This window comes from Flavobacterium procerum (assembly GCF_042431625.1).
Lineage (GTDB): Bacteria > Bacteroidota > Bacteroidia > Flavobacteriales > Flavobacteriaceae > Flavobacterium > Flavobacterium procerum.
Window position 1 is genome coordinate 108,246 of sequence record NZ_JBHLYW010000009.1, and the last position, 57,671, is coordinate 165,916.

Consider the following 57,671-nt stretch of genomic DNA (forward strand, 5'->3'; position numbering starts at 1 on the left):
AGAACAGCTTTAATTTTTTTATTGTAGAAGGCTCCAGGAGCAGTATAGCTGTAAACAAATATTTGATGGACGCGTGTCTCACAGCTCAGTATAATTACAAATCAATACTTAATTATTTCGAGATAGAATACATGTAAAAAATAGGACAAAACAATCAATCCAACAATAAAAATCATTAAATTTATATTAAAAGGAATCACAGCAACAAAAAGCACATCAAACCATTAAAAATCAAATAATTAACACATTAAAAGTCTATAATTTTATTTTTTTTGCAAAATGGTGGCAGCACTAGTTTAAAAAAGCAGAAACGCAGGAAATACACGGGTTCAGGGCTTAGGTTCGAATCCTGCTCTCCATCATAAATAAATTTGTTTTTGTTTTGCGTTTATTTGCACCTCTTTATTTGCCGATGCAGAAATTAACTTTCCTTATTTCATAAGGGTTAACCAGTACCGAGGTACAAATAAGGTACAAGTTTTACAATTTAAAATCTTACAAAAACATCATTTGTTGTGTGTCCAGTAATTTGGTAAAATAGCAAGTTTTCAAGAGAACATTTAACCTTTGTAGTTGAAGCAAATATACAAAAAAACATTTTTTCTTTCTTGGATAATTCACTTGTCATGCTTTAATGTCCAAATGATCTCAACGTCAAAATTGAAATTCAAGAACCCATTAAAATTGATAATTAGTGAAGTTGAATTCGAAACTATACTAAACATTATTCCACAAGATAAAAATAGTTAGTTTGACTTTACATGTATTTTAAGAATCAATTTAAGTCTGTAAATACGCAGCTTATAAGCTTAATTTCTATACATTAATATATCGAAAATGCTATAGAAAACAGTAGTATGATATTTGTGGCACAATCGTGGCACTTACAATTTTAGGAATCTAAAAACTCAGCAAAATAAAGTACTGACCAGCTTAGGTTCGAAACTGTATTAAATTTTGATCATGGGTATTCAGTTTAAAATTGCCATTATTGTATGGCTCTTTAAAATCCATCTTTACCCTAATATAAATATCTGATTTTCTGTAAATGTTAAATGCAATAATCAACCACCAACACATCTGATACATTACCGATTCCAAAAGGTTAAGAATCTAAAATCTCTTATCACTAACTTTGAAACATTACCCATTTGCGTGACCTTTTAATTCATATTTGGAACTCTCTGGAGGTCGGATACATTTCCTCTATCCCTACTCTAAAAACTATCGCTAAATTTAGATTTAACAAATTCGATTACTTCTTGTTTTGAATTATATATTATAAATTCTATCTTATCGTGTTCTTCAGAGATTTTACTAATGAATTCCTTTGCTTGCTGAAAATTTTTAAATATTGAATAAACATCTTGGATTTCCATATTATTTTGATAAATATTAAATTTTGCATCTAAAACAATTCCAGTCTCGCAATTTGCCATTAGAACAGCAACTTCATCTTCTTTTAAAATTGGGTATACCATAATTTTAGTTTTGTAAATTTACTTGTTTTACATTCGCACCTGTAACAGTACCCGTTACTAAAGTTTCAGATTCACTTACAATTGTTCCAGGAGACTGTTTTAAGTTAACAGTTTTTAAATTCGGACTTTGAACTAATTGACTATTTGGGATTTCCGCTGTTAAAACAACCCCTTCTCCACTTGTTCTTAAAGCAAAATTTTCGGCAACAGCAGGATTACTTGTCCATGATGTATAGTTGCTTTCTGTAGTTACCGTATTGTGCTCTAATGGTGTTGCGTTCCCTCCTCTAGGCTTTGCCATACCATTTGTAGCGCTCTCAAAAGCAGGACTTGTAATATTTACTCCTCTGTATAAGGTTGTTGTTTCAGTACTAGCTGCTTCTGCAGTTGCGACACCACCACTTTTAGCAACCTTATGAGTCACTGCTACCGCAGCAATATTAGCAACAACCGCACCTACAGCTTCAGCATCACCTGCCGCAGCTTTTTTTACTGTTTCAACTACAGCTTTAGCACCACTAGTTTGATAAAGTTGCTTCACATACTCTTTACCTGCCGCCTTTATCCCCCCTTTTTGATATGCTTTATAAGTCTGTTTAGCTGAATTCAATCCATTACTAATATTTGTATATGCTCCAGTAAGAAGTCCAGTTACCATACTTCCCGCAGCTTTTACAAAACCTTGTGCAAACATAGTACCCCAGCCAGGAGTTATTGGAAACATTCCATCAGGGTCAATAAAGTACACCGTATTATCCATTGCATAGTTATACGGTGACCATCTTCTTGAAACTTCTGCCAATGGGTCAATATTCATCCATCTCCCAAGAGCAGGGTCATAATTACGTGCACCATAGTCGTACATGTTAAGCCCAAGCTCGTCCTGAAGCTCCTTGCCATTGTACTTATACTTATAAGGATTTGCAAATATTTTTACAGGTTTTTACCTATTAAATACAGAATGTTTAAGAACATAATTTGAAGGATAAACTTACTGTTTTATTGCTCAAATCCAAAAGTAAATCTTCAAAACAGCTGTAAAAATCACTAAACTTTCACTGAAGCAGATTGTAGGTCTGTTGAGTCTTTTTAAATGAGTTCTGAGTGTCAAGTTTTTTCTTTCAATATGATTTGTACCAAAGCGCTTTATAGAATGCATTTCCTCACTAATCAGATATCTGTAGTTTTTTAATCTGTCGGTAAATATCTTTTTAGCTTCAGATAGTTTTAAAGTATCAAGAACTCGGCTTGAGTTTTGTTAGTGCGTTTGCCAACATTAAAACTTACAACAGTTTTGGAATTCTTTTCCAAGGCATAAACCAGCCAGATATAATTTTTCTTGTGTCTGATATAAGTGCACAGCTCATCACCTTCATAAGTTTTGCCTTTGCTGATAATTGGCTTGGAAATATTTCGGGCGATAAAGACGATTCTTTTTAATAATGTTGTCGTTGATATTTTCAATATTCTTGCCGTACTTCTTACTCCCAAACCTTCTTTAGTTAATTGAATAATATTTTGGTTTATATCTCCTTTATAAGCCAGATATAAGTAATTTTCAACTCTAGTTTTCCCGCATGCTCTGCAAATATATCTTTGACTGCCAGACTTTGTCTTTCCATACTTTATCATCTTTCGAATATCACCAACACATCTGTAACATCTAGTCTGGTTTGACTCCATTTTTTTCGATTTAAGGCATTATAAAATAAAAAAACAGCCTAAAGGCTGTCTTAATTTTTATGCGATATTAATATAAATATCTGATTTTCTGTAAATGTTAAATGCAATAATCAACCACCAACACATCTGATATATTACCAAAGTCATTCATTTTATTTTTGATTCAATTTTAATCATCTTTATTTTTTGTACTGGTGAGCTCCAATTACACACAACGTTTTGCGGGCAGAAGCAGTTGCTGATAAAAGCGAACTGCGTTCTTTCAGTAAGATAAGATATTTTTCGTGAAGAAAAAGTTCCAGTTGATTTCAATGTTCAGCAATTGCTTTTGCTCGCGGTTGTGCGCTGTGCCTTACATTTAATTTTGCTATTGAAAAAGTGATAATAATATTGGCTAGTCCTCTGTTTGGATTTTATAGAATGATTTGTTTTCATTTATTCCAATTAATGAACTATCTTTTATTTTAACTTGCAGAAATAAAGATTCACCATTCTCAAAACTTAGTTCTAATTCTCCGTTCCCATTGACATGCCAATTTCCGTCTCCATAGTATTTTTCGTCAGTCCTTCCTTGAATTCTAAATTGGTGATATTCCAAAAAGTCAATAATTAAATTTGTATTTGACGCTTTAAAAGTCCCAACAATAATCTTCGAAAACTTTTCTTCGGCTTTTTGCAATTGGAAATACCGCATAGTAAAATATGCACTGAACAAAATAAACAGCCCAATTATAATTTTAAGTATCTTTTTTCTCATGATAAATGTTGAAGTCTCTGGGTGTTCTCGGGCATTGCACACAACTCGAATATATGTCTAACGATGTCCGACTTATCTAACCTAAATTAGTTCGCTATGTCTGACAATTGTCAGTATTATTTATTTTCAAAAATAGGATTTTTATTTCATAAGTCTTCAAATGGATTTTTTATTTATTGAATACTTTTCGTACTGACATGAGTGTGAATTTTGGTGGACTTGTTCTTTGATGAATCGAGAACGCGACTCTAACCAATAAGTTATATTAAACTCAAAATAGTAAAATTAGACATCATTTAAAATCTTCAAATCCTCAATTAAAAGGTTCGAATTCTGTACCGTCAAGGTCACATTCAAAAACAAAAGTCTATCAATTAATAAATTTGTAGATTTTTCAATTTCTAGTGACCTTGGAGGGGTTCGAACCTCAGTAATGTAATAATATTTGTTTTTTTGCTAATATAAAAAGTTTATTATATCCTTACCTCCCGTGACCCGTGACATCAAGGTATTTAAAAAAATAATAGTCATTTAAAAAATCTAAAATTTCACAACTAAGCCAACGGGTTTTTATCTTTTAAAACAGTCTTTACAAATTCCGTTGTATAACCGTCTTTGAATATCAAATTATTTCCAAATGTCGATATTTCTATATTTTCAAACATTTTTATCTTGTTAAATTAAAATCTTCTTATAAACATCATCAATCATTTCTTTACATCGAAGTAAAAAAAGGCTGTCTAAAATAACTGACACCCCTGTAGTCATGCTTTTTCATATTCGGAATCTTCGCCAATATATATTAAAAATCTATTCTGGTTTAAACTCATTTTTTTCGATTTAAGACAATTTAAAATAAATCATTGATAATCTATGAACCTTTGACGTAGTAAAATAACTACCAAAACATCTGATACGTTACCCAATATAAGATTGTTTAAGACAACATTAAACAAAAAAGATGAGCATTACTGCTCATCTTAAGTCATCTCCTATATATTCTTCATTTCAACAAGTTTAACTATAAGTTCTCTCATCATCAACTTTGAAACACTTCCAAACTTGAACATTACAATAAGATTTTTTATGATTTTAATTAATAATTTTTAGATTTCAAGACGTATTCTTAACTTAGTTAGAGTTTCATCAATACCACCATAATTGCTAAATGCTAAGTTCTGACCAAAATGTTCAGTTTGGTCAATAATCTTTCTTTCTTTTGTAGCCAATTTTGTTCTTAAGAGCCCCCAGTAAATTTCACCAGAAGCGATAATATTCATTCTTTCTATAAAAATATAATCTAAATTCTTATTCTCTAAAAAATCATCAAATTCTTTTAAGAATTTGTGCATAAATATCATATTCAGCTTAGTAACCCGTCTGATAAAAAAACATTTCCATACCATATCAAAAAAAGAAGAATACGGTTTACTCTCAAAGATTAAGAGTTCTAACTGCAGAATCGCATATTTATAATATTCTCTCTTATCTTCAAAATACGCAAAAAAATCTTCCTTAGTCGAATATCTTGCAATGGAAAGATTCATTTGCCGAAACAAGATAGCAATTAACTTGAATAAAGGCGAATTTATTTTTAACATTGAATTATTATATGTTAATGATTAGTATGAAAATTAATGTAATACTTTGGTCTAAACTCCGGTGTTATTTGTAAATTGTTTGTACCTGTTATAATTCTAAAATGGTACGAGGAAGATGGGCTGGGATTTTGAACCAATATACTCTTAGGAACGGTCAATTCAACAAAAGCTCCTGTTGCTTTTGCTCCAAATCCTTTCTGGTATCCATTAAAATTGCTTGTGTTCTCGAAATCAACACCAAATTCATCAAACCATGAATCTCTGGAATGTTTCATTTCATTTGTAGCTTTAATTGCTTTTAAAGCTTCAAGATTCGTATGATGTTTCAATTTAACAGATTCAGAATTAACGGGCTTTATATCTTTTCCTGTAAACGGATTTGTACCATTTTTATATGAGCGTGCAACCGAGCTACTGGCACCACTTATTCCGCCAGTAATAATTCCCATTGTAAATCCCTGGCCAGCTGCCTCAAATGCATCCATCAAATCTGCCCCATTAACCAATGCCATACCGAAATTCATAACTACTCCCGTGGCACCGCCGCTTAATGAGCCAATTATTGTTCCCTGCAAAAGCGGACTAGTTATCTGAATTCCATTTATCAGAACTCCATCTATTGCCCCGCTTGCCCATCTTCCTAATTGCCCTCCTACTAAACCCGAGACAGCACCTGAGATAACCCCTTTAAACGGGTCACTTCCCGTTATAAACGCATTCGTTCCTCCAACGATAGCTCCACCTGCCGCCCATCCTGCCGGCCCATATAGAGACAGGACCCCCGCAGCGGCACCTGAAGCAAATACAGCAACGCCTTGGCCGAAGCTATGTATGTTTCCTTGAGATAAATTTACTCCTAAATTTACAAATCCTCCAATCACGCCGGCAATAAGATCATCATAACCAAGCCATTCGCCGTTGTAATCTGTATATTTCAGTGGATTATTCCAACAATAAGAATATCTATTATAGCTCTGTGTATTTAAAGGGTCTTGTACGAAATTATCAGGCTGTAAAAAACGATGTAACTTTGGATCATACAACCTTCCATTCATATGAATGATACCCACACTCTGCAGATGTTCATGCCCTGTATAACCGCGGTCCAAGACCGTCAACCCGTTTAAAACGTTGCCGGCAGCATCCTGAACTTTTACGATATTTCCCCAGGCATCAAAAAGCCTTCTTTCCACTATGTCACCTTCCTGATTACTAATTGCCGTTATTGTGCCTTGATAATCCCTATGTAAATATAAATAGTTTTGAGTTACTCCGTCGCTTTTTAACACAACCGGAGCCGAGTAGCCGTCTCCCCCAATATAGGTCACAAATTCAACCTGGCCTGTAACAATATTATGTTTGATTTCCATACTGCCGCCAGCCGAGTAATGCTTACGGAAAGGCCTCAAAAGCTTGTCATTATCCAAACTTCCATAAAACATGGAACTTCTGCTGTTGCCATCGTTATAAGTAAAGCTGATTTTATCAGCACCTGTCTCTTCAATCTGAACTGGACTTTTAAATGTATTATACGTAACATTTAAAGCTCTTGTTGAAGTCGCTGCATCACTTGCCTTTCTTATCTGGATATCGTCGAACCATGCATTTCCGTATCCGTTATTATATAATCTAATATTAAGTTTCTTGATATATGCGGGTACTAAGAAGGTCCCCTCAAGCTTAACCCATTGATTATTAATTGCGGTAGCACGAGCATCTATATGTGTAAAATATTCTGCTTCACCCTCTTTTTTCATGAAAAGAAATAAAGCAGCACTAGGGCCTTCCAAATAGACCCATCCAGAAAATGTATATTCTGTATCCGTAGCATTATTTATCGTAATCCACTTATCTGAATGCACATATTGCTCTGTAGTCGTGGTATTGGTAAGTTTTAAAGATGTTTTACCACTGTGGGCTCTCGTTGTATCATATGTATAAAATGAAGCATTTGGGTGGGCATGCGGACCCCAGCCGCTCTGGTCTTCCATGCTGTCATTAAAAATGCCTTCACGATTCCCATAATATCCCGCTGCTTCTGGGGTAGGCGTAATAGTTTTATTCTGATAGGTTTTTGTGCCGTCATACTCATATGTCCCCACACCGTTCTGCGTAATACGGCCTCTATCATCATACGATTGCGTTTCTTGGATTCCCAGTCCATTGGTGTATTCCGTCAAACGGTCCAGTTCGTCGTAATTAAAAGTTTCTGTTCTGCCAAACAGGCTATTGGTTCGACTTTTTAAGTTTCCTGTCTGGGAGTCGAATACAGAATTTAGAGTTAAAATATTTAGAGCAGGATTAGACGCCTTATCACACTGGTAATAAGAAAAATAACCAGAACTATCATATCCATTTGTAAAACTAAAAGAGCCTTTTATGCCTTTTGTGATTTGCCCTTTTGCATTTACTGCATCAATCTGCCAGAGAATGTTGTTTGACTCATCCAAAATCTGCCAATGAGCCCCATTAACATAGGTATTTCTCACTTCTGTTGAATTACTGATTCCATTAATCTCTGCTTTTGATATCTCAGTATCAATTCTTCCAAAAGCATCATATGTGAACTCTTTAGTGAATGTAGCAAAAGGAGTTGTCTCACTTGTTTTAATCATTCTTTTAAAGTCATCATATTTAAAAACATTTGTAACAACCTCTCCATTGTTAAAATCTTCAAACGTACTGCTGTTTAGCAGCTTTGATGTTGAGTCATAGATATAAGTAGTCTTAGAATTAGTATTCACACCTGTAATCGTTTTTTCTTTTACTTTTCCGAAATCGTTCAAATTATAAGTTGTAATACCATTAGGAGTCGTCTCCTTGACAAGCTCTCCCAAATCATTATATTCATAATAATAATTTCCTGCTGAAGAATCGTTTAAAGAGATTTTCCTTCCCCATCCGTCCTGCGCAATTGTGGTTATTACTCCACCGTAATCTGACTGTTTCAAATTTCCATTTGCATAGTATGCATAATTTATACTACCTCCTGGACTATCTGTCAAAGAAATTACTCTACCAACAGCATCTTTTACAATAACTTTAGTCTTCGAATTTTCACTTATTGTTGTGGATAGGCCTGAATATGATATTGTAGTGGTCTTTCCTGTAAAAGAGCTACTTTTAATCAACCTTCCATAATCATCAAATTTTGACTCATTAAATTGTGTCGGACTGGAGCCTAAGTAAGGCTCACTTGTTTTATAATTTCTATTATAAATGTCATAAAGATAATCAACCGCTGAAAAACTGCCAGATACATCTTTTATCCTCACCTTGGCTTTACGTCCCAAATCATCATAGGTTTCTTCAAGAACACTATTATCATCACCCTCTACAGTAACGATGCTCTTCGCTCCATTTCTTTCATATGTATAGTTTTTTTTCTTGCCTAAATAATTTGTTTCGCTTGTTTTCCTAAACCAACTGTCATATTCATAAAGTCTTTCTAAACCACTGTAATCTATCTCTGAAACGAGCATTCCTGAACTAGTATTATAGTCATACGTAACAAACTGTCCCTCAATATCGGTACTTTTAACTAAAAATCTTCCTGAAGAATCATATTCGTAACTTGTCACTCTTGGCGCCAGATTGTTCGCAGTGATTGTCTTCTTTGTTACATTACCGAAACTATCAAATGAATTATTATCTTCAATTATTTCGCTTGTTGAATCCCCTTTTTTACGCACTCGTTTCAGCTGACCATAAGTATCATTGGTATATTCATAAAACTCTTCAGAAGTCATTGAACTGTCCTGTATTGCAATAGTCGCCGATCTAGAAGAAACAACTCCGTTGTAGTAGGGAGACGAATTAGCTGTTTTGTACGCAATAGTCTTGCTAGTCGTTTGAATATTGACACTGCCTTCCTGTAGTTTATTCTCGATCTCTATTGGATTATTATAATCATCAAATGTCCTAATCGTAATGCTTTTCGTATCATTTAAGCCGTCAAACTCGCTTGAAGACAGATTTTTTAGTTTGAATACTTTATTGCTTTGCAATGCATCTGCTAACGAGTTGTATGCAAAAGTCGACCGAGATATAAAAGATGCAGGTGTCGATATAGTAGGAGAATTATAATCAAGTAATGAAAAGTTTTCAATATTGGCACCTCGCAATGCAATGCTGTTTTTAGAAATATTGGATATCAATGGCGTATTGTCATTATGCCAATTGGTCCTCATCGTAGATCTGAAGCCCAAAAAACCAATGCCATCCGAATTTACAACGGCTCCGGAATAATTAAACATCTGCCTTTTATACTCATTGGCGCTCTGCTGCTCGATTTTAGTCACTATTTTCAGATTAGGGGCCGCAATTATGTCAATATTCGGGAAAGTCTCGGTAAATATTGTGGGAGCGTAAAACGGCTCGTAGGGATCTTGCTTCAAAGGACTGTATGTGATGGTTTCCTTTACGCCATTACCTAGTGTAATCGTCTTTAGCAGTCCCTGTTTGCTAAAATCATCTTGCGAATCAAAAGTGTATAGCTGATTATTGCTTATCAAGCCTATGGACAAATATTGGTTATTTGTTTTCGGAGAGAGAAAAATTGGAATAGGGTAACTTCTGACAGCGCTTGTAGGCGCCGTTTGATATGTAGGCACAGCTGAAGCTGTAAATGAAGAGTTTATATTCTTGAATACATTAATTATGGCTGTACCCGCACTCTGGGATTTTGCGTAAACAGACCTGAATTGGACTATATCAGTCTTGCCGTCAGCATTAATGTCAAGAGGAATAAGCGCTCCGTTGTATATTCCCTGGCCGTCTTCGCTGTTGCCGATATTGGGAAAAGAATAAGTCTGTACGATTTTTTCAAATCCGTTTCCTTTTGACAGGTATTTCACATAATCATAAGCTAGATTGCCTACACCCTTGCTTATGATGAAATCCATCTTTCCATCACCATTGTAATCTCCAGGCAATATAGACTGGGCAACCTTTATGTCTATATCAGCATATTGCCATAGAAGCTCCAGCTGATTATTGTTGTTTAAACTGTAAACCCAAACCTTTCCATTTTTAAAATGAAGCAGGTCCGTCTTTCCATCGCCATTGACATCAAAGGTCTCAATCCTGCTGTCATTAAATATATAATAGTCCAAAAGCGTTCCTGCAAAATTCACAAAATTCGTTGGCTTCCTGCGGTCTAAATCTACAAAATAAACCCCTCCAGGGCTATTATATCCCCAAATATATGTATTTAGCCCAGTATAGGGGTCTATTTCGCAATATGCCTCTTCTATTTCCTTATCGATGGCGATTACATCTGTAAGTCCATCACCATTAAAATCTCCGTTAAAAAAGTCTTTCCGTTGCCCCATTGGATATGCATACTCGCAGATCTGGATATCTCTATTAGGGAAAACTGCCTTTTTTGTATGCTCTACGCCTAAACCCAGCCCGGAATTATAATACGTTTTGAAATTTACCGAACTAAAATCTGCCGTATCCATTTGCGCAACAGTAATCCCCTGACTGTTAAACATCTTATTGTCGCTGGTCAAGAATGTGATTGGAAAAATCGCTTCAAATGCTCCCGAAGCAATTTTCGATGGAGTTATCGAAGAACTGCTGCCTATATTTTTAAAAAACCAAAACTCTTTTTTAGCGTTAGCTCCCGTAGTCGGGTATACCACAAAATCCATTTTGGCATCGCCGTCAAAATCACCTGAAACAACAGCCGAATTGTTTGTATTAACATCTCCTAAGGATATATTTGAAGTCACTGAATTGGGAGCAATGGTTTGGGAATTAGTATCATATTGAAACGTTGTAGGATTATAGCTTTTTAAGTTATCCCCGCTTTTTTCGGTTATTCCGTATAACTGCTCGTATCCAGAAGTTGTGATGTTGTAGTTTAAGAAATAATTCCTAAAACCTATTCCGTTACCAATAACATTAATGCTTGCTATTTTTTTTGTTTTGATAAAATTCTGGCCTCCGAAATAGCTCTGTTCATTCCTGGCTCGAGATTCATAATTAAATCTGATTTCGTTTATTGGCGTTGCGGCCCCTAAACTGCCATATCTGATAGAGGAAACATCCAGAATATTGTTGGAAGCCGAATAGCTGTAGCTGATTCTCGCTCCTTGTGCATTTTCCCAGTAGGAAATGGCATAAGTCATTAGGGATCTAGAATCTAAAGAACTGCCGTAATAAGCTTTTGAGCCGTCCGGGTATTCGACTACAAAATAGGAGGGTCCATAATTAACTCCGTTAGGATGTACACCATATGATGTGATTTTTGTATTTGAAAAGTTTTCTGTTTCATAAATAGTTCCATTTGCACCGTAGATTCCAACGGTACCGCTTTTGACAATCAAACGCTGTCCATCAAGTGCAAATCTGTCATAACTGTCAAAATCTACAGGGTCTATAATTCCGTCATGAAATTTTGTTGATGGTATTCTGCTGATTGCCGAAACCCCTGAAATATTCCATCCATATCCAGCATTTCCATTTCCGCTCTGGCTGTTGTACGTCAAGCTAATCTGCGGGACAACACTGTTTATACCTGGCGGCACAGATATCGGTATGCTGTAGTTTGCGCCTCCAGATAAAGAAACGGATAATTCTCCAACAGTGACACCGACTTCGGTCTGTCCGTAAATTGTCAGATTGGAGAATATCAAGAAGATAAATAAGTAAATCTGTCTCATAAGAACTTATTGTTTAATAATTTTTATGGATTTTTGGTCTTTGTTTGTATAGTAAAGCACAACTAAATAAACTCCAACGGGATATTTTTCGAATGAAATATTTTGGGAGGTAACGTTTTCCGTGTTTGAAATTTTATCGATTGTCTGTCCCGTTATTCCGTAAACGACTATTGATGAAACGGCAACATTATCATTCACTTCCCATTTAATATAAAGTTGTTCCTTTACTGGATTAGGATAGTAAGAAATCACATCCCCTGAGTAGAACTTTTCCATATCATTCTCATCCAGATTTTCAATTTCCTTTGCAGGCTTAGAAGGTTTGGAGTTGCATCCATTTAGGCATAGAACTCTGCTAATCTGGTTTCCCGCGTTATCATATCCGAAATTTAGTTTTTGCTGTGCATTCATAAATATGCAGTGCACAAAAGCGATTATGAGAATTATTTTTTTCATTTTTCGATCAAAATTTTATGCCTCAAATGAACAAAATGTTTTATCCAATTCATTACGGGATTCCTCATTTTATGTATTTTTTCATGTTAATTTTTCTTACTTTTTAGTAAACTCGTTTATAATGATAGATAACTTACATTTGAAAAAATATTAACTTGTTAATGAACATGATTACCGCATTGGCGAAATAAGAACCTAAGTTGTTCAATAAGACTTAAAAAACAAATAATGATTGTAATTTTGTTGTTTGAGATTGGATTGTAGGCGCCAATAAAATTCTAGCTTTCTCATTTTAAGAGACGGAATAAATCATAGTGCTGGCATGAACATAATGAGATTAAGAAAGATAAATTTCAATATGCTATTTGTAATGAATAGCAAAAAAATTATAGATGATGTAAAACGTTGTTATGCAAAACTTGAAACTAATTGCATTTGCGAACATTGCCAACAAGCGAATTAGGACTTAATTATAAAAATGCATATTCATAATCTAAAAACATGGCAATGCTGGCTTAAAAGTATATATCAAAATTATGTGGAAAGAATACGAGACTAAACTATTTGATTTTTTAAAACAAAACTATCCAGAATGTGAAATTGAGTTTAATGATTCAATTTTTGGAGTGTATAGTAGAACAGAAAGACAAATTGACTTCGCAATTAGAGGAAACTTGGCTGGCAAAAGAATTTTAGGAATAGTGGATTGTAAATATTATAACAAAAAAATTAATATCAAAACTGTCGAAAGCTTTATTGGAATGATGCAGGATGTAAATGCTAATTTTGGTCTTATGATAACAAATCATGGATATTCCAAAGCAGCCAAAAACAGAGTGAAATATTCAAACTTAAAACTTGATGTTTTAAAATTCAATGACTTAAAAGAGATTGCTGTTACAGTTGATTATTTTTTTAATCAAAACATTAAGGGCTTAGAGCTTTCAAAATCAGAATTTTTCAGAAGAAATGAGCAAAATACAGGATATTTTGACAAGGAAAAATCTAGCTATATAAAACGTATAATCTGCTACAAAGAAGAATATGCAAATAACGAATATTATGCTTTCAAAAAACTTCTTGAAAATTCAGTGAGAGCTTTACGCGATTTTGAGAGACTTGATCGAATATCGCTTTTTATCCCTTCATATAAAAATGATGAATCAACAAATTACATTAATAAAAAAATTCTGTATTCCTGTCAAATAAAAAGATACGAAATTGAGAAATTTCTAAATATAGATATTGGCTCGCTAAGAGATGAAATTATTGACTGGAGAAAAGACTTTTTAGGAAAAATTACAAAAGAGGATGTTCAAAGTTTTGCAGAAACATTTGTAAAAGAAAAAGAATATAACAACTACGAAAGCATTGCCTGTAACTAAACAAAATCAAAAAGATTTGGTGATTAAAATTAATTCTAGTGTAAAATTTCTACTCGAGCCAATGTCTACTGGAAATTATTCATATTGCTTTGCAACTATATCTATTTTCATTTATCAGACTTAGGCAAAATGAGGCACAATCACCCTTAATAGAAATACGCGTAAAGTTATATAATAGATACTCCACTCAAAACAACACCTCCATAAGCTTGATTAATAGCAACAACACAGATTAAGATGGCTTGTTTTACTTCGAATGACAGAGTTCTTTAACATTAACCCACCTAATTAAGACCTCTAAACCACTTATTTTCAAGTTACTATTTTAATTATTAAAAACTTTTATGTATAAACAATGAGGACATGTAAACCAACATGATTTAAAGAAATCGCTCAAAAATTCATCTTCTTTAAATCAGCTGTAAAATGGTTCGAAAATTGTCCCGTTAGGCTACTAAAAAAATGCAAAGCCTGAGAAATATATGTTTCTCAGGCTTTTTGTAGGTTCGACAAATACATCCCTATTTTGTATTGAAATATCAAAGCCTGTAAATCCTACGAAAATTGGTTAGAGTCCTGTTAAGTCAAACTGAATATTGAAGTTATTATTAGCATACGTTTAAACTGGAGTTGCCTTCAATTTTGCCACAAAACGTTAAGGCGGCTTTTAAAGATATTTGACCATTCTAAGTTTTGTGGCAGAATCGTGGCACATTGATATTTGAAAAATTAAAAATCAACTAAAATCAAATGCTGCTAAGTTTAGGTTCGAAACTTTTAGAGCAGGTATTAATGGTAACGGAAAACACTTATCCTAAATTCTGCATTTAATCTTAAATATCATCCTCTAAAATCAATTATATCAAAAAGATTAATGACAATCCATATTCATGATTTAATCAAAAACTTTATATATTGATAAATTAAACATCTTTTAAAAAACAGTATTAGGTTTATGCATAAAAAACACGTACAAACACTTAGTTCAAATACATATATTATCATTAATTTCACTTTACAGAGATGCTTTAACCGCCTAATTTAAAATAAAGTAAGCCACACACACTAACATTCATTAATATGCTGAAAAACTATTTTTTAATTACATTTTTTTCTATCATGTCCTTTCAAGTTCAAGCTCAAAAGATATCGCTTAAAAAGATAATGAAATCGGGTGAAAAGGTGGCTAGAAATGTCGGTCGAACCGTTGAAAAAGGCGTACGAGATTTGAACAAAACCACTGGCATTGCAATACATGATCTCGCAAAAACGACAGGAAAAGCCGCTGAAGACACCAGAAAGACAATTGAAAAAGGTCTTGCTGACGCGTCAAGAGAATCAGGGCGAGCAGGAAAAAACATTGTTGCCGAAACGGGAAGAGTTGGCAATAATACAGTTGACATCTTTAAAGCTCTTGAAAAATTTACTGAAAAAAATATTGACGGGACTTTGGATCTTGCCAAATCAACGGAACAGCGAATCAGAGAAGGAAAACTGCTCGACGCAGTATTTCATGTTGCATTAGATCCGCTTACAACACAGGAAGAAGCAGCATTTTTAGCAACCCAGCAAAGTGGATACCTCAATACAGCTGGTGCGGTAGCCGCGGGTGTTTATGGAGGTCCAGGAGGTTCTGCTGCCTACGCTGCATGGCAGACATACAGAATTTCTGGCGGTAATGCAGAACTGGCTCTAAGGGCAGGCATCATAAGTGGACTTTCAAGCGCAGCCTTAAAAGGGATAGGAGAAATAGATGCAAGCCAAACAATAGAGATGATTGAAAAATCTGCACTTGCAGGTGCAGTTGGCGGGCTTGCAATTGCAGCAAGCGGCGGCGATGAACAGGATATAAAAAATGGCTTTATTCTTGGTGGAGGAATGGTTCTTATTCAAGACATTTATAAAAATTACACAAAGCATCCTTTGGATCCATCTCCAGCGACAGGTGAACCTTATTGCACTTCTCCATTTGACAAAGAGAGTTGCGCAATTCTCAAAAGTGCCAATCGAGTAGAGAACGGCAAAAAAGTTTTTGATACGTCAAAACTTAATAGAAACGCAAGTCATGTTGGAACAGGCGCCAATCCAGATGCACCTCTTAAATTTGGTGAAAAGATTCCTTGGAGCTCAGACCAATCTCCACTAATGCGAAGTGCCGCTAAAGTACCAGGCATGAACGCGATGGGACTTTTTCACGACAAACTCGTAGTTAGCTGGGCAATTAGTGAAAATATAGGCAACCAGCTTACTATATATCCTGCAATGCTTTTCACATATATGGGAACGGATGGAGGGCTAACTGCAAAAATTGCCGAAGTAAATGCAGAAAACAGTCAATCCTATACTCAAAGCAGAAACTCCGAGAAACTAGATGCGAAAACAGCAGATGAACAGCCAGTAACAAATACCTTAACAATCACAGACAACCAAGGTAGGAATTATACAATTATGAACAATACTGTCTATAACAGCTGGGGACAAAAAATCGAAACTCAAAATCTGCCAAATGAAGTATTAGTTAAGATTACCCAGGCGCAACCCAGCAAACCTCCAGTAAGTGTAATGTATGATTTTTCCAATCCTGGACCAAAATTGGCTCAAATCCCAGCTGATATTCCATGCGGGTTTAACGGCAGAACAGATGCTTATGTAGCATTGCCGTCGTTGGAATTTGGCAAAAAATATCTAAATAATAAGGATTGGGAGGACTATGGCATGAAAAAAATGCTTACCTCAAAACATAGAAGTGCTCCTATCGGATCTATTATATATGCCAGAAATATTGAGAACGGCGCACTAGTAAGAACTTATGTAATAGGCAAGCTTTCTCAGCTGGAAATCGACTCAGGGGCGACAATTGTGCTGTCAGATCCTGCGCGACAGCAACTAGGAATTAACGGCGATACTTTCTGGGTAGAAACGGATTACGAAGATATTGGCGTAGAAACGTTGACTTTTAAACAGGGAGAACGAAGAAAAATTGCATTTGATAATTTAAGGAACGGAAAGTGGACTCTTAGAATATTTGATGATTTTAAAACTTTATACACCTTAAAGGATTACCAAAATACTTTGGAGATCAATCTTCCAATAGGCCAATACGGATTTGATTTAGTAGATGAATCGCCTTTACAAACTTACAGAGAATACAGTGGAATATTAGTAGTAATGCCATGAAACAACGGCTCGAAATTAGGATAAAATCACATTCTTTTGCAGTAGTCAGGCAGTATTTATTTGCAGCATTCGATAGCTTAGCATTAGTAGCTCCAAAAAATAATTTGAGTCCTATAGGACAGATGTTAATATCTTAGCAAAAAACCATTTATAAAAAAATCTTTAAAAATATCGCATTTTGCATCGTGCGACATCAAGCATTTTATTATTTAGGCATAGAAAAGCCTTCCGCATCTAAAAACAACAAATAATGCAGTTGCCTCCTTTTTTGCCACAAAAAGCTAAGGCGAATTCAAGGAAAAAAATGTTGCAATTCTATACGTTTGACTTTTGTGGCAGAATCGTGGCACATAGTGTTTGAAGTTGCCTTCAATTTTGCCACAAAAATTTAAGGCTGTTTTTAAGATATTTCACCATTCTAAGTTTTGTAGCAAAATTGTGGCATATTGCATTTTTGAAAAACAGAAATCCCGGAAAACAAAGCTACAAAAAGCTTAGGTTCGAAACTTATACAAAAAATGAATTGTTTGTCAGCGACATATTAGGATTAATGCAAATGAAAAAAATGTAAATTCATAAATTCAAGATAAAAACTTTTATTAAATCTAAAATTAAGTAGAAAATTCTTTTTCAAAAAAATTTCAGACACCTATCAGCAACATCCTTTCTTAAATTTTTGTCTTCCTTGTTCATAAAACATAACTTAATCGCTATCTTTCTATTATCTTCCATTCCAGTGCTTATTTCTGTTTCTAATCAGATTAAGTCTATAAAGTTTTTTAGACTTAGTTTCAATTACCCGAAAATTAAAACTCTATTTAACTTATGAAGGCAAAGTACCAAAAATTTGACCGCGTCTTTAAAGAGGACGCAATTAGGCTAAGCTATGAAAAAAATAGTATTAAAAAATCAGCAGAATATCTTCGCATACATCCAAGCCTGATCTGCCGATGGAGAAAGGAATATCAAAAATTCGGAGAAGGAAGCTTTCCTGGATCGGGATGCGACAGAATTCATCCAGACAACAAAAGAATATTCGATCTCTATAAAAAATCAAAGGAATCAGAACTCAGATATGAAATCTTAAAAAATGCAGCTGTTCATCTCCATCAGGGAAATCTGCCAATTTACCAATTTATAAAAGCGAACGAACACAGATATTCTATATTGAAAATGTGTGAAATTTTAGAGGTCGGCCACGGAAGATATAATAGATGGAAAACAACCGGCCTCTCAAAAAAAAAAGCAGTACATAACTTTACTGAAAAAAGATATCGCCATCATATTTTTACGTTTCAAGAAACATTACGGACGAAATAAAATTACTGATGAGCTGCATAAGCTTGGATATAAAATATGCCCGAAGCAGGTCGCTTTTTATATGAGACAGATGGGGTTAAGAAGAATTGCCAAAAGAAAATTCAAGATAACGACCAATTCGATTCACAACAACAACATTGCCGCCAATGTCTTAAACCGGAAGTTTCAGGTAAATGCTCCTTCTGAAGTTTGGGTTTCCGACATTACTTATATCCAGACCAGCAGAGGTTTTCTATATCTGACTATAATTATGGATCTGTATGACAGGAAGATTGTCGGCTGGAGTCTGAGCTGCAGGCTCTTCACCCGGACAACAACACTGCCCGCATTGGAGATGGCCGTCGTCAACCGCAAGATTTCAAAGGGCATTCTGTTTCACTCTGACAGAGGTGTCCAATATGCCAGCAGAGCTTTCATCACTAAGCTCGATTCTTATCAATTCGCAAGAAGCATGAGCCGCAAAGGGACCAGCATTGACAATGCAGTTGCCGAAAGTTTCTTCAATACATTAAAAAGAGAATTAATACACAGGAAACGCAAACTCATAAGGCAGGAGCTTATGAAACTAGAAATAGCTGAATTCATTGAAAATTGGTACAATAAAAAAAGAATCCATTCCGCATTAGACTATAAAACGATAGAACAGTTTAATGCAGGCCACGGCTTATAAAAACTTTAAGATATCACTGAACTATTGAATCATCTATGGAATATAAACAAGGATAACAGTTAAATGCGGGCAATGAAGAAATACAGGAAAAAATATGACTATGCATTTAAAGAGAGGGCCGTTCTTCTGAGCTATGAAAGAAGCAGCACCAGTCTGGCCAGATTAGAAAAAGAACTTGGCCTGTACACAGCGGCCTTAAGCTCGTGGCGCAGAGAATATGAAAAATTCAACAGCAGGGATGGCAAAGCAAATGATTATTTAAAGGTAAATCTTGAAAGACAAAGAATTCTGGAGCTGGAAAAAAAAACTAAAAAGTCAGAATTAAAATTTGAAATCTTAAAAAATGCAAGCAGATATCTGAATGAGAAGAGAGAGCTGCTTTTTCAATTTATGGCCGCCAATGAAAAAAAGTACCCTATCAGACTAATGTGCGAGGTGCTTGGCCAGAACAGAACCACCTATCGCCTATGGAAAAAACCAATAAATACAGAAAAAAAAGAAAGAAAAAATGCAATAAAGAAAGAGATAAAGCGTATTTTTTTTGAATTTAGGCAGCGGTACGGGTGTCAGCGCATTGCCATAGTGCTGCAAAATGCAGGCTATCAAATATCTTACAGCACCGTATACGAATACATGAAGGAACTGGGGCTGGCAAGTCCCATAAAAAAGAATTAACGAGAGCTGGAGTAGATACCCTTTCTGCGTCCAAAAACCTAGGCCCTTAAAATTCGGATAAATTAAAGCCTAAGTAAACGAATAACATGTGTCGCTGCTAATTCACTGTATTCCTATCAGCTACACAAATGAATATTTAATATATACAGAATTTGATGCACAATTGTTTGATTAAGATTTTGGAGCTGGGCTCCAAAAGTGCCACAGAAAGCCAAGGCGAATTTAAAAGCAGTTTGCATTTCAAATTTTGTGGCAATCCTGGTGTCTAAGTCTTAACAGTACGTTTTGCCTCCCTATCTTTTCAAGTTCATTGCAAAGAAATCTTAAACCGAAAAAACCTTTAAGCGGGGTCGATGCTCAAAGGCTTTCAATTTATAACATTAGGATCTTGTCCATCAGGAAAATCTATTGCTGAGTTTCGTTATCAGGATATACTATAATGGTAAATAAACAAAATAATTATAAAAGTAATTTTTATAATTATATGTTCTAGATAAGTCATCACATTAAATATGCCTCCATAATTTACGTTGAATTCTGTGGCCGGGATTGATGCCTGTTCTGCCAGAAAAGCCTAAGGCCGCTGCTTCAAAAAAATTAATGCTATTGACTGATTGTAGAGTTCTCGCAGCCAATCAGTTGTACTAAATGTCCTGGTTTACTTCAATTCCCTTACTACACAAATCAGAACACTAAATGAATCTGGAGCTAATCAATTAGCCGAACCTGGAGAAAAATCTAAGCCTTGATTTTGGATTCGACGAAACTTTTGTTCAGCCAGAAACTCTGCCAAGAAATACGGATTCTTTTTTGGGTGAGATTGTAGTATGGCAAATCTATATCGCTCGAATCATTGGCATGGGGACGTATATGTATGATCGTTGTATTGCTGGATTTCAAAAGGTTGTTTTCCTGCATCTGTTTCGTGCCGCGTCTGATCGTTTGTAGTTTCACCCCTTTTTTTACGATTTCCTGGGCTTCTCTCCATTCCTTCCTAATTGTTGACATTTCAGCATCCGAGGCTTTCCAGTACACCGTTTTCCCTACAATCCATGTCTTCCAGTCCTTGTATCTCTTTTTTGTTTTTCCGTCTTTGACATATGCCTCTTTCTCTTTGATGATAGGTATGAAAATGAAGCCGCTTGATATGATGCTTCTGAAAGCCGATTCTCCGCATTCTTCATTTTCTTCGATATCCCATTTCTCCTCAATCAAGTCTACAAGGCTGAATCTAGGGAAGGACATGGCCTCCCATGGCCTGTTGTTGGCGTCTACGGGTACTGTCTTCATGACAATGCCGTTTTCCTCTAATTCCAGTATCTTCTCATTGTCGGCAATCTTCAATACCCGATTGATCAGAAGGCGGAAGGATGATTTCGCATCAGGTGAAAAACTCAGATCATATTCCTTTACGATAGCTGCCAGGCTCTTGCCTTGTAGCTCATTGTTCAGCTTTTGCAGAACAAAGTCTTCCGGCTTTGCATTTTCATTCAGCCCTAGCGAAGCATATTGCTGGTTCGTCTTTTTTTCATAGAAGAACTTCATATAGCTGTTTTTCAGGCTGTAGCTTCTCTGTTTTGCATGCTTGTCTCTGCCATACGGAATTTGTCTGCCGGTTCCCGATGTGCAGGCTCCTAAGATTTTGCCGTCGCCTTCCGAGATATTGTCAGCAGTTTCAGCAATTACTTTGTCCCTTATCCGTTCCCAATCCTCTTTTACCGTTTCTTCGTCTTCATGTTCGACTTCATACAAGATAGTTCCTCTGAAAATGAATTCTTCCCAGTCACGGTATGTTTTTCCCGTCGGGTGCTCGTAAAGGAGAAAAAGTATTTTTTCCATCTTTCTTCTCAGTTCGCAGGTAGCCCATTCCTCCCTAATAATGCCATTATAGCTGAGTGATTTTATTTTTGAGCGCTCTTTGGGCTGGATCTGCTGGCCGTTCTTTCTTAGTGGCAGGGCTTTCAGCTCCACATTGATGTCTTTGATATCAGGATTCGGATTTGAATTTGGTGCGTTCCCTATAACTGCCTCCAATACCTGGCCGGCAATTCCCTTATTGGTTGCAAGATTGATTTCTGGATGGTTTTTCCTGACATACTCATGCAGATCCCCTAGTTTTGAATTTTTGAATTGCCTATAAAATTCCTGTAACCCTTCAATGTCCTCAAATTGTTCCATTTCTTTCTATTTTTTAATGAGCTGCCTATTCTTTCACTGATTTAAAGCGGTTCTGTCGTGTCTGGCATGTAAATCCGAAAGGAATCAGGACTCGGAAAATTATGTCAATTTACAAAATGATTTGAACAATTTATTTTCATTTATCTTCGTTAAAGTGAAAGGAAAAAGTTATAATCCATGTACTGTTGAGTTCTAATTCAATCAACAGTGCAAATTTAAACACCCAGCGCTGAATCGTTGCACGATCAACTTCTATTCCATGCATTGTCATTATTTCCTTAACATCTCTGTAACTCAACCTAAATCTCAATTTCAAATAAACTGGTCGAAGAATAATAGCTTTGGGATAACAACGACCCGTGGTATTCATGTAATGTATTTTGAAGCTCTAAAGATAATAGTTATAAAACAGATGCGACAGAACCTTTTAATCTAAGAGATAATTACAATTTAATCGATTCGCAAACAATATTTTCGTATTCTTACTCTTAATTCTTAAATTCTATTCCTCATTGAAGTTAGCCACGAGAAAGCACTTTTAATGTTCAGATTGTATTCACGGCTGTCTCTTAGCACAAGCAAAACCAACTTCAATCTGTCTTTTTTTTCAAGGCTGGGTAATATCTTTAGTAGTTGACTTGAACGAACTTTATCTCTCCAAATGCGATGCATGATTGCCAAAATAATTATCAAAGTTCCTATACAAGTTAAAATAGTATAGTTATTTTTGATGTCTATCAACATTTTTGAAATTATTACAGCAGCGACTGCAATTAATATAATATACATTGCCAAGAGAAGAAAATCGGATTTTTCATTTCCTAATTTTAATTTTTCAAAAACTTCTGTATCAGATTTATCGATGGCTATATTTTCTTCATCGATTTCTGTAACATTGGAACCTAAATCATGAACAACGCCATTTTCACTAAGATAGTTGCTTAATATGGTATCTATTTTCATTTAAATATGTTTTTAAATTCTTTGCCTGAAACCTGTAACCCTTCCAGATATGTTAATTTTTGCTCGTCAAGAAGTTGAAAGAAATAACGATAAAAAATACACCATGCCCCTGCATAACTTGGAATATTCAAATTACTGTGTTTAATAATTGAATTGGGTCTTGATATACCCAATGTTTCTCCTAACTCTTTGCAAGTGCAAACGTTTAAATCAACTATAAATCTGCCATCCTCAGGAAATACATTCAAGAAATCGTCAGCACAATGAAAACCATCAAACAATTCAACCCTGCCATTTGACCAATGTGCAAACAAAATCAAAACTTTCTTACCTGAAGTAAAAAAATCACTTAGATCACTATAAGAGAACTCTTCCTTAATCTGAAATCCAATACTTCTACCTGATTTAAGGAATTTCATCGGATTTATTGTATCAATTTGGTAAAGTGGCCAAACTATATGCTTTGAAAAATCAGCAATAGGATTTAGCCTTTGATTTCTTCGAATACTACTTTTGTTAAGAGGGATTGCAAATGCAACTACACAATCAACAGGCCTAATTATTGTCTCAGTTATAAACATAGAATTCAATATTATTAACTCTGTTTTCTGAACTATTTTGGGAAATATGCATCGAACTATAATTAGCGGTCAACTTGGCTTTTATAGCTCTACCAGGAAATGCTTTCTTTGCTACAAGCTTAGCCTCTTGATAAGTATCGGTAATTGATTTCTGAGATTCCGTTCCTACCAATTTTGCGAAAACGGCTCGAATTTTTTCGAGCACAGATTTATTTTTTGAGGTTACGATTGCCTCTTCATCACGATAGCCTACATTATAACTAACCTCGAATTTATAATTATCAGAATAATAAATCTTTTCAACTTCTCTTACAGTTTTTATCTCAGGTGAATTGAAAGTTAAAGGCCTTAAAAGGTCGACTTTACTTAAGACTACATTTTCAACTAGGGTAATTTTTGAAAGTTGTAGATTTGTTATAAGGGCATTTTTTTTGTCTACAGGAAATGTTTCGTCAATTAAGACGTAAGCATTCTTTTCATTATTAATTATAGATTGAAGATCACTTAAACTTTTGGTAAGAAGAGGTGCAACTGAACCATTATCTAAGCAATAATACGATAAGCCATCTTTGGTGAATTGGCGTAAATAAAAAACGTTTCGCGATGTACTTTCCATAATTTCCTGCATTATCAATTTGGAGGAAAGCAAATTAAGAAGAGCATAATCATAGATTTCGCCATGTTCACGCTTATCTACCAAAGTTTGGTCCTTAATGCCATTTGAATTTAAAAAATCGCGGCGTCTCTTCAAATAATCGTCCAATTTCAGGCTCTCATTTTCATGTATTATTTTAATTTTCAGCAATATATCCTTGTAATTATAAAGATAATCTTTATAAGATTGAGAAAACCATATATATTGTTGTTTGGGGATTTGCAAATCAGTTGGTGAATGATTTAGTCCAGTAGTTTCCTTTAAAACATTAGTACTTTTATTGTCGCTGAGCACGAAATCCTTATCAACAATCAATCTAACTTTTTCCTTAGTATTATTTTTAACCAACATATACATTATGCCTGAATCGCTATGTGAATAAGTGAAGGAAATTAGATTTTTTGATAATGCGTCATTAACGGAATATCTTTGATTTCCAATCATTATGATTTGATCGCTTCCAAGAGCAACCCTGTCATAAGAGGTTCCTTCATAAGTTGTAATAGATTTGTCAAGACAATACGTTTTCAATTGTGAAGTTCCCGTCGGACCTATTTCATATATACCAGTTGGAATACCCAGTGGCTGAACATTCTGTGAAATAAGAATTTTCGGAATAAAAACTAGAATCAAACAAAATGCCCGCAAAAGAAAAGTACTTACTTTATTCATAACGAGAAAAGTTTAAGTATTATTTAAATATATTATTCTGTTGCATTTGCTATGCAAATCCAAAAGAAATCTGCAACCCAAAAATTATGGCAGTCAATTTACAAAATGATTTATGCGATTCTTTCTCAACATACGCACAACTTCAATTCCACTCAAAATCCTTTTAACAAACTCAAAATTTTCAAACCCAAACCGTTTTGTATCCTCCATTTTTTAAAGCGATAACCCTATTCAACAATTTTGTCGAGATATTTACCCTGCCTAATCTTTATATTCTAAAACGAGTGTTTGTTGCAAACCTATATTGCGCTTGTGTTAGAGCCGCTTTTGCCTGTATTAATTACAGTTGTCTGGGAGTTATTATTTATTGCTTCAATTAGGAGGGACTGGGCACTCCTTCTTTGTAATATTTTGGTCAGAAGAAAATCAACCGTATAGCTCAACTTATCAACAACTCGATATAAGTAACACCAGATTCCTTCATCCTTTATAAAATTTTAATCCATTCGCAGCAGCTCTTATTCTGTTCTTTCTCTTTTTGATTTCCGATTTAATCAAATGTACAAATTTAAAAACCCAATGCTGAATACTCGCATAATCAACTTGTATTCCACGTATTTTCAGCATTTCCTCAAAATCCTTGTAACTCAATGTAAATCTCAATTTGAAATAAACAACCTGAAGAATAACAACTTTGCTATAACCAATGATATTTGGTATTCATTTAATATATTTAGAAGCTCTACAGATAATAGTTATCAAACAGATGCAAAAGAACCAAATAGCATATTATCCTATAGAAACTTACATAAAAATACAACAGAAAATTTAATATGTAGCACGTAAAAATACGTATTTTCAAAATGGTGAATTTATTCTTTTTTCGTAAATTGGTTTTAAAAGTTTTACCCAATATATATCTAGAAATACTTCCTGTTTTTTGGTGGAGTTGACTTTAATTTTACCACAAAAAGTTAAGGCAGTTTTTAAGATATTTGACAATTCTAAGTTTTGTGTCAGAATCATGGTGCATGGTGTTTTTGAAATCAGGAAATCCCGAAAAATAAAGTTGCAAAAAGCTTAGGATCGAAATTTATACATTACTAGGAGTAAAAAGAAAAACAACTAACTAACTAACTAACTAACTAACTAACTAACTAACTAACAAAGAAAGTAAGGAGGAAATTGTTAAAGAGCGCTTCTAAGTTTTTTGACTAACGCAGATTCTTAGTGCGGGGATCAGTTCCGGAAATTCACTTTCCAGAATTTGCAAGGTATGCATTGATAAGAGGTACAAATGGGGTACAAATAAAAAAACTGCAAAAAATATGCAGTTATTAATTTTAATATCTTTTATCTAACCTGTTATTTACTTCTTTTTGGATTTCTGCTATAGTCTTAATTCGCCCAGACTTAATCCAGTCAAGCAGTTCAGTCTTTTGGAAATAAAGACGCTTGCCCTTTTTGCTTACGGGCAGTTCATTCCTGCATACTTTAGAATATATAGTAGCAACTGAAAGCTTCAAAAGTTTTGAAGCATCCTGGATTGTAAGCAAATCATCATCAATCTCTTTTTCCGCTTGTGCACTATTTTTTAGAATCCTTTCAATATTTTCTATTCTTAAAGAAAGGGTTCCTAAAATATCAGGCAAATCTTCGAATTTATATGGCTTCATAATATCTCTAAGTTTTCTGATGCAAATAAGCTTCGCATCTTTATTAATTTTGCTTCTTTAAAGTTAGCTTTAAGCAAAGTACTTGTTTAAGCAACATTATCTAAACAACTACATTCCAAAACATTAAAAGACAATTCTTTAAAAATTGAAACCTTTTTAAAATTATCTAAAAAATGATGGTTTGGAATTTGTATCGTTGGGGTCACTACTCGGGACAAAAGAAAAATATCATCTTTTGTTCCGTTTTTTTTTGCCCGTAACCTATTATTTACCAAATAGATACAGTTGACCATTTCATTGATCCGGGCGGTGCGGATTTTCTTTTCTTCAAATGTGAAATTTTCGGGAAAAATTAAACCAATCATCTCCCTGGAATCAGCTAAAGTCCCATTTTCAAAGGTCTCGCCGAGTTTTATAAGGTTTTCCAGTCCTGAGTTCGTTAACTGCTCTATATTAGCTCTGTCATCCTCTACATTTCCAATCTCTTTTTCCAGCTTGCTTATAACAGCATTGTACTCCGCTTTCATGAGATTATAATCTTCAGGATCTATTTTCTCTGTAACCAGCAAATTTCTGGCAACTGATAATTTCTTTTCATAAACTGCAATCTGTTCAAGCGATTTCTTCTTCTCATTGGCGACCATGCCTGTATGCTCTCTGTAAGCTTCAAGCAGAACTGCCGTGTATAATTTCTTTACTTCTGCTAAAGGTTTTAATTTATTTAAATGTTCTTTAAATATTTTATTAACTACCTCTGAGTTTATTCTCCATCTGCAATCTTTATCACAGTGATAATAGTAATAATATTTACTCCTCCCTTTGCATTTGCTTCCCGTTAACTTCTGGCCGCACTTTGGGCAGAGAAAAAATCCCCGCAGGGGAAAATTCTCAATAGTCTTAATTTTAGGCCTGTATGTACGAGCTTTGCTGTCAAGAACATCCTGCACACGATAAAACAATCCCTCGCTTACAATTGCATCATGCTGTCCTGCAACCCACTTTTCCTCTTCATCCTTGTATTTGGGAACAACTATTTTTCCGCAGTAAAGCGGATTTCTTAGAATCACCCATAAATTGCTCTTAGATAAGACAAGTCCTTTATCTTTGGACATCTGGTAAATAGACTCGGTACTGAAGACATTTCTTGCAACCTGTTCGAATATCCAAATAAGTTTTGCCGCTTTCTCCGGTACAATGGCAATATATTTCTTTCCATCCTCAGTAACCTTATTTGCATATCCATAAGGCGCCATCCCCATATGCCTCCCCTCCTTCTTCCCGCGCCTAAGACCTTGAAAGGTATTTAATGCCCGGCGGTCATTTTCAACCTCGGGTGCAGCCAGATAAAATGCAAGCATCATTTTATTCTCCGGAACGCTTAAATCAAGGGGCTGCTCTATAGCCTGAGGCTCTACACCCAATTTTCTTAAAACATTGATCATTTGGTAAGCGTCACCCGCATTACGGCTGAACCTGTCCCACTTCATGAAAAGAACCAGATTAATTTTATTTTTATGTTTCTTCACATCAGCCAGAAATTTTTTCCATTGAGGCCTGTTGAAGGTCTTGGCCGAATGATCTTCATATATTACATTGCGTATCTGTATATGATTTATACTGCAATATTTTCTCAGCATTTCCTCCTGACTGCGCTGTGAGAAGCCTTTTTCAGCCTGCTCGTCCGTACTTACACGAATATATAAGTCTGCTATCCTGCTCATTCTGTTTTATTTAAATATTTCAACACGGCGATATTAGCGATTATTCTCAAGAAATGCAAGATTTCCTCTGCCTGTTCAATAGTAACGTCTAACCCCTCAGATCTAAGCATTTGTAAAGCTTTTTCCGGTGTTAACTTTGAATTACTATAGTCGATATCTTTTTCCATAATTGCACTTTTTAAAATTCATAGAAATGTAATTTAAGAGAAGAAAAGATTCAAACTTGTTTTTAGCATTTCTTGTCCTCACAAGGAAGCCTCTTACTAGCTTGAACTATTTACACGCTGAAAATTTATTAGGGATTACATAGTTAAAATTTATGATTTAAAGATACTCTCAATAAGAAAGAGATTCTGGAAAAATCATATTAATCTAATTGATTATAGATAAAAAATATTAATTTAGTTCCAAAAGAAAAAGAACTATGAGTATGCATACTATTAAAAATTGTGTTGTAACAGATTTAGATGATACAATTTGGGATTGGCTCACAATGTGGCATAGTTCTTTTCATCCTTATTTTAATGAAATTTTAGATTTTTCTGGAATTGATGAAGACAATTTGAAACTTGATTTTAAAAAGTTACACCAAAAATATAATACTACAGAAGTCTCTTTTGCTTTTAGCGAACTTGAACTATTGAGTGATGAACAAAAGGAAAAAATTATCAAGAAACCTTTAGTTGGTAAAAGTATTATACACAAATATAACAGCAACAAAAAATCAAATTTAAAAATGTATGATGGTGTTTTAAAAACACTTTTACAATTAAAATCTCAAGGAGTACTTATTATAGGATTCACCGAATCAAATGCATTTTTCACTAAATATAGACTCAAACATTTAGATCTTGATGGCATTTTTGATTGTATTTATACCCCATTAGATACTGGTGTACCACAAAGTGTTGAAAGGGTTTACGACGATGGACATTGGGAGCCATTAAAGACGGAAATTAGATATTTGTCAAAGACAATTAAAAAACCTGATAGTGAAATTCTCGGTATAATTTTAAGAGATTTTCAAGTTCCAAAAGAAAATGCCATTTACATTGGTGATAAAATAGACCGTGATATTAGAATGGCAAACGACGCAAAAATCACAAGTGTATATGCAAAATATGGAAGCGAAATAAGTAACGATAAGTACCAGCTTTTAAAAGAAGTTACTCATTGGTCACAGGAAGATGTTAACAGAGAGGCAGAATTTCAACAAAGACATTTCAATGATGAAGTTAAGGCAGATGTAATTTTAGAAAAGTCATTCAGCGAACTGCTTAATCACTTCTTATTTACCTCATTTTATAAGAAAACAGATAAAGATCTAATCCCAAATATCATTTCTATTTGGAGCGATATTGTAAAAGTACAGCAACACTTTAATGATATTGGCCTTAGAATACGAAATCTTGCTCTAACAGCCTTTACTTTTATTATTGCAACTTTGGGATACATAATAAAAGAAAATATTGCCTTTACAATTGCTGGTTATGAAGTTAATGGCATAACTGTTTTTAGTTTTATAGGGGGCGTAATAATCATGTGTTTCTTTTTCATGGACAGATACTGGTACCATAAGTTTTTATTAGGAGCAGTAAATCAAGCTACAATTATAGAAAATAAATGGCACAAAATTATTCCTGAAATAGGATTAAGTAATTCCATAACAAAGCAGAGTGGCTTTAACATTTCCTTTTTTGGATTCAAAGCAGTATTAAATTCTAAAAAACGCTTTTGGTTCTTTTATGGGCCATTAATTTTAATATTCATCACATTTTTTATGTTCTCCTTCTGTCTTGATAATGACAAGAATTTAATTGAGAAACAAAAATTAGATATCAAAATTAAAGATCTTCAAAAGAAAAACGACAGCCTACAAAAAGAAACAGGAAAATCAGAAACTTACATAAAGGTATTGGAAGGTATAAAAATAACGCCTAAATAATTTCCAATTTAATATATGGAATATATTTTCTATTGCTAAGATTTCTTTAATAATTACCTCCTCACTTGTACAATTGTATAAGGGTTGACTGTCTGTAATTTAATTTGAAGTTGACTTATTTCTCTCATGGCGGATGTAGCTTTAATAAATAAGTCCATGACTCTAATCCTTTCCTCCTGAGAGGCATTGGACATTCTTAATTCAATATTCTCTAACAATTGATAATTTAAGCGCATTTTCTCCATTAGTCCAAAAAATTTTCTTTCATTAACTAACTGGGGTCTATTTAGATAAAGTTTTTCAACTACATATTTAGTCGTTTTCCTTAAACCTTCGACAAATCCTGTTTCGTAGTCAACCATCATATAATCACTGTAATTTACAATTAAAGGATCAGGATAAAAAGGCTTTTCATAAACATCATCTGGATCGTTTGGCCAATCATTTCCTTTAAAACAATTGCATATTGAACATGAATAAAATAAATTCGAATAGGTATTTTTAAGCTTATCATATTTTGATTTTGGCTTGTAATGCTCGACATGGAAATTTCTAATACCACCAAATCTGCTTTCATGAATACAGCAATAAATACATCGATGCTCAGCTTCTCTTGATAAATCTTCTTTGCACTCTTGATATAATCTTTCTGTAAGAAGATTTTCCGGGCTCTTTACTATAATTTTCCAATTCATGTTATTTAAGTTCTGAGTTTATTTTTTCCAGTATATCTTCAAAATTCTTAACTTTTGAAGAAAATTCGTGAAGCCATGCCTCAGCTGAAGAACTATCTACTTTATGGGTAAGCATCAGAAAATCACGAATATCATCCGCTTCATTTTTGATTTCATCCGAAACATCGCCATTTTGATCGGCCATAAAATCTGCTATTTCTGATAAGCGGTCTTTCTTTTCAGTATATTTTCTGTAAAAGTCCTCACCTGATTTAATAAATAAATTTACAAATTCGTCTCTTCTCTCTTGAAATTCGTCTTTGGAAAGTATAAAATTATAATACTTATAATTGTCGTTTAAATCCGGTTCTCTTTTTGCTGCGGTTATGCAAAAAATTGGAAGTTCAGGAAAAGCATCTCTCAATATAATTACAACATTATGCCCCAAATAATTGACTACTGTTGATTCATTTAATTTTTCATCTATAATAAGAATTGAAATTTCATTTTCTGAAATCCAGCCAATATATTCATTTATATCTTTAAATGGCTCTATATCTATTATATCCCACTCCTGTTTCTCCTTACCATTAGCTAAAAGAGGAACACGAAGCGAAAGCTTAAGACTTGTCCTAGTAACTTCTCTGTCATCAATTAAACCTATATATCTCATATCTTAAATTATTTCGATTGGCAACCAAATCTCAAATTTTGCTCCATAAAGCTCTCTATCTCTTCCTACTTGAATAAATCCATTCATTTCATCAACAATTGATTTTACAATTGTAAGTCCTAAACCAGTTCCATTATGTTTTCTTTCTCCATCTAATTTTGTACTAAAAAGGGGCGAAAAAATCCTATGCATATATTCATCAGGCACTCCGTTTCCGGTATCGCTAACAATTATATTGTAACCTGCCCTAGTATCAATTACTTTCTTAGACAAAACAACTTTAATCTTTCTTTTCTTAGTCTGATTAACACAAAAAGTAAATGCGTTGGTCAAAAGATTAAGAACAATCGATTCTATGTCCATTGAATATGAAACTGCATAAAAATCTTCATATTCCTGGATAAGTTCAATTGATTTTGAATCTAAGGCGGGTTTTATTTGTTTAATTGTTTCTGTCACTACTTTAGAAATCATCCTTTTTCTCTTACTCCTTTTTTCTCTCTCTACCCGTGCCAATGCAAAAGCGCCCCAGCCTGAAACCAGTTTTGCAAGTTCATAAGATTTTGCAAGTTCTGTCGCTACGATATCATTATCAATACCTAAATAATCTTTCGCATTTTTTGAACTGATCTTAAAATTTGAAATTGCGTCCTCAGTTTCATGTCCAAATACTGCAGATGAAATTCCTAAAGTTGCTAAAGCATTTAAAACCCTTTTTTCATCCATCAAGTTTTCAAAAGTAGTCTCTGTCTGTTCAATTGCATGGTTAATTTTATTAATGGTATGAGATAAAGGACTGCCCTTAAAATCTTCAATTAAACCTACATGCGCTTGAATCTTTTCTAAATCTTTTTTAACTTCATTTAACTCTGTAGTTATTAGTTTTATACTATCATAATTAGTTTTACCTTTTTTTTCTGTTTTTTTATCTATGCTTTTTAAAAGCTTAACTCTGTAAGATTCCATAAGAATGACAGCCCCCTCAATTACATTTTTCATAGCAAAAAACGAATCATTTTCAACCAATCCTTCCCTAGCAGAACTGTCTTTTAAATTTGGGTTTGCATCTCTTGAAATAAAAACCGAACCAACTAATTGATTTGGAGAAATTTTATATGTATCCCGTCCAACACCGGCAGGATCTCTTGCTTTTCTCTCAGCTAAATTTAACCAGTCATAACCAAGTACACTCTTAGCAAAACCATATGGCTTAACCACTATATTGTCTCTAAATATTTTAAGTCCTGAATTATTATTTAAAAAATCTCTTAAATCTGTAAGTTTAAAATCAGTACCTGATAGTAATGATGTTTTTTGCACAAACAATGACATTTTTAAAGTAAAAGGCCCACTTTTTAATTTATCTACAGCAATATTAATTACACCTAACTGCTGAAATAATTCATTAATTTTAATGATCTTAAACGTCTCTCCTTTTACATACTTATTTGTAAGGGTGTATAAAATTTCATCTCCTCCTTCATAAACTGCTGTTAAGTCAATCTCTGAAAGTTTATCCATGGCAGAAGAAACTTTTTTCGAGTATTTACTATCAAAATCATTGTATAACTCTATTTCAAACTTTTTATCATCTGATCCTGAAGGCGATATAAAGTAAGATAGTTCATCATATAAATCTTGAATATTCTGGGATGTCCATTTTTCCCTTAAGTCTGTTATTATAATTTCTGTTCCCGAGATTTTTCCATCCTCTCTCCTAGGAAGATTCACAGTTGGATTTAAAATATCTTGAATTTCAATTGAGTCTAGAGATGTTTTATCAACATCAAATTGATCCCAATCAATTGTTAAACCTTGAATTTTATCATCAAGTGATTTCGTTTTCAACTGAACTATTTTACCTAACCGGTCAGTGGCTATCCGCCCTATTCCTTTTTCTCCAGTTTTCCTTCTTCCTTTTTCACTTTTTTTAGAACTCCTTTTTTCTGAATATCCTATAACCAGCCAGTTTTTGTTAATTTCATTTTCAGTCATTCCAAAACCGTTGTCTGCAACTCTTATATAGTTTTCACGAATTTCCACATCAACCTTTGTTGCATCAGCATCATACGCATTTTTAACTAGTTCTGTTAAAGCTGTAGTGTGATTTTTTATACTATCCCTCCCCAGCTGAAGAATAAGCCGTGCATCAATTGTGAAATTTTTTCCCATGTTTTTTTTTATAAATATATAAATTTTAGCTTACAAAATAATAAACATTAATAACTATCAAAATACTTATTAATTGAGTTTAATCATACTATAACTACTGTATTCTAATTGAAAAAATCATCATTGGTCATTAAGTTCCATCACGACATTTCAAAAAAACACACAAAGAGATACAATAAAAAACAAATGAGCTATAATTTTAGCTCATTTGTTTTTTACAAACTTGATTATATGATTTATATCGTTACAGAGAAGATGTTGTATGATTTTTTATTCTTCTATTTACTAACTTAAGTCTAATTTTCCTTAATCTTTCAATATCTACCTCCGAATTTCTAAAAAGAATATTATCTGTATAATCTAAAATTTTATTTATTGGCTCTCCTTTCCTAATTAACAAATCCAATTTATCAAACTGCTTCGTTGTAATATTAGGATAATAAGGAATAGATAAATTTTTAAACTCATTTGGAGTCAATTCTAAAACACCGCCTCCATAAAATCTACCCTCAAGTTCAGCCAGTACAAATGTCAACGAATTATAAAATGAAAATGCTAAATTTTTAATATCATAATTTTGTTTAGTCTCTAATCTGTAAAATGAATCTGTTGCCAACGAATTGGCACTATTTACTATTATTTTAGGAAATAGATGTGATCGCTTGACAAAAACACCTTCAGATTTCCATACACTGGGAACATGATACCAATTTTCTCTCTTAGTCATTTTATATCTTTTATGCAATTCACCTTCGTCATTTCCTATTTTACATTCTCCCTTATTAATATACTCAAGAGAAATCTCATCTAACTCTCCTTTTACTTCATTCGGAAACTGAATGAATGAAACCTTTTGATTGTCTTCAAGCAACTTTAGATAATCAGACTTTTTAAAGTTTAATAGATTTGGCAGTACCGATCCTTTTGAAAGGATGGGTTTAACCAGACCTTCTACTTCATTTAGTTTATTCTGTATAACCTCTGAATTTCTCAAAATGAAATACTCGTTCGCAGCTGAAACTATTCCCACCTGCGCTTTATCACAGAAATACTTAATCGGATGAAATTGATTTTTCAAATTTTCCACGAAATTTAAATCTTCGTCACTTAAAATATAATTAGTCCACTTGTCGAGATTTAATCTGTGTATATTGCTGTGTAATTCCGTAAATTTTGGCTCTTTAAGATCATCAAGATAATCCACCTGATAAAATGAAAAACCATGTTCAGCAATATTTCTGATTCCTTTAACACCTACAACAGCAACAACATCCTGCTGAATCCCATCAAAAATCAATTCATTAAATGCAAAAATCTCCACTCTGTCAAATTCACTTTGGATCAACCTTCTAAGTTCCTTAGTGTAATTAACATGCATTATTTCAGCGGGAATAACAAAACACATTACTCCGTCATTTTCAAGACTCATTATTGCAGATTCAACAAAAGCAGTCCAAATGTTATTTATTTTACCTTTAGATTTAATAAGTGGACTATATTCCCTTATTTTATCATGCACTTCTTCACATTTCAATATCTGTTCCCCTTTCATATTTTTTTTTCTTATATATGGAGGATTTCCAAAAATGAAAGAATACTTTTCTCTTGTGTTTAGGAAAAAATTTAAATAATCTTCATTAACTGATTTTTTTGTAATCTGATCTGATTTTGGAATCAGTTTCATTGTTTTGTTTAATTCTACTTTATCTATATCGCAGACTGTTAATCCAATGGAATTAAATTCGTTGACATTAATACAATTAAACAATGAGGAAATAAATTGCCCATCTCCGCAACTTGGCTCAAGAATTTGCAAATTATCTCTGTTAACGTATTTATTAAATATATGTGAAATTAAGAAATCAGATAAAATTTTAGGAGTATAATATGAGCCTGATTTTTTTTTATCCATTTCTCTATATGCTATTATAATATTCCATTAATTCTTTGTCGTAGATATAATATTCAAGACTGATTTTTTCGGCTTCTTTTTTGATTGCTTTATACTCATCTGAATTTTGATCTCTTTTGTTAAGTTCGATGATGAACCGGTCTAATAATTTTCTTCGTTGATTTAACTCCCATAACAATTTTATAGAACTGCTCCTTTCATCAAACTTAAATGCCGTTTCTGCCATCCATTTTCCAAGAGCCGTTTTCCACATAATTCCGCCATCAGCAGTTCTGTAAAGGTGATGATCAAAATTAACATCACAGGGATCAATAAATCCCTGGTCATTTAAGACTGAAATGGTTTCATCATTCGAAGGCCACTTTGCCAGTTTTTTATTGTTACAGAATTTGCAGGCATAAACAAGATTATCGTACTGGCAGTAGGTAATGATCCCTTTTATTTCAAATAAGGTTTTAGGAATAAAATGGTCTACCTCAAAATATGTATGCCTATAGCCGTCATAAGAACCGCAATAACCGCAGTGGCTATTAAAATCCTCCTTGAGATCCGGTTTATGCTCTGACCAATTCTTTCCCGTTGGGGATTTAGTAGGTGTCTGCCTGCGGACAGGAAGTATGTCTCTTACATTCATTTGCTTTTATTAATTAATGTTTGCAGGAACTCTTCCGCTTCTTTACGATTTTTGGCCAAATTCTCCAGTTTTTCAATTGAAATTAACTGTCTGGGTATTTCCTCCTTTTTGCTTTTATCCAAGTTATTTAGTTCATCTTGAAGTGAAAGAGCTTCATTTTTTTCTGTCGCATTAAGTCCTTCCAATTCTCCTTTCTGAAGAAGAACTGAAAGTGCTTGCTTTCTGGAATCAACATATTTCCTGTATTGCTCAATACTGCGTATGAGCATTTTTATAAATCTGTCTGAATTTGTAGTGTCTTCTTCATCGTCAACAAAAACATCACCTTTATCATAAATAATTTTCCAGTCATCAACATGAGCTTCTGCCTGATCTACATCACTCGTGAAAATTATATGGGGAAAAAGCGGTTTAGTGTTATAAATTAAATTCTCAATTACATCTCCGTTAAAACCGACTACATTTGATTCCTTAAGCTTATAATCAATCAATAATAAATCTATATCTGAATTATAAACTTGCTCCATCAGACTTTCTGGAGTCATATTTTTATAAAATTCATATCCAATGACTTCAAAACCATGAGGGCGTAGATTTCTTGTAAATCTCTTTACCTGCTGCGGATCTTCATCTATATAACCAATCTTGTAAGGTTGCTGTTCCATAATAGTTTAATTTTTTCTTATAGGAAACGTAATTCTAACTGAAAATCCTTTTTCAGGTTCCACAATATCAATGCTTCCATTATTGTCATCTATAACATTTTTAACTAAATACATTCCGAGTCCTGTACCAATTTCATTGCCTTTCTTATCTTTTTTACTTGTTGTAAACGGCAAAAATATTTCTTCCTTCTCTTTGAAGACTTTAGACAATCCGTTACCATTGTCCGAATATATGATTTCAATATCATCGTCAATTAACTGCAAAAATATTGTGATGTTTCTATCCTGCACCTGATGTAAACTATTAAAAGAATCTATTGAATTATTAATCAAATTCGTAAAAATTGTATCTAAATCCATCTCAAATGCGCGAAATGAATAATCAATATCTTTTGTCTTGTCATTCAATATCAGATTAATATCTTTTAATTTGAAAGTTTTTGCCCAAATCGCATCTAATGTCTTTAAATAAGTTGAAAAATTAAGTTTTCCTCTCTTTCTTTTATCCTTTTTCACAGCAGTAAGAGAATAATCAATCCAATGCTTTATTTTTTCCGAATTTTCCTTAAGCAAGTCAATTATATCGTTTCCATCACTGAAATCTATTAATAGCTTATCTTCCTGAGGTGCAAGTTTTTTATATATTCGTTCCAGCAATTTAATTTCTGAAGAATTATTTCTAACCTCCTTCAGCTCATGAGCAAAAGAAGACATTATTAAACCTAAACTTGCGAGCCCTCTTACCTGGACAATTTCCTCATTAAAGAGTTCTTTTGTTTCATCTTCGATAGCTTTAAAAGTATCTTTAAAAGCTTCTTCATATGCTTTTTTCTCTTCTGCTTCTTTCTGTTCAGCAAATAAATCTATTTTTCTATTACTTGTTCCATAGATTTTAATTTCTGCATTCTTTCTTTCCAGTACGATTTTATCAGCCAATAACTCAGCTCTTCTCTGTATTTCTTTCTCCCTTTCCTTCTCTTTTTCTACTGCAAAAAATTTATAAAAAATATTAAGAATTTTTGACCTGTCAAATTCAAATTCATGAATTACTTCAATAATTATATTTTTGAATGTTTCATAAGAATCATTTTCCTGTAAAGCCCCACGGTCAGATTTATCAATTAATAACGGATTATTTTTTCTTGATATCGTTATAATTCCAGCTGTCTGTTCAGGTCTGACTCTCCAGTCTCCAACTCTCTGTCCAGCTCCTGCAGGACTTTGCGCAACTCTTGCACCAAGTTTTAACCAATCATTATCAGGATCTCCATAAGGTCTTACCCTAAATGAGTCTCTGTAGATTTTCACACCTCCAAATTTATCTAAAACACTTCTTCTTTCCCTCTGATTAATTGATTTATACGGATAATTTTCTTTTAAAGAGTTATTATATTTCAAATAATAAAAAGTCAGATCAAATGAACCTACATCTTTCAGCAACTTTATATTAGCTTCATTCAAATCCCACTTTAAAAGAGTATCAATACTTTTAGAATACTTAAAACTTTTCTTTTCTAATGTTTCTAAATCATAGGGCGCTTTAGCATTTTTAAAGAGAGTTGGAAATTTCTTCTTAAGCATCTCAATATCAATCTCATTTCTTATTATCTCAAAATCAACCGAAAGATCATCCGAATTATACTTTGCTGTGAGCTTATAATCATAGTCATTAAAAAAAGCAGTTTCGACTTTTCCAAATTCTTTTGGTTGCTGGATATGCTGAAAAGTAACCTCAAATAAAATATTTAACTCCTTAGGCGGAATTAAGGCTTCTAAACTTTTAAAAACCCCAGCAATTTCATCATCAGACCAATCATCTTTTAAGTTTGATATCCTAAGAATCGTTCCTGTAGTAAAACTACTTTCGTTAACTAGGCTACCAACTTTTAAACTTTCGAAATTATTAGAAATAAATTTAGAAATATCAACGCTACTTTCTGTTAATTCTGCGGTAATTTCAGAAATTGATTTATCTGAATTATCAAACTGTTTCCAGTCCATATTCCAGTTGTAACCTTTCTTATTCTTTGATATTGTCCACATCTCAGCGTTAAAACCAAGTCTATCCAGTGCGAACCTGCCGATTCCCTTTGCTCCTGTCTTTATTCTTTTCTGCTTTGATATAAAATCTGTTTCCTTATTTCCTGTTCCGATTTTCATCCATTGGTTTTCGATGACATCCTTAGTCATGCCTTCACCATTATCAATTATAAAAATCTGGCTTAATTCATTTTTAAGCACTTTTTTTTCCTTACCCTCATTATCTTTTTCTGTTTCGAAAACTATATCAAATACAACGAGGCAATTTTTTGCATCGGCGTCATATGAATTTTTAACTAATTCTATAATAGCTCCCTCAGGATTAGAGAAATTTTCTCTTCCTAATAATTTACCTGCTCTGGCAGAAACAATAAAGGGTACTTTTGTCATTTAACTTTATTCAATTATTTTATTGCAAGTAATCAATTTTCTAATATTAACAAATATATTCTTTTAAATTATTTTAAAGCAATTTCTTTATTAATTTAAAACACAATTTAAGAATTCTCAAGTATAATTTGCTTAAATCAATTGTATAATTGTATTAAAAAAATCACCAATAATTAAATAATTGAACACCCATTAAATTTTTTTGATTATTCAGAACATAAAAAAAGATGCCGAAGCATCTTTTAATTTTTAAAACAAATCTTTTATATCAACCTTTAAGGCTATTGCAATTAAAGTTAAAGTTTTTACAGTTGGATTCGTTTCCCCCCTTTCTATTCTGGCAACCTGATTTACTGACATACCAATTTCAACAGCTAATTTAGATTGAGAATACTGATCTTTATCTTCTCTAATTTTCCTTATAGTAGCTCCAAGCTTCTTTTGTACCTTATTTATCTCTTTTTCTTCCACATGTTAAATTTGCAGTATAAAAAAATATTATTCCTACACATATATGTATAGTTGTTGTTTTTTTTCATTATATTTGTTTTTGAATTTATATATTTGCGATTCTTCACATAAAAATATTTGAAGCATTCGCTTAGAATCTCGACTTGAAAACTGGAAATTTAAAAGGAACGAGAGGATAAGTAAGATGCTCACGCCTATGGCGTGGGCTCACTTATTGTTCCTCGGTATTTCCAGTACCTCAAGTCAATAAGCTGAGTTCCGCGCCTTTTTTATGCTCAAAACTCTCTTATTATTCTTAGCAAATCAAACTTCCTATTTTTTAAATGTTTCGTATTTCAGTCGAACTTTTTAAAACTATCATTGCCTGTGTATTAAACAAATCTTTGTTATGTCTATTAAGCAGTTTACTTAATGCATAAAAAATGGCCCCCTGCAGCAGCGACTAACTAGAGCAGAGGACCGTAGCCAATCAAATCATATTTAACTAACCAATCCCAAAATTATGAATAACTATTCATTTTCCATGGATGGGAAAGATTTTTATTGCCTTTTTTTTATCTGGCTTTGCCTGTCTTTCTCATCTCTTTTTGCCAAATCTTCTGATGAGCTAAACATGACCTTCGACCAACAACATAAGGTTCAGGGAACTGTCACTGATGGCACCAATCCCCTGCCTGGCGTTACTATTGCTCTTAAAAGCAAAAAAAACAATGCGGTTATTTCCGACTATAGCGGTCAGTTTGCCCTCACGTGCTCACCTAATGATACACTTGTAGTATCTTATATTGGCTTTAAAACTTCACTTGTTCCAATTCAGGGACGTAAAGTTGTAAACATCATATTATCCTACAATACCACAACACTTCAGGAGGTTAAAGTTAATGCGGGTTATTACTCTGTTAAAGAAAGCGAGCGCACAGGAAGCATTGCACGTATTACTTCCAAAGATATCGAGACCCAGCCAGTCACTAATGTTCTGGCAGCAATGCAGGGACGCATGGCCGGAGTAAATATCACCCAGAATACTGGTGTTCCCGGCGGAGGTTTTAATATTCAGATTCGAGGCCAGAACAGTATAAGAGCAGATGCTAATTCGCCTCTCTATATTATTGACGTTGTTCCTTACGCGTCAGAAACAATTGGATACAGCCAGACCTCTACAATTTTTCCATCCACAACAAGTCCGCTTAACAGCATAAACCCCGATGCCATAGAAAGCATTGAAGTCCTTAAAGATGCGGACGCCACTGCAATTTACGGTTCACGCGGAGCCAATGGTGTAGTTCTTATAACCACAAAAAAAGGGAAAGAAGGAAAAACAAAATTTTCACTAAATGCTTCAACAGGAGCCGGGACCGTAACACGTTTAATGACTATGATGAATACGGATCAATATCTTGAAATGCGTCGTCAGGCATTTGTTAATGATAAAATAAATACCTACCCGGCCGGTGCTTATGACGTCAACGGAACATGGGACCAGAATAGGTATACCGACTGGCAGAAAGAACTCATAGGAGGTACATCAGTTCTCACGGAGCTGCGTGGAAGTGTCAATGGTGGAAACAAGTACACACAGTTTCTGTTAAGCGGTAACTATCACACCTCAACAAGCGTATTCCCGGGCACTTATATCTACAAAAAAGGTAGTTCAAATTTTAATCTAAACCATCAGTCATCAGACGGCAGATTCCGTATGAATTTTTCTGCCAGCTATACTGTGCAGAACAATGACCAGCCTGCTTCTGATTTTACAAACGAATCCAAATTGATTGTTCCCAATGCGCCTGCACTTTATAGTGATGACGGCAGTCTTAACTGGGAGAATGGAACTTGGAATAATCCATTAAGAGGCTTAAAAGCTGAATACCTTTCCAAAACAAAAGACATCCTGGCCAATACGCTTGTATCCTATCAAATTACACCTGATCTGATACTAAAAAGCAGTTTCGGCTATACTGATCTTCAACACAGCGAATTAAGAACCGCTCCTTCAACTATGTATAATCCTTCTTTAGGCTATACAAGCGCTAATTCTGTGTTATATAACAACAATACGGCAAGAAGTTCATGGATTATTGAGCCTCAGATCAATTGGGACAAACAATTTGCTGGCGGAAAGCTTGGAATAATTGCAGGCGGTACATTCCAGAGACAAAATTCTCTGCGTCTGATACAGTCTGGAAGCGGTTTCAGTTCCAACAGTCTCATCTACGACCTTGCATCAGCTGTGACTAAACAGGTGCAGTTCAGCGATGAAACCATTTATAAATATCAGGCCTTCTTTGGAAGAATTAACTACAACTGGAAAGATCGTTATATAATTAATCTGACAGCAAGACGGGACGGTTCAAGCAGATTCGGTCCCGGCAACCAATTTGCAAGCTTTGGCGCAGTAGGAGCTGCCTGGCTGCTTTCCGAGGAAAGTTTTTTAAAAAACAGTCCTTTTATTAGTTTTGCTAAACTTCGCGGAAGTTACGGAACAACTGGAAGCGACCAGATTGGGGATTATCAATTTCTTGACACCTACACCTCCTCGGGAGTTAATTATCAAAACATCATAGGACTTCAGCCCTCTAGGCTATTCAATCCAAATTTTGGCTGGGAGATCAATAAAAAACTGGAAGCTGCCGTTGAACTGGGATTTTTTGCCGACCGACTGTTTATGACTGCCGCATGGTATAGAAACCGTTCTTCTAATCAGCTGGTTGGAGTTCCGCTACCCGGAACTACAGGTTTCCCTCAGCTTCAGGCAAATCTAGATGCAGATGTTCAAAACACAGGATGGGAATTCACCCTGCGTACTGTCAATTTTACCCGTAAGCAGTTTAGCTGGATTAGCAGCTTTAATATAAGTCTTTCCAGAAATAAACTGCTTAGTTTTCCTAATCTGGAAAGCTCAACCTATAAAGATAAGTACAGAATTGGACAACCACTTAACATTCAGCTGTCATACAGATATCTGGGAGTTGATCCTGATACTGGAGTTTATCGATTTGCAGATGAAAACGGAGATGGTCTTCTATCCTCGCCCAATGATAAGCAGACTGTGGTTAATTTAAACCCAGATTTTTTTGGCGGCCTGCAGAATCAGATCACATTTAAAAACTGGAAATTGGACTTCCTGTTTCAGTTTGTCAAGCAGCGCAACTTTAGCTATGGAAGCATTCCGGGAATGATGTACAACCAGCCCAAGCGTATTGCAGGCAACAGCTGGCTCAATCCAGGCGACAATGTAACATATCAAATGTATACTGCAGGATACAACGCAGGAGCCATCAATGCACAGTCACGATACAGCAGCAGTGATGCAGGCATAGTGGATGCATCGTATATTAGGCTCAAAAACATAGCCTTGACCTATAAGATCCCTGTCCGTTTCAAAGACATACAGTGCAGTTTTATCCTGCAGGGACAGAATCTGCTGACTTTCACACCGTATAAGGACGGAGATCCTGAATTTACAAGCAGCGGTTATCTTCCTCCTCTTAAAATCATTACCGGAGGCGTACAATTCACTTTTTAACATTCCATTATGAAACCAACAATCAAAAAATACCATTCATTTTTCCCAGCAGGTGGAATAAAAATATTTTATCTCCTGTCCATATTTTTCTGCTCATGCGATTCATTTGTGGAGACCGATATGCCAAAATCCCAGCTTAATCGCGACAATGTGTTTGAAGATTATCTGACTGCGAATGCCGCCATGACTGATGTATTTTCAAAAGTAAGGGACAGAGGCGTACTAACCGGCACTCAGTTTGGTCTAAACAACTATCTAGGGAATTACACCGATGAACTTACATTTTATGGTTCTGCTGCCAATGCAACCTCTGCTTTTTACACCAACACGGTGCTTCCATCAAACAGTACCTTGGCATTATTCTGGAATAATTCCTATAACCAGATTTATGCTTCAAATTCAGTACTTGAAGGCGTTCTCTCCTCTGAGCTGAGTTCCAGAGAAAAAAGCCAATTAGAAGGTGAAGCTCTATTTGTGCGCGGACTGCTGCATTTTTACCTGCTGCAGCTTTTTGGCGATATTCCATATATCAAATCCACTGACTACAAAACAAACAGCACAGTAAACCGAATGCCGGAAAACCTAGTCTTTGACAACATTATTGAAGATTTAAAAGCTGCCTCAGTACTCCTTCTTCCAGCTTATTCCTCGACAGAGAGGGTAAGGCCCAACCGCTTCGCTGCCAAGGCACTTTTGGCAAGGGTATGCCTTTACAAAAAAGACTGGCAGCAGGCTTCTAAATTCTCTACAGAAGTTATAGAACAGACTCAATTGTACACATTTGAGGAAAATCTCGACAACGTTTTTCTTAAAGGTTCTACTGAAGCAATCTGGCAGTTTATGCCAAGCATTACCGGCAAAAATACAGACGAAGGCGTTTTATTTACTTTTATTTCGGGACCTCCGTCTTTAATCTCTCTGAGCCAGTCGTTGCTAAATTCTTTTGCAGTTAATGACCGGCGCAAACAGCGCTGGACCACAGCGGTAAGCAATGCATCCGGCACCTGGCATTATGCTTCTAAATATAAAGAATCTAAAGTTTCAGGCACTTCAAAAGAATATTCTGTAGTACTGCGTTTAACTGAACAGTATATGATACGGGCTGAAGCCCGACTGAAACTGAAAAATACAGCAGGCGCTGTTGAGGATCTCAATAAGATCAGAAAAAGAGCCGGTCTCCCTGATGTTGAAATAAGTACTGAGGAAGAGATAATGGATGTTATAATTCAAGAAAGAAGAAAGGAGTTTTTCACTGAATACGGGCATCGCTTTTTTGATCTGAAGAGAACAGACAGACTAGATGCTGTATTGAATGTGAAACCTGGCTGGAACACCTCTGACAGGCTTCTGCCAATTCCTGAAAGCGAATTTATCGTTAACCCTAACCTGGGATCGCAAAATCCTCATTAATTGGATAAAAGATATAGATATGAAAATATATTTTAAACCAAACCTTAGAATACACCGCCGTAAGGCATCCTTTATTTTAGTTTTATATTTGCAATTAGTGGCCTGCCCTTTATTGGGGCAGGTTAAGCAAAAAAAATGGATTACAAGTGAAGATTATTCAAAATGGGGAACATTACGAATTAATAACCTGAGTGCTGACGGAAGCTGGGCTTCCTATAGTGTTTCATACGAAAATGCACGTGATACCTTGTTCATAAAAAACATAAAATCTATGCAGACTTTTGCTTTCCCGCAGGCAAATACGGATACATTTGCGGGCTCAGATTGGTTTTTCTACCATAATGCTCAAGGCATGAATATTTTTAATCTAAAAACAGGCAGAAACACTGTAATTGCAAATGCCCTGCAATATATTTATTCTCCTGCCGCAAAAAAAATTATCGCTCTGACAACCTCGAATGGAAAGGAAAAAACACTGCTGATCTGCGCCTTGAATGGAAATATCCAAAAGAAGATTTCCAAATTGGACCTGTTTATAGTCAGTAATGATAAAAAAATGCTCCTTTACACTACATCAAAAAATGGCACACAAACCATTTCCATATCAGATCTGACTGAAGCAAAACAAGATAAAGATCTTTTGAAGTGCCGGACTTCATTTTCAAATCTGATATGGCATCCTAAGGGAAATGCATTGGCATTTACTCAAAAAGCAGAAGACGAAAGCATGTCAGGCACCGCTCTTTTATATTACAGCCTGTCAACTGATAAGATGTATAAATCCAGCAAAGAATACCTTATAAGGAATGTTTTGGGAGATTCACTTTCTGTAGCAGAGAAAAACAAGCTGAAAATTTCTGATGATTCGCATAATTTTTTTTTCTTGGTCGAGCAGAAATACAGCGCAAAAAAAAGCAACAGTTCGGATTTGCAGTTTTGGAACACAAACGCAAAATGGATCTATCCTATCGATGAGAAACGTAAAAAATCCAGAAAAACATATCTGGCTCTCTGGCTTCCTCTGGAAAATAAGTATGAGCTTATTTCGAATGATACCTTGCCAAGTTATATGCTGACAGGAGATAAGCGTTACGCTGTACTTTCCAATCCCCAGAGATACGAACCCCAGTTTGATTATGAAGGAAAAAGGGACTTTTATATAAAAAATCTTTCTAGTGGGGAAAGAAGATTGTTATTAAAAAATCATTCTGCCCATTATGATCACACAATCCCTTCTCCTGGTGGGAAATATATTGCCTACTTTAAAGATGAAAACTGGTGGATTTATGACATCAAAAACGGAAAACACAGCAATATCACAGAAAATTTAGGCAGCAATTTTGCCAGTAGTGAAAAGCAGTACCAAAATAAAGATCCCTACCCTGTAATAGGATGGACTCAAAATGATAAGGAAATATTGTTATATGATGCTTATGATCTCTGGTCTCTAACTCCTGACGGAGCTTCTGCATGGAGACTTACAAAAGGCAGGGAAACAAATACGCAATTCCGTCTTTGTGGCAATTTACAAAAGAGCATCGCTAAATCAGATTACGGCGGAATAACTTATTTGCCTATTAATATGAAGCAGGGTTTACCGCTGGAAACCGTAGATAGTAATGGAAATTATGGTTTTTATAAATGGCATCCTAATACTATAAAACAGATTTTATCCTCAAGCAATATGCGCCTGGATCAGCTGATAGAATCCCAGAGAAGAAATCTTATCGCTTATACTGAGGAGCGTTATGATCTTCCGCCGCGGCTTATGATAAGAAACCTGAGTAAAAAAAAATCAAAATGTATTTTTCAAAGCAACCCGCAACAAAAGTTTTTTTATTGGGGTAAATCAGAAATGATAAATTATAAAAATTCTAAAGGAGAAGCTCTTAAAGGAATTTTATTTTATCCAGCTCAATACAGCGTAAAGAAAAAGTATCCTATGATTGTCTATATATATGAAAAACTTGCAAAAGATCTTCATCATAAATACTTAAACCCTTCCCAATACTATGGTGACGGTTCTTTTAATATTTCCAATTTTACCACTCAGGGATATTTTGTACTGGCGCCTGACATATCTTATGAACTCGGGAACCCTGGATTATCAGCCGTTGACTGTGTTGAAGCAGCTACAAAGAAAATTATCTCAGCTGGGCTGGTATATCCAGATAAGATCGGAATTACGGGGCATTCGTTTGGAGGCTATGAAACAAATTTCATAATAACACAATCGAATCTCTTTGCCGCAGCATTGTCAGGAAGTGCAGCTTCTGATCTTACAAGTTTATATCTGAACATTGGAAATTCAGGCCGGCCTGACATCTGGCGTTTTGAAAACCAGCAGTGGCGTATGGGCAGATCACTGTTTGAAGATAAAGAAGCCTACGACAGAAATACACCTATTCTATACGCTAAAAATATTACAGCACCTCTTCTTTCCTGGACAGGGGGAGATGACAAACAGGTGAACTGGAATCAGAGCATTGAATTGTATCTTGCTTTAAGACGGCTCAAAAAAAAACATATATTACTTCTTTATCCTGGAGAAGGGCACACACTTACTAAAAAAGAAAATCAAAAAGATTTATCTGAAAAGTTTCAAGAGTGGTTTGATTATCATCTCAAAGATGTTTCACCAGCAGATTGGATAAAAACAGGTCTTCAGTAAGTAAACTATACAAAACAGCAATGCAGTTCAAAATGAACTGCATTGCATTAAAATTAAAATTAGAAAATTATTTTATGGACGATAGATCTCTTGAGAGCAAGATGTTTCGCTGTCATCGTCCAACGCTTTAGCCTGTGGCCCGTCTGGGTAGAAAAGTCGGCATAACTGTCCAACCTGATCACTGCATTCAACCTGAATACCACATGGGTCATCGGGAGTAGCTACGTATCCTATCACAGGAGCCATTTCTGCTTTAACAGACTGCATAGAGGTTGTAGCAAATGCTCCTAAAATCCCCAATGCAAAAATTACAATGGGCAAAACTTTTTTAAAATTTATTAATTTCATAACAATATAATTTAAAGTTAATAGCGATCTACTTTTTTCTACAGGTGTTCGATCTCGTTCCTGATACTTGCGCTAGTATATTTTAATGTATCATCGTCTATTAGATACTTTTTTAATTTCTTTCTTGAGCAGTTCCCCAAGTTCATATATCACCAATTTTTCATCTATAAGTGCATACAGCAAATTCTCAGTAACGAGAAAACTTCGAATTTTTTTTCCATCTATATTATAAATATGAAAGCTGAACAAGTAGGCTTTTGCGTTAAGATCATAAACATCAATTACCGAAGCCTGGTTCCAAATACTTTTTTTTTCAAAATGACCTGGCACATTCGAATTGACAAATAATAAATGTCCATAAACGCAACTTGAAGCATTAACGCTCAAAATAGGAGCGGCCACGGTCTGTTCTGTTTTATCTTTAAGATAGGCTACTTTAATTTTGGCATGAGAAATAGTGTCGATTGTGTTGGCTCTGTAGACTAATTTACCGCTCTGATCAGCTACAATATACTGGTTCCTGTAACTGTAGATATAAACTATACGCTTCAATTCTTCACTGTAATGAAGCATTCCGTCTGTATCAAATATACCATCAATCTGTTTTTCTAAAAGATTAGGTGCAATAACTACCTGGTGTTTATTCCCAGCTTTATAAAATCCTAAAATGTTTGCATTCTTACTGATCCCTCTAAAAGCTATAGTTAAACTGTCTACTGGTACGGCAATATTAAAATACGGCGGTTTGGGTTCCTGTAAAAAAGCTTGCCAGTCTTTTGTTTCTCCAATAAAAACTGCTGGAGTCCTTCCGTCTATAATGTAAAAATGAGGCGGTTGCACAGCCAATTTGATTGATTTAAACAAGAAAGTATCACGATCCAATTTTACTCTTATTTTCTGCTTCTTTAATTTTGCATCTACAGATAATAAATAAAGCGGTACTGTTGAATTTCCCATATAAAGTTTGTCACCTCGTGACCCCGCAAAATAATAAGAATTGTACTTAAGATCCACGGTGCTCTTGAACGTTACAATGTGATGTGGATAACGTCTGATGAATGGGTTTTGATGCTGCATGATTTCTTCTGAGGATAGATATAATAAAATAACAGCTATTGTTCCTCCAAAAAAACCAGTAAACAGATAAAATTTAATTGGGAGACGAGAAGATTTTCTTCTAATTCCGTTTAAATCATTATAATCAATCCATAGTGCAACCCCAGCTAACAAGACAAACAATAAATTAAATATAAGATGTTGTGTCCAGCTCATTTTCTCTAAAATTCCACCGCAGGAACACGGAATAAAAGAACTGAAATACAGCATAATAAAAATATAGGCGCTAAACATGCTCATGAGGCAAAAACCTGCATATAGAGCTCTCATCTTAGTTTTAGGAATGAGTAGAAAAAATACAATAATGAATTCTGACAACAGTACACTCCACGAAATCCAGCCTGCAAAAGCGCTGAACAAAGGCGACTGACCAAGCTGTACTTGAAATTTCTCAAAGTCCAATATTTTACTAACAGCTGCATATACAAAAAGCAATATGTATAATAAGCAGACTACATCAACAATAATCTTTTTAAATCTGGAACTTAATATGACAGCCATAGCATATTGTTTTAAAATTCAACAATGTAAAATTCTGAATTTCAAAAACATAAGACTTATACTATCGGGAGCAAAAATTAATTATAAAGGATTAAGGTTATCCAATGGTAAAAAACCACCCGCTCTGCCTCTGCTGAGCTCTTTTGGAGAAAATCCAAACTGCTTTTTGAATGATTTTGAAAAATTAGGATAGCTGTTAAAACCGTTCATAAAGGCAATATTCTTAAGCGGAATATCAGTCTGCTCTATCATAAGGTAAGCCCTTTGGAGACGCTGCTCTGTATAAAACTTGTAAACGCTTGTATGGAAAAAATGCCTGAATCCGTCTTTGAGTTTAAAATCATTTGTACCGAACTGTCTTGCCAGTTCTTTAATGGACGGTAATGGCTCGGTCAAATTCGCTAATATATAATCATAAACCCGCTGCAGCATACGCGCATCAGTTTGCCCGAAATTAGAATGCTTCTCTAATTTTACAGGTAAAGATTCCGAAGAAGTTTCATTAACCTGGAGAAAAGGAGCCACAAAACTGAGAACGGTAAACTTACCATGTGATAATCTCGATACGGAACACTCAGCAGTTACAATAAGCTTTTTGACTGTTATAAAATTCAGTGTAATGATCTCCCCTGACAAAAGCATTTCTTCCATTTCTTTTTTCTCCATGTCAGACATACTGCTGAAGTCATTGTCCAAGAATTCTTGTATCGGCCGCTTGAGCACTTCTGCTGCATTATATCCCAAAATCTCCAAAGCTCCTTGATTTACATTTTTTATATGGTGATTTTCATCTAAAATAAAAGTCGCAGATGTTAACATCCTGTGGGTAATATAGGGATTTACAAAACCAGAATGAAAGGCCGACTCTTTAAGCTCTTCGGCGACCATGTTTACCAGAACTACAAGAGTTTCAATTTCATCATCATAATCACTAAGGGGAATCTGGTTATTGAAATTGCCCCGTGCCATCTCAAATAACATCTTCTGCATGGATATCATCCTCTTTCTGTTATGGGGTCTTTTCATCAGTCCTGATTTTATTTACGTATAGTCTTTTCTGGATACCCTGTCAATAAATATAACCCTTTAGAAAATCCAAAGCCTCCTGTTCAATAGTAAAAATTCTTGTAGGCACAGATGGCTTGCTGATTTCCAAGTAAAAAGTGCTCATAGTCATAGAAACATTTTCACTGCCGATCAGAGCGACTGCTTTTGCAAGCATTGAACCGGATTTAGCGAGATAATCTCTGGCTGCTTTGTCAATTGAGGCAATGCCTCTGGTATCACAGAAGATAGGAAGATGCCTTTCGTTTTGAAATGCGATCCTGTCTGCTACAACACGCATAGCTACTTCTAAATCAATTGTCGTACTGGGCTTGTACTGGAAAAAAAGGATTCCATCCTCAATCCAAAACCTCGCATTTTGATTCTCATAAGATTCATGTGCTGCAATCATGTCTTATCAGTTTTAAATAAAGGGGTGTAATTTAACAAAAATATAAAGATTAATAAACATTGTAATTGCCAATTATGGATTTTTTCTTGCAAAAACATCAAATTCGTTGCTAATTCGGGAATAAAACTTGCTTTAAAGGGAGTAAAAAAATATAAAATTAAAATATTTCCATTTTTTATAAGGAATTTTAGATTATTGTTTTTCAAGTAGTTAACAACAAAAAAATATAACCCTAAAAAATATCTATAAAAAATGGCAAAAATAAAACACAACAATTTTATTGATACAGTAGACACTGTTTTTGCAGATGCGAAAGAAAAAGGCATACTGCACCTCTATGCCGAAGGTAAATATCTCAATGGGAGAACCATAACAATTAACGGAGACGAGATGCTCCATTTTGGCACTACAGGATATCTGGGACTTGAACAGGACATAAGGCTCAAAGAGGCCGCAATTACCGCCATAAATAATTATGGAACGCAGTTCCCACTTTCTAAAACTTATCTTTCACACCCTTTATATGCTGAACTGGAAAATAAGATTGAGCAGATGTACATGATACCAGCAATCATAACCAAAAACAGCACTCTTGGACATATGGCGATCATCCCAACCCTTATAAGGGATGAAGATGCCGTTATTGTCGATCATCAGGCGCATTGGAGTGTTCAGAATGCCTGTCAGATTCTAAAACTTAGAGGAATACCAGTGGAAATGATACGCCATAGTAACCTTGAAATGCTTGAAGATAAAATTCGGACGCTGATGGGCAAATCGGGAAAAATCTGGTACATGGCCGATGGTGTTTATTCTATGTACGGAGATTATGCACCGGTACAAGAGCTGCAGCACCTTACCCAAAAGTATCCACAGCTTCACCTCTATTTTGATGATGTGCATGGAATGAGCTGGAAAGGAAAAAATGGTACCGGTTTTATCTTTGATGCTATTGGAACTCTTGAAGAAAATATTGTCGTTGTAAGCACGCTGAGCAAGACTTTTGGAGCCAGCGGAGCCACATTCTTCTGCACGGATAGTAAATTACGCGAAAAGATTAAAACTTTCGGCGGTCCCCTTACCTTCTCTGCACAGCTTGAACCAGCCTCAGTTGCCGGCGCAATAGCATCTTGCGATATACATCTTTCGGATGAAATTTATGGGCTTCAAACTGAACTTGCAAAAAAAACAAAACATTTCGGCAGCCTTCTTTCCAAAACCAGTCTGCCTCTAGTGTCAGAAAACGATTCTCCCGTTTTCTTTCTTGGAATGGGAACACCTGCTACTGCTTTTAATTTTACAAAGCGCCTCTTTGCAGAGGGTTTTTATTTAAACCTTGGCATATATCCAGCAGTACCGATAAAAAATACCGGAATCCGAATCACTATATCTGCACATAATAAAATGGAAGATATAACAGAACTTGCCCGCGCAATGGATTATCACTTCGACAAGGCAGTTGAAGAAACCCAAAGTAGTGAGCAAAAGATACGACAGGCTTTCAGAATGGACAGCAAAACCAAGCTGTCTGTTAAAAAACAGCAGACAGAACTGCTGCAAATTGAAGAGAAAACCACAATAACGGACATCAATAAACAGGAATGGAACAAATATTTGGGCATTCACAATATTCTTGACTGGGAAGGAATGCAATATCTAGAACGTAGTTTCTCAAATAGTCAGGATCCTTCCAATAAATGGGATTTCTTTTATTATATAATCCGTGACCAGAGCATGCAGGTGGTTTTAATGACCTTCTGTACAATCGGCATCTGGAAAGATGATATGCTCTCTACAGAGTCAGTCTCAAGGCACATGGAGGAAATTAGAAAAACGAATCCTATGTACATGACTTCCAAAGTACTAAGCACAGGCTCACTATTTACAGAAGGCTTACACTGCTATATTTCTCCTGGCCACCCTCTGGCAGAGCAATCGGTTAGAATGCTGCTCAATGAGCTTGAAGAAAAATATAATTCCCTAGGCGCAGATATGCTTGTCCTGCGTGATTTTGAGCATGGTTTCCGATGGGATGAACTCATAAGAAACCAAGGCTACTTTAGGATAGATATGCCCGAATCATGTGTCATTGAACATAAGCACCTTCTTGAATTTGAGAATTATGGCTCTTTGCTTACAACCCGTTCCCGCCAGCATTTCAATAGGGAAATACTTCAATACGAAAAATTCTATGATGTTGAAATAAAAGACTGCCTCAACGAGGAAGAATCAAACAGGGCTTACCAGCTCTACTGCAATGTGAAGGAGCGCAATCTAGCCATCAATAACTTTTCGTACAACAGAGAAGTTTTTGAAAATATGAACAGCTGTGCAAACTGGGAGTTCATTATCCTGAGAATCAAAAAATTGGATACAGTCAATTTCATCGGAGTAATGTTCTGCTACAAAAATTCATCCAACGTATATGTTCCCGATCTTATAGGAATGGACTACACTGCCGGTGATGGGTATAATCTTTACAGACAACTACTCTACCAGACAATCAAAAGAGCACGGGAACTTAAGATTGGACGAATCGATTTCGGCATTTCGGCAACTTTTGAAAAGAAAAAACTAGGCGCTTCTGTAATACCAAAAACAGCGTATGTACAGGCTCGGGAAAACTATGCTATGGAACTAATGCAGACACTGCAGAATGAAACCAATATTCCGCGCTGATCTGCCAATATTTTAATTCCAGCGAAAAGTGACGTCATAAATTTCGGGGCAGCAATGCCTCCCGCTTTTCCTTGTTCAAATAAATCTAAATTCTGCTGCCATGATAAGATCTACATGTGAGAAGGCGCTTCAGGTTATTCGAAAAGAAGAACAGCAATTCAGCTTAGAACCTGAACATATAATCGAAAAATCCTACCATATGACTACCGTGCTTCGAAACCTGCTTGGTACGGTAAAAAAAAATGTTTTGGAAAAGGGATTCTCCGATGAAAACGAAGAGATTAATTTCTTTAAAAGTATCAAACCCCAGATACTGGGAAAACTGATTTTCTACAATAAGGTTTTCCGTATTGAAGCATCGTGCCCGGTTGTAACAGGAAAAATGCATCTTAAATATTTTTCCAATGAGCTCAATCTGCTCAAGCAGGAATATAAAGAGCACTTTTACAACACTGATTTTTACCGCTACTATCGCACAGGAAGAACCGAATGGGACCACCACTTTTTTTGCAGAGGGAAGATTGATCTTCATGAAGGAGTGAATAGTTTTGTTTTTGAAATTGACACGCAGTTTTCCACTTATTACGATTATAAGGTAGCTCGCATAATTGCCAACGAACTGCTTTACAGTTACCTGCTTTCCAAAATTGAACCAGACACACAGCAGGGCAGTATTTTTTCAGAAGACAATACAGCAAACAGAGATTTTTTCTGGACTGATTCAAAGAATGCCCTTATCGAATTAATTTACGCACTTCATGCATCAGGGAGCATTTCTCACGGAAAAGCCGGCATCCGCAAAATAAGCATGGTTTTCCAGCTGCTGTTCAGGATACAGCTCGGCGATGTTCATCATGCCTTCCATAGGATGAAAGACAGAACTGACAGCAAAAGCATTTTTCTGGATCAGCTTAAATCATCGCTTAAACAGCACATGGAAAAGGAGCTCTAGTGTCTTTTAAACTTTCAGTTTCACTTGCCAATATGAGGCAATTGGCATTCAATGGCTGAAAAAATAATCGGCCTCTTTTTGTCCTCAAACTAAAGTAAATCAAGAATTAAAATACTTTTTTATACAGTTAAATTTTTCACAAAACAGCATTTTACATTGGCAGGCATTGGCAGTTAAAAACTTTTGCCATCAGCAACTTTGCATCACTAATGCAAAATTTAACGCCATGAATATAGACAGAATGGAATTTTTATCGTGGATGGAACGCATCTTAGAACGTTTCGACCTTTTGAGCTCGCATATCAGCGAACTGGAAAAAAAGCGTGGGAGTGTTGACGGTGAAGAGCTATTGGATAATCAGGATATATTGCAGATGCTTAAAATAAGCTCACGATCACTTCAGCGTTACCGATCATCGGGCAGGCTACCCTATTACACTATCAGCGGAAAAATTTATTACAAGCTCTCTGATGTACACCAGTTTATCAGGGATAGTTTTAATGTCCGAAAGCCAAAAGCATATGACAGAGAGTGAAAAACAATGCCAAAGGATTCCCTGTTTCCCACTGCTATTTTTCATCCTATAATTTCGCAGATGAATTTTAAATATAAAATTATGAGCGACCCAATTAAAGATGTACTTAAAACTCAGGAAGAATTATCCGATATACTGCTGGTATTTGATAAAGAGAAAAAGAAAATCATGGCGGTAAAAGGCATTGACCAAAATGGCAATCTGGAAACCGTAGAACCTACCCGCAAAAATGAAAATCAGTTTATGCGTGTTGATAAACAGGGCGATTTGTTTTCAAATTTCTTTTCCAATTTTTTCAGCCAGCTGAAGAACCCAACTAATTTTTCGTTCTTCAAAATCCCAGCACTGCTGGCTGTTGATACTTCAAAAGAGCTGCAAAAACAAATAGATAATCCAACTGCTGAAGGGGAACAATTAATGAAACAGCATCAAATTAAAGAGGATAAACAAAAAAATGAAATTAATATGGAAACAGCACAGACAAATCCGGAAACAAGTGAATACAAATACAAACCGGAACAGATCGATTGGGAAACGTTAAACCACCTTGGTTTAAGCAAAGAAAAACTTGAAAAAATGAGCCTGCTTGATCCGCTGCTCAAAGGATATAAAACAAATGAGCTTGTACCGGTCAGTCTAAACCTTGGCACCGCAGTTACAAAAATGGATGCCCGTTTGTCCCTGAAACAAAACGACGAGGGACAGGTTGTTTTGGCTATTCACGGCATCCGAAAAGGACCAAATCTAAATTTTCCTTTTTTCGGCCACGAGTTCAGCAAAGAAGATAAAGACAATCTGCTGCAGACAGGCAATATGGGGCGTGTGGTTAATCTGACTAATCCAAAGACAAACGAAGTCATGCCCTCCATTATAAGTATAGACAGGCTCACTAATGAAGTGGTGGCACTGCGTACGGATTTCATTAAAATTCCCGATGAAATTAAAGGAGTTAAACTTAGTGAACAGCAAAAGCAGACTTTAATGGAGGGAAAACCACTTGAATTAGAAGGTATGATTTCCAAAAAAGGAACGGCCTTTGACGCATCTGTGCAATTCAACGCCGATAAACGTTTTGTTGAATTTCTCTTTGACAGAAATGATACTAAACTGACACAAAGCAATCTTCAGAGCCAAACTCAGGGGGCACCAAAAAACTTTAGAGATAAAGAACTTGATAATGAACAGCATCAAAAGCTCAAAGACGGACAGACTGTCTATGTAAGCGGCTTAGTTGATAAAAAAGGCAAGGAATACAATGGATATATCACCTACAACAAGGAGACCAATAAAACAGATTTTTCATTCCAAAACCCAGATAAAATCAAAGACCAGATAAAACCTTCTGAGGCGCATAAAACCCAGACGGCCGTCAATTCCGAGGGCAAAACTAATGAAGCTACCAGCAATATAAAGGAGCCTTTAAAATCGGGACAGATAAATCCTGATGACAAAAAACAGCAGCAGCAACAAGAAGAATCGAATGCGCCTGCTAAATCAAAAGGCCGTAAAATATAATTTACCATGATAACTATTATTGCAGAAAAGCCTAGTGTAGCAAGGGAAATAGCCGTTCTACTTGGGGCCGTTGAAAAAAAGGACGGCTACCTTACCGGTAACGGCTATTTTGTTACATGGGCACTAGGCCATCTCATAGAATTGGCAATGCCCGAAGATTACGGAATATCGGGATTTGATAAAGCATCTCTGCCGATACTGCCAAATCCTTTTTTACTAACTGTGAGAAAGACAAAAAAAGATAAGGCAGAGACTGCTGATTCCGTGGCAGTAAAACAGCTGAAAATCATCGAACAGCTCTTTAACAAAAGTGACAGCATTATTGCGGCCACTGATGCAGGACGTGAGGGTGAACTCATTTTCAGATACATTTACCAATATCTGAAATGCAGTAAACCATTTAAGCGCCTTTGGATAAGCTCCCTTACTGAAGAATCCATTAAAAAAGGCTTTGATAATTTAAAAGACCCGAAAGAATTTGACCGGCTTTACCAAGCAGCGCAAGCTAGAAGCCGTGCCGACTGGCTGGTAGGAATCAATGCAACCCAAGCGCTCTCCATAGCGGCAGACAATGGGATTTATTCGCTTGGCAGAGTGCAGACTCCTACTCTGGCCTTAATATGCAGACGCTATTTGGAAAACGGGAATTTTAAGGAAAAAACCTACTGGCAGATACAGCTCTCACATAACAGAGAGATGATAGATTTCAAAAGCATCTCAAAGATCAAATGGGAAGACAAAAAACTTGCAGCTAATGCACTGAAAGCCATTCAGCGCATCCCAACGGCAGCCATTACATCGGTAACAGCCAATAGCGTTACAGAAAAGCCGCCTTTATTGTTCGACCTTACCGGCCTGCAGAAAGAAGCCAATAAAAAATTGAACCTTTCTGCTGAGCAGACACTAAACATTTCTCAGAGCCTATATGAAAAGAAGTTTATCACATACCCCCGCACAGGAAGCAAATACATTACTGAAGATATGTGGGCAGAAATTCCCAGCCTTATAAGAGCTCTGCAAAAGAGGGAAAACATTAAACAGACCTTATCTCAATTGAAATGGGG

General features: G+C 35.1%; 39 protein-coding genes and 2 pseudogenes (1 of these 41 only partly in view). 13 read left to right on the forward strand and 28 right to left on the reverse strand.

Going from position 1 to position 57,671, the window contains the following annotated elements:
- Window positions 1-1,217 precede the first annotated feature (1,217 nt).
- The 7 genes and pseudogenes from ACFFLS_RS11845 to ACFFLS_RS11875 all read right to left on the reverse strand — a co-directional run bounded on the left by ACFFLS_RS11845 (window position 1,218) and on the right by ACFFLS_RS11875 (window position 12,649).
- Complete coding sequence (locus ACFFLS_RS11845; RefSeq protein WP_379686663.1) at window positions 1,218-1,481, reverse strand: hypothetical protein; 264 nt, start codon at window positions 1,479-1,481, stop codon at window positions 1,218-1,220.
- Window positions 1,482-2,202: 721 nt separating this feature from the next.
- Window positions 2,203-2,397: pseudogene (locus tag ACFFLS_RS11850) on the reverse strand (RHS repeat-associated core domain-containing protein); the annotation flags it as partial.
- Window positions 2,398-2,487: 90 nt separating this feature from the next.
- A protein-coding gene (locus ACFFLS_RS11855; RefSeq protein WP_446685100.1) for an IS1 family transposase occupies window positions 2,488-3,164 on the reverse strand; the annotation gives its coding sequence in 2 pieces (ribosomal slippage) (window positions 2,488-2,732 and window positions 2,732-3,164; 678 coding nt in all).
- Window positions 3,165-3,558: 394 nt separating this feature from the next.
- Window positions 3,559-3,921, reverse strand: coding sequence for a hypothetical protein (locus ACFFLS_RS11860; RefSeq protein WP_379686661.1), 363 nt, complete (start codon window positions 3,919-3,921; stop codon window positions 3,559-3,561).
- A gap of 1,106 nt (window positions 3,922-5,027) precedes the next feature.
- On the reverse strand, window positions 5,028-5,522 hold the full coding sequence (locus ACFFLS_RS11865; RefSeq protein ID WP_379686660.1) for a hypothetical protein: 495 nt from the start codon (window positions 5,520-5,522) through the stop codon (window positions 5,028-5,030).
- A gap of 14 nt (window positions 5,523-5,536) precedes the next feature.
- Window positions 5,537-12,193 (reverse strand): RHS repeat-associated core domain-containing protein, encoded by a 6,657-nt coding sequence (locus tag ACFFLS_RS11870; protein ID WP_379686658.1) that lies wholly within the window; start codon window positions 12,191-12,193, stop codon window positions 5,537-5,539.
- Between the two features lie 6 nt (window positions 12,194-12,199).
- The gene (locus ACFFLS_RS11875) at window positions 12,200-12,649 is read right to left on the reverse strand and encodes a T9SS type A sorting domain-containing protein (RefSeq protein WP_379686657.1); all 450 of its coding nucleotides are present in this window, start codon (window positions 12,647-12,649) and stop codon (window positions 12,200-12,202) included.
- Window positions 12,650-13,185: 536 nt separating this feature from the next.
- Between ACFFLS_RS11875 and ACFFLS_RS11880 the strand changes: the two genes are divergently transcribed.
- From ACFFLS_RS11880 to ACFFLS_RS11895, 4 genes and pseudogenes are all read left to right on the forward strand, one after another.
- Window positions 13,186-14,034, forward strand: coding sequence for a restriction endonuclease (locus tag ACFFLS_RS11880; protein WP_379686656.1), 849 nt, complete (start codon window positions 13,186-13,188; stop codon window positions 14,032-14,034).
- Window positions 14,035-15,153: 1,119 nt separating this feature from the next.
- Window positions 15,154-17,211 carry a hypothetical protein gene (locus ACFFLS_RS11885; RefSeq protein ID WP_379689395.1) on the forward strand — a complete coding sequence of 686 codons (2,058 nt, stop codon included), beginning with the start codon at window positions 15,154-15,156 and terminating at the stop codon, window positions 17,209-17,211.
- Between the two features lie 825 nt (window positions 17,212-18,036).
- A pseudogene (locus tag ACFFLS_RS11890) lies at window positions 18,037-19,201 on the forward strand (IS3 family transposase).
- A 72-nt stretch (window positions 19,202-19,273) separates the two neighbouring features.
- A complete protein-coding gene (locus ACFFLS_RS11895) occupies window positions 19,274-19,876 on the forward strand; it encodes an IS3 family transposase (protein WP_379686654.1) in 603 nt (200 codons plus the stop codon).
- Window positions 19,877-20,614: 738 nt separating this feature from the next.
- Here ACFFLS_RS11895 and ACFFLS_RS11900 read toward each other — a convergent pair.
- From ACFFLS_RS11900 to ACFFLS_RS11940, 9 genes are all read right to left on the reverse strand, one after another.
- Window positions 20,615-22,054 (reverse strand): MutH/Sau3AI family endonuclease, encoded by a 1,440-nt coding sequence (locus ACFFLS_RS11900; protein WP_379686652.1) that lies wholly within the window; start codon window positions 22,052-22,054, stop codon window positions 20,615-20,617.
- Between the two features lie 136 nt (window positions 22,055-22,190).
- Window positions 22,191-22,424 carry a hypothetical protein gene (locus ACFFLS_RS11905; RefSeq protein WP_379686651.1) on the reverse strand — a complete coding sequence of 78 codons (234 nt, stop codon included), beginning with the start codon at window positions 22,422-22,424 and terminating at the stop codon, window positions 22,191-22,193.
- A 125-nt stretch (window positions 22,425-22,549) separates the two neighbouring features.
- Window positions 22,550-23,017 (reverse strand): hypothetical protein, encoded by a 468-nt coding sequence (locus tag ACFFLS_RS11910; protein ID WP_379686649.1) that lies wholly within the window; start codon window positions 23,015-23,017, stop codon window positions 22,550-22,552.
- Entirely contained in the window at window positions 23,014-23,598 is a 585-nt protein-coding gene (locus ACFFLS_RS11915; protein WP_379686648.1) for a hypothetical protein, read from the reverse strand. Before ACFFLS_RS11915 ends, ACFFLS_RS11910 begins: the two co-directional genes overlap by 4 nt.
- Complete coding sequence (locus ACFFLS_RS11920) at window positions 23,585-24,925, reverse strand: hypothetical protein (RefSeq protein ID WP_379686647.1); 1,341 nt, start codon at window positions 24,923-24,925, stop codon at window positions 23,585-23,587. The genes ACFFLS_RS11915 and ACFFLS_RS11920 overlap by 14 nt, the downstream gene beginning before the upstream one ends.
- 299 nt (window positions 24,926-25,224) lie before the next feature.
- Entirely contained in the window at window positions 25,225-25,416 is a 192-nt protein-coding gene (locus tag ACFFLS_RS11925) for a DDE-type integrase/transposase/recombinase (RefSeq protein ID WP_379687688.1), read from the reverse strand.
- 852 nt (window positions 25,417-26,268) lie between these two features.
- Complete coding sequence (locus ACFFLS_RS11930; protein WP_379686646.1) at window positions 26,269-26,601, reverse strand: helix-turn-helix domain-containing protein; 333 nt, start codon at window positions 26,599-26,601, stop codon at window positions 26,269-26,271.
- 86 nt (window positions 26,602-26,687) lie between these two features.
- Window positions 26,688-28,322, reverse strand: a complete 1,635-nt coding sequence (locus ACFFLS_RS11935) for a recombinase family protein (protein ID WP_379686645.1) — start codon at window positions 28,320-28,322, stop codon at window positions 26,688-26,690.
- A complete protein-coding gene (locus ACFFLS_RS11940; RefSeq protein WP_379686643.1) occupies window positions 28,319-28,489 on the reverse strand; it encodes a hypothetical protein in 171 nt (56 codons plus the stop codon). Before ACFFLS_RS11940 ends, ACFFLS_RS11935 begins: the two co-directional genes overlap by 4 nt.
- A gap of 257 nt (window positions 28,490-28,746) precedes the next feature.
- Here ACFFLS_RS11940 and ACFFLS_RS11945 point away from each other — a divergent pair, with 257 nt between their 5' ends.
- Window positions 28,747-30,267 carry a haloacid dehalogenase-like anti-phage phosphatase MisB gene (locus ACFFLS_RS11945; RefSeq protein ID WP_379686642.1) on the forward strand — a complete coding sequence of 507 codons (1,521 nt, stop codon included), beginning with the start codon at window positions 28,747-28,749 and terminating at the stop codon, window positions 30,265-30,267.
- Between the two features lie 53 nt (window positions 30,268-30,320).
- On the opposite strand, the gene ACFFLS_RS11950 is transcribed toward ACFFLS_RS11945, so the two are convergent.
- The 8 genes from ACFFLS_RS11950 to ACFFLS_RS11985 all read right to left on the reverse strand — a co-directional run bounded on the left by ACFFLS_RS11950 (window position 30,321) and on the right by ACFFLS_RS11985 (window position 39,898).
- Window positions 30,321-30,962, reverse strand: coding sequence for an HNH endonuclease (locus tag ACFFLS_RS11950; RefSeq protein ID WP_379686641.1), 642 nt, complete (start codon window positions 30,960-30,962; stop codon window positions 30,321-30,323).
- 1 nt (window position 30,963) lies between these two features.
- A complete protein-coding gene (locus ACFFLS_RS11955; RefSeq protein ID WP_379686639.1) occupies window positions 30,964-31,614 on the reverse strand; it encodes a hypothetical protein in 651 nt (216 codons plus the stop codon).
- A 3-nt stretch (window positions 31,615-31,617) separates the two neighbouring features.
- Window positions 31,618-33,786 carry a sensor histidine kinase gene (locus ACFFLS_RS11960; RefSeq protein ID WP_379686637.1) on the reverse strand — a complete coding sequence of 723 codons (2,169 nt, stop codon included), beginning with the start codon at window positions 33,784-33,786 and terminating at the stop codon, window positions 31,618-31,620.
- Window positions 33,787-34,030: 244 nt separating this feature from the next.
- The gene (locus ACFFLS_RS11965) at window positions 34,031-35,698 is read right to left on the reverse strand and encodes an Eco57I restriction-modification methylase domain-containing protein (protein ID WP_379686636.1); all 1,668 of its coding nucleotides are present in this window, start codon (window positions 35,696-35,698) and stop codon (window positions 34,031-34,033) included.
- 4 nt (window positions 35,699-35,702) lie between these two features.
- Window positions 35,703-36,332, reverse strand: a complete 630-nt coding sequence (locus ACFFLS_RS11970) for an HNH endonuclease (protein ID WP_379686635.1) — start codon at window positions 36,330-36,332, stop codon at window positions 35,703-35,705.
- Entirely contained in the window at window positions 36,329-36,997 is a 669-nt protein-coding gene (locus ACFFLS_RS11975) for a hypothetical protein (protein WP_379686633.1), read from the reverse strand. Before ACFFLS_RS11975 ends, ACFFLS_RS11970 begins: the two co-directional genes overlap by 4 nt.
- Window positions 36,998-37,003: 6 nt before the next feature.
- Window positions 37,004-39,427, reverse strand: a complete 2,424-nt coding sequence (locus ACFFLS_RS11980; protein WP_379686631.1) for an ATP-binding protein — start codon at window positions 39,425-39,427, stop codon at window positions 37,004-37,006.
- 249 nt (window positions 39,428-39,676) lie between these two features.
- Complete coding sequence (locus ACFFLS_RS11985) at window positions 39,677-39,898, reverse strand: helix-turn-helix domain-containing protein (RefSeq protein ID WP_379686630.1); 222 nt, start codon at window positions 39,896-39,898, stop codon at window positions 39,677-39,679.
- Between the two features lie 502 nt (window positions 39,899-40,400).
- On the opposite strand from ACFFLS_RS11985, the gene ACFFLS_RS11990 reads away from it, so the two are divergent.
- The 3 genes from ACFFLS_RS11990 to ACFFLS_RS12000 are packed head-to-tail and all read left to right on the forward strand — an operon-like array spanning window position 40,401 to window position 47,505.
- Complete coding sequence (locus tag ACFFLS_RS11990) at window positions 40,401-43,424, forward strand: SusC/RagA family TonB-linked outer membrane protein (RefSeq protein ID WP_379686628.1); 3,024 nt, start codon at window positions 40,401-40,403, stop codon at window positions 43,422-43,424.
- 9 nt (window positions 43,425-43,433) lie between these two features.
- Complete coding sequence (locus ACFFLS_RS11995; RefSeq protein WP_379686627.1) at window positions 43,434-44,834, forward strand: RagB/SusD family nutrient uptake outer membrane protein; 1,401 nt, start codon at window positions 43,434-43,436, stop codon at window positions 44,832-44,834.
- A gap of 19 nt (window positions 44,835-44,853) precedes the next feature.
- Window positions 44,854-47,505 (forward strand): S9 family peptidase, encoded by a 2,652-nt coding sequence (locus tag ACFFLS_RS12000; protein ID WP_379686625.1) that lies wholly within the window; start codon window positions 44,854-44,856, stop codon window positions 47,503-47,505.
- A gap of 72 nt (window positions 47,506-47,577) precedes the next feature.
- Here the strand turns inward: ACFFLS_RS12000 and ACFFLS_RS12005 are convergent, their stop codons facing one another.
- The 4 genes from ACFFLS_RS12005 to ACFFLS_RS12020 form a co-directional block, all read right to left on the reverse strand.
- Complete coding sequence (locus ACFFLS_RS12005; RefSeq protein ID WP_379686624.1) at window positions 47,578-47,853, reverse strand: DUF6520 family protein; 276 nt, start codon at window positions 47,851-47,853, stop codon at window positions 47,578-47,580.
- A 90-nt stretch (window positions 47,854-47,943) separates the two neighbouring features.
- Complete coding sequence (locus tag ACFFLS_RS12010; protein ID WP_379686622.1) at window positions 47,944-49,470, reverse strand: MauE/DoxX family redox-associated membrane protein; 1,527 nt, start codon at window positions 49,468-49,470, stop codon at window positions 47,944-47,946.
- 81 nt (window positions 49,471-49,551) lie between these two features.
- Window positions 49,552-50,496: a helix-turn-helix domain-containing protein gene (locus ACFFLS_RS12015; protein ID WP_379689398.1), complete on the reverse strand. Its 945-nt coding sequence runs from the start codon at window positions 50,494-50,496 to the stop codon at window positions 49,552-49,554.
- 43 nt (window positions 50,497-50,539) lie between these two features.
- Window positions 50,540-50,926: a DUF7793 family protein gene (locus tag ACFFLS_RS12020; RefSeq protein ID WP_379686619.1), complete on the reverse strand. Its 387-nt coding sequence runs from the start codon at window positions 50,924-50,926 to the stop codon at window positions 50,540-50,542.
- Between the two features lie 252 nt (window positions 50,927-51,178).
- Between ACFFLS_RS12020 and ACFFLS_RS12025 the strand changes: the two genes are divergently transcribed.
- The 5 genes from ACFFLS_RS12025 to ACFFLS_RS12045 all read left to right on the forward strand — a co-directional run.
- On the forward strand, window positions 51,179-53,605 hold the full coding sequence (locus ACFFLS_RS12025) for an aminotransferase class I/II-fold pyridoxal phosphate-dependent enzyme (RefSeq protein WP_379686618.1): 2,427 nt from the start codon (window positions 51,179-51,181) through the stop codon (window positions 53,603-53,605).
- 100 nt (window positions 53,606-53,705) lie between these two features.
- Entirely contained in the window at window positions 53,706-54,557 is an 852-nt protein-coding gene (locus tag ACFFLS_RS12030; protein ID WP_512699773.1) for an RteC domain-containing protein, read from the forward strand.
- A gap of 226 nt (window positions 54,558-54,783) precedes the next feature.
- On the forward strand, window positions 54,784-55,092 hold the full coding sequence (locus ACFFLS_RS12035; RefSeq protein WP_379686616.1) for a helix-turn-helix domain-containing protein: 309 nt from the start codon (window positions 54,784-54,786) through the stop codon (window positions 55,090-55,092).
- Between the two features lie 81 nt (window positions 55,093-55,173).
- Complete coding sequence (locus ACFFLS_RS12040) at window positions 55,174-56,607, forward strand: DUF3945 domain-containing protein (protein WP_379686614.1); 1,434 nt, start codon at window positions 55,174-55,176, stop codon at window positions 56,605-56,607.
- A 6-nt stretch (window positions 56,608-56,613) separates the two neighbouring features.
- A protein-coding gene (locus ACFFLS_RS12045; RefSeq protein ID WP_379686613.1) for a type IA DNA topoisomerase crosses the window boundary here: on the forward strand, window positions 56,614-57,671 show its 5' portion. Its footprint extends 1,030 nt past the window's final position; the window shows 1,058 of its 2,088 coding nt (coding positions 1-1,058); its start codon is at window positions 56,614-56,616; its stop codon lies beyond the right edge, outside the window.

What these genes read in the sequence shown, in the direction of transcription:
- ACFFLS_RS11845 (WP_379686663.1), bottom strand. Translation starts at nt 1,481, where the DNA reads ATGGTATACCCAATTTTAAAAGAAGATGAAGTTGCTGTTCTAATGGCA.
- ACFFLS_RS11860 (WP_379686661.1), bottom strand. Translation starts at nt 3,921, where the DNA reads ATGAGAAAAAAGATACTTAAAATTATAATTGGGCTGTTTATTTTGTTC.
- ACFFLS_RS11865 (WP_379686660.1), bottom strand. Translation starts at nt 5,522, where the DNA reads ATGTTAAAAATAAATTCGCCTTTATTCAAGTTAATTGCTATCTTGTTT.
- ACFFLS_RS11870 (WP_379686658.1), bottom strand. Translation starts at nt 12,193, where the DNA reads ATGAGACAGATTTACTTATTTATCTTCTTGATATTCTCCAATCTGACA.
- ACFFLS_RS11875 (WP_379686657.1), bottom strand. Translation starts at nt 12,649, where the DNA reads ATGAAAAAAATAATTCTCATAATCGCTTTTGTGCACTGCATATTTATG.
- ACFFLS_RS11880 (WP_379686656.1), top strand. Translation starts at nt 13,186, where the DNA reads ATGTGGAAAGAATACGAGACTAAACTATTTGATTTTTTAAAACAAAAC.
- ACFFLS_RS11885 (WP_379689395.1), top strand. Translation starts at nt 15,154, where the DNA reads ATGTCCTTTCAAGTTCAAGCTCAAAAGATATCGCTTAAAAAGATAATG.
- ACFFLS_RS11895 (WP_379686654.1), top strand. Translation starts at nt 19,274, where the DNA reads ATGAAGAAATACAGGAAAAAATATGACTATGCATTTAAAGAGAGGGCC.
- ACFFLS_RS11900 (WP_379686652.1), bottom strand. Translation starts at nt 22,054, where the DNA reads ATGGAACAATTTGAGGACATTGAAGGGTTACAGGAATTTTATAGGCAA.
- ACFFLS_RS11905 (WP_379686651.1), bottom strand. Translation starts at nt 22,424, where the DNA reads ATGAATACCACGGGTCGTTGTTATCCCAAAGCTATTATTCTTCGACCA.
- ACFFLS_RS11910 (WP_379686649.1), bottom strand. Translation starts at nt 23,017, where the DNA reads ATGAAAATAGATACCATATTAAGCAACTATCTTAGTGAAAATGGCGTT.
- ACFFLS_RS11915 (WP_379686648.1), bottom strand. Translation starts at nt 23,598, where the DNA reads ATGTTTATAACTGAGACAATAATTAGGCCTGTTGATTGTGTAGTTGCA.
- ACFFLS_RS11920 (WP_379686647.1), bottom strand. Translation starts at nt 24,925, where the DNA reads ATGAATAAAGTAAGTACTTTTCTTTTGCGGGCATTTTGTTTGATTCTA.
- ACFFLS_RS11930 (WP_379686646.1), bottom strand. Translation starts at nt 26,601, where the DNA reads ATGAAGCCATATAAATTCGAAGATTTGCCTGATATTTTAGGAACCCTT.
- ACFFLS_RS11935 (WP_379686645.1), bottom strand. Translation starts at nt 28,322, where the DNA reads ATGAGCAGGATAGCAGACTTATATATTCGTGTAAGTACGGACGAGCAG.
- ACFFLS_RS11940 (WP_379686643.1), bottom strand. Translation starts at nt 28,489, where the DNA reads ATGGAAAAAGATATCGACTATAGTAATTCAAAGTTAACACCGGAAAAA.
- ACFFLS_RS11945 (WP_379686642.1), top strand. Translation starts at nt 28,747, where the DNA reads ATGAGTATGCATACTATTAAAAATTGTGTTGTAACAGATTTAGATGAT.
- ACFFLS_RS11950 (WP_379686641.1), bottom strand. Translation starts at nt 30,962, where the DNA reads ATGAATTGGAAAATTATAGTAAAGAGCCCGGAAAATCTTCTTACAGAA.
- ACFFLS_RS11955 (WP_379686639.1), bottom strand. Translation starts at nt 31,614, where the DNA reads ATGAGATATATAGGTTTAATTGATGACAGAGAAGTTACTAGGACAAGT.
- ACFFLS_RS11960 (WP_379686637.1), bottom strand. Translation starts at nt 33,786, where the DNA reads ATGGGAAAAAATTTCACAATTGATGCACGGCTTATTCTTCAGCTGGGG.
- ACFFLS_RS11965 (WP_379686636.1), bottom strand. Translation starts at nt 35,698, where the DNA reads ATGGATAAAAAAAAATCAGGCTCATATTATACTCCTAAAATTTTATCT.
- ACFFLS_RS11970 (WP_379686635.1), bottom strand. Translation starts at nt 36,332, where the DNA reads ATGAATGTAAGAGACATACTTCCTGTCCGCAGGCAGACACCTACTAAA.
- ACFFLS_RS11975 (WP_379686633.1), bottom strand. Translation starts at nt 36,997, where the DNA reads ATGGAACAGCAACCTTACAAGATTGGTTATATAGATGAAGATCCGCAG.
- ACFFLS_RS11980 (WP_379686631.1), bottom strand. Translation starts at nt 39,427, where the DNA reads ATGACAAAAGTACCCTTTATTGTTTCTGCCAGAGCAGGTAAATTATTA.
- ACFFLS_RS11990 (WP_379686628.1), top strand. Translation starts at nt 40,401, where the DNA reads ATGAATAACTATTCATTTTCCATGGATGGGAAAGATTTTTATTGCCTT.
- ACFFLS_RS11995 (WP_379686627.1), top strand. Translation starts at nt 43,434, where the DNA reads ATGAAACCAACAATCAAAAAATACCATTCATTTTTCCCAGCAGGTGGA.
- ACFFLS_RS12000 (WP_379686625.1), top strand. Translation starts at nt 44,854, where the DNA reads ATGAAAATATATTTTAAACCAAACCTTAGAATACACCGCCGTAAGGCA.
- ACFFLS_RS12005 (WP_379686624.1), bottom strand. Translation starts at nt 47,853, where the DNA reads ATGAAATTAATAAATTTTAAAAAAGTTTTGCCCATTGTAATTTTTGCA.
- ACFFLS_RS12010 (WP_379686622.1), bottom strand. Translation starts at nt 49,470, where the DNA reads ATGGCTGTCATATTAAGTTCCAGATTTAAAAAGATTATTGTTGATGTA.
- ACFFLS_RS12015 (WP_379689398.1), bottom strand. Translation starts at nt 50,496, where the DNA reads ATGAAAAGACCCCATAACAGAAAGAGGATGATATCCATGCAGAAGATG.
- ACFFLS_RS12020 (WP_379686619.1), bottom strand. Translation starts at nt 50,926, where the DNA reads ATGATTGCAGCACATGAATCTTATGAGAATCAAAATGCGAGGTTTTGG.
- ACFFLS_RS12025 (WP_379686618.1), top strand. Translation starts at nt 51,179, where the DNA reads ATGGCAAAAATAAAACACAACAATTTTATTGATACAGTAGACACTGTT.
- ACFFLS_RS12030 (WP_512699773.1), top strand. Translation starts at nt 53,706, where the DNA reads ATGATAAGATCTACATGTGAGAAGGCGCTTCAGGTTATTCGAAAAGAA.
- ACFFLS_RS12035 (WP_379686616.1), top strand. Translation starts at nt 54,784, where the DNA reads ATGAATATAGACAGAATGGAATTTTTATCGTGGATGGAACGCATCTTA.
- ACFFLS_RS12040 (WP_379686614.1), top strand. Translation starts at nt 55,174, where the DNA reads ATGAGCGACCCAATTAAAGATGTACTTAAAACTCAGGAAGAATTATCC.